The organism is Micromonospora sp. URMC 103 (genome assembly GCF_051386435.1).
In the GTDB taxonomy this organism is placed as follows: Bacteria; Actinomycetota; Actinomycetes; order Mycobacteriales; family Micromonosporaceae; genus Micromonospora.
Genome location: NZ_JBPQTR010000005.1, coordinates 516,834 through 574,504, shown reverse-complemented (window position 1 = coordinate 574,504; position 57,671 = coordinate 516,834). Strand labels below are relative to the sequence as shown.

The 57,671-nt window shown below is 72.1% G+C and carries 45 protein-coding genes and 1 riboswitch (2 of these 46 cut by a window edge); of the genes, 21 read left to right on the top strand and 24 right to left on the bottom strand.

Features of this window, described 5'->3' with window-relative positions:
* The 3 genes from ACSNOA_RS15760 to ACSNOA_RS15750 form a co-directional block, all read right to left on the bottom strand.
* Positions 1-1,730 carry the 5' end (the start) of a GH92 family glycosyl hydrolase gene (locus tag ACSNOA_RS15760; RefSeq protein WP_436659098.1) on the bottom strand. The gene continues 3,889 nt to the left of window position 1, outside the view, so the window shows 1,730 of its 5,619 coding nt (coding positions 1-1,730); the start codon lies at positions 1,728-1,730; the stop codon falls past the left edge of the window.
* Positions 1,731-1,886: 156 nt separating this feature from the next.
* Positions 1,887-2,072 carry a hypothetical protein gene (locus tag ACSNOA_RS15755; protein ID WP_436659096.1) on the bottom strand — a complete coding sequence of 62 codons (186 nt, stop codon included), beginning with the start codon at positions 2,070-2,072 and terminating at the stop codon, positions 1,887-1,889.
* 47 nt (positions 2,073-2,119) lie between these two features.
* A complete protein-coding gene (locus ACSNOA_RS15750; RefSeq protein ID WP_436659095.1) occupies positions 2,120-3,310 on the bottom strand; it encodes an MFS transporter in 1,191 nt (396 codons plus the stop codon).
* 262 nt (positions 3,311-3,572) lie between these two features.
* On the opposite strand from ACSNOA_RS15750, the gene ACSNOA_RS15745 reads away from it, so the two are divergent.
* Positions 3,573-4,469, top strand: a complete 897-nt coding sequence (locus ACSNOA_RS15745) for a redoxin (RefSeq protein ID WP_436659093.1) — start codon at positions 3,573-3,575, stop codon at positions 4,467-4,469.
* On the opposite strand, the gene ACSNOA_RS15740 is transcribed toward ACSNOA_RS15745, so the two are convergent.
* The 4 genes from ACSNOA_RS15740 to ACSNOA_RS15725 all read right to left on the bottom strand — a co-directional run bounded on the left by ACSNOA_RS15740 (position 4,466) and on the right by ACSNOA_RS15725 (position 13,013).
* Complete coding sequence (locus tag ACSNOA_RS15740) at positions 4,466-5,455, bottom strand: IS481 family transposase (protein WP_436659092.1); 990 nt, start codon at positions 5,453-5,455, stop codon at positions 4,466-4,468. The genes ACSNOA_RS15745 and ACSNOA_RS15740 overlap by 4 nt on opposite strands.
* 344 nt (positions 5,456-5,799) lie before the next feature.
* Positions 5,800-8,046 carry a penicillin acylase family protein gene (locus ACSNOA_RS15735; protein WP_436659090.1) on the bottom strand — a complete coding sequence of 749 codons (2,247 nt, stop codon included), beginning with the start codon at positions 8,044-8,046 and terminating at the stop codon, positions 5,800-5,802.
* Positions 8,047-8,140: 94 nt separating this feature from the next.
* Entirely contained in the window at positions 8,141-10,147 is a 2,007-nt protein-coding gene (locus tag ACSNOA_RS15730) for a M14 family metallopeptidase (RefSeq protein ID WP_436659089.1), read from the bottom strand.
* A gap of 268 nt (positions 10,148-10,415) precedes the next feature.
* On the bottom strand, positions 10,416-13,013 hold the full coding sequence (locus ACSNOA_RS15725) for a M64 family metallopeptidase (protein WP_436659087.1): 2,598 nt from the start codon (positions 13,011-13,013) through the stop codon (positions 10,416-10,418).
* 268 nt (positions 13,014-13,281) lie between these two features.
* Between ACSNOA_RS15725 and ACSNOA_RS15720 the strand changes: the two genes are divergently transcribed.
* Positions 13,282-13,851 carry a carboxymuconolactone decarboxylase family protein gene (locus ACSNOA_RS15720; protein WP_436659085.1) on the top strand — a complete coding sequence of 190 codons (570 nt, stop codon included), beginning with the start codon at positions 13,282-13,284 and terminating at the stop codon, positions 13,849-13,851.
* A gap of 162 nt (positions 13,852-14,013) precedes the next feature.
* Positions 14,014-15,171, top strand: coding sequence for an NAD(P)/FAD-dependent oxidoreductase (locus tag ACSNOA_RS15715; RefSeq protein WP_436659083.1), 1,158 nt, complete (start codon positions 14,014-14,016; stop codon positions 15,169-15,171).
* A gap of 16 nt (positions 15,172-15,187) precedes the next feature.
* On the opposite strand, the gene pdxY is transcribed toward ACSNOA_RS15715, so the two are convergent.
* The gene (gene pdxY / locus ACSNOA_RS15710) at positions 15,188-16,039 is read right to left on the bottom strand and encodes a pyridoxal kinase PdxY (RefSeq protein WP_436659082.1); all 852 of its coding nucleotides are present in this window, start codon (positions 16,037-16,039) and stop codon (positions 15,188-15,190) included.
* Positions 16,040-16,174: 135 nt separating this feature from the next.
* Between pdxY and ACSNOA_RS15705 the strand changes: the two genes are divergently transcribed.
* Complete coding sequence (locus ACSNOA_RS15705) at positions 16,175-16,297, top strand: hypothetical protein (protein WP_436659081.1); 123 nt, start codon at positions 16,175-16,177, stop codon at positions 16,295-16,297.
* Positions 16,298-16,399: 102 nt separating this feature from the next.
* The gene (locus tag ACSNOA_RS15700; protein ID WP_436659079.1) at positions 16,400-16,819 is read left to right on the top strand and encodes a hypothetical protein; all 420 of its coding nucleotides are present in this window, start codon (positions 16,400-16,402) and stop codon (positions 16,817-16,819) included.
* A 9-nt stretch (positions 16,820-16,828) separates the two neighbouring features.
* Here ACSNOA_RS15700 and ACSNOA_RS15695 read toward each other — a convergent pair whose 3' ends face one another.
* Complete coding sequence (locus ACSNOA_RS15695; protein WP_436659078.1) at positions 16,829-17,422, bottom strand: hypothetical protein; 594 nt, start codon at positions 17,420-17,422, stop codon at positions 16,829-16,831.
* Positions 17,423-17,745: 323 nt separating this feature from the next.
* Here ACSNOA_RS15695 and ACSNOA_RS15690 point away from each other — a divergent pair, with 323 nt between their 5' ends.
* Positions 17,746-20,223: a M14 family metallopeptidase gene (locus ACSNOA_RS15690; RefSeq protein WP_436659077.1), complete on the top strand. Its 2,478-nt coding sequence runs from the start codon at positions 17,746-17,748 to the stop codon at positions 20,221-20,223.
* A 207-nt stretch (positions 20,224-20,430) separates the two neighbouring features.
* Here the strand turns inward: ACSNOA_RS15690 and ACSNOA_RS15685 are convergent, their stop codons facing one another.
* Positions 20,431-21,246, bottom strand: coding sequence for an alpha/beta fold hydrolase (locus ACSNOA_RS15685; protein ID WP_436659076.1), 816 nt, complete (start codon positions 21,244-21,246; stop codon positions 20,431-20,433).
* Positions 21,247-21,310: 64 nt separating this feature from the next.
* A complete protein-coding gene (locus ACSNOA_RS15680; protein WP_436659075.1) occupies positions 21,311-22,030 on the bottom strand; it encodes a helix-turn-helix domain-containing protein in 720 nt (239 codons plus the stop codon).
* A gap of 291 nt (positions 22,031-22,321) precedes the next feature.
* Here ACSNOA_RS15680 and ACSNOA_RS15675 point away from each other — a divergent pair, with 291 nt between their 5' ends.
* The 4 genes from ACSNOA_RS15675 (at position 22,322) to ACSNOA_RS15660 (ending at position 27,993) form a co-directional block, all read left to right on the top strand.
* Positions 22,322-22,702, top strand: a complete 381-nt coding sequence (locus ACSNOA_RS15675) for a helix-turn-helix transcriptional regulator (RefSeq protein ID WP_436662314.1) — start codon at positions 22,322-22,324, stop codon at positions 22,700-22,702.
* 40 nt (positions 22,703-22,742) lie between these two features.
* Complete coding sequence (locus tag ACSNOA_RS15670) at positions 22,743-25,127, top strand: ATP-binding cassette domain-containing protein (protein WP_436659074.1); 2,385 nt, start codon at positions 22,743-22,745, stop codon at positions 25,125-25,127.
* A gap of 838 nt (positions 25,128-25,965) precedes the next feature.
* Complete coding sequence (locus tag ACSNOA_RS15665; RefSeq protein ID WP_436659072.1) at positions 25,966-27,210, top strand: hypothetical protein; 1,245 nt, start codon at positions 25,966-25,968, stop codon at positions 27,208-27,210.
* Positions 27,211-27,306: 96 nt separating this feature from the next.
* Positions 27,307-27,993, top strand: coding sequence for an SDR family NAD(P)-dependent oxidoreductase (locus ACSNOA_RS15660; protein ID WP_436659070.1), 687 nt, complete (start codon positions 27,307-27,309; stop codon positions 27,991-27,993).
* A 98-nt stretch (positions 27,994-28,091) separates the two neighbouring features.
* Here the strand turns inward: ACSNOA_RS15660 and ACSNOA_RS15655 are convergent, their stop codons facing one another.
* Positions 28,092-30,566 carry a LamG-like jellyroll fold domain-containing protein gene (locus ACSNOA_RS15655; RefSeq protein ID WP_436659069.1) on the bottom strand — a complete coding sequence of 825 codons (2,475 nt, stop codon included), beginning with the start codon at positions 30,564-30,566 and terminating at the stop codon, positions 28,092-28,094.
* Between the two features lie 324 nt (positions 30,567-30,890).
* Positions 30,891-32,636 carry an amidohydrolase gene (locus ACSNOA_RS15650; protein ID WP_436659068.1) on the bottom strand — a complete coding sequence of 582 codons (1,746 nt, stop codon included), beginning with the start codon at positions 32,634-32,636 and terminating at the stop codon, positions 30,891-30,893.
* Positions 32,637-32,818: 182 nt separating this feature from the next.
* Positions 32,819-32,917: riboswitch (glycine riboswitch) on the bottom strand.
* A gap of 305 nt (positions 32,918-33,222) precedes the next feature.
* On the opposite strand from ACSNOA_RS15650, the gene ACSNOA_RS15645 reads away from it, so the two are divergent.
* The 4 genes from ACSNOA_RS15645 to ACSNOA_RS15630 all read left to right on the top strand — a co-directional run bounded on the left by ACSNOA_RS15645 (position 33,223) and on the right by ACSNOA_RS15630 (position 36,766).
* The gene (locus ACSNOA_RS15645) at positions 33,223-33,765 is read left to right on the top strand and encodes a hypothetical protein (RefSeq protein ID WP_436659065.1); all 543 of its coding nucleotides are present in this window, start codon (positions 33,223-33,225) and stop codon (positions 33,763-33,765) included.
* 118 nt (positions 33,766-33,883) lie between these two features.
* The gene (locus ACSNOA_RS15640) at positions 33,884-34,618 is read left to right on the top strand and encodes an SDR family oxidoreductase (RefSeq protein ID WP_436659063.1); all 735 of its coding nucleotides are present in this window, start codon (positions 33,884-33,886) and stop codon (positions 34,616-34,618) included.
* Positions 34,619-34,673: 55 nt separating this feature from the next.
* Positions 34,674-35,570, top strand: a complete 897-nt coding sequence (locus ACSNOA_RS15635; protein ID WP_436659061.1) for an SDR family oxidoreductase — start codon at positions 34,674-34,676, stop codon at positions 35,568-35,570.
* A gap of 200 nt (positions 35,571-35,770) precedes the next feature.
* Positions 35,771-36,766, top strand: a complete 996-nt coding sequence (locus ACSNOA_RS15630) for an aldo/keto reductase (RefSeq protein WP_436659060.1) — start codon at positions 35,771-35,773, stop codon at positions 36,764-36,766.
* A gap of 31 nt (positions 36,767-36,797) precedes the next feature.
* Here ACSNOA_RS15630 and ACSNOA_RS15625 read toward each other — a convergent pair whose 3' ends face one another.
* The 6 genes from ACSNOA_RS15625 to ACSNOA_RS15600 all read right to left on the bottom strand — a co-directional run bounded on the left by ACSNOA_RS15625 (position 36,798) and on the right by ACSNOA_RS15600 (position 46,245).
* A complete protein-coding gene (locus tag ACSNOA_RS15625; protein ID WP_436659058.1) occupies positions 36,798-37,985 on the bottom strand; it encodes a low temperature requirement protein A in 1,188 nt (395 codons plus the stop codon).
* Positions 37,986-38,145: 160 nt separating this feature from the next.
* The gene (locus ACSNOA_RS15620; protein ID WP_436659057.1) at positions 38,146-40,902 is read right to left on the bottom strand and encodes a phosphoesterase; all 2,757 of its coding nucleotides are present in this window, start codon (positions 40,900-40,902) and stop codon (positions 38,146-38,148) included.
* 4 nt (positions 40,903-40,906) lie between these two features.
* Positions 40,907-42,262 carry an ABC transporter permease gene (locus ACSNOA_RS15615; protein WP_436659056.1) on the bottom strand — a complete coding sequence of 452 codons (1,356 nt, stop codon included), beginning with the start codon at positions 42,260-42,262 and terminating at the stop codon, positions 40,907-40,909.
* Positions 42,259-43,197: an ABC transporter ATP-binding protein gene (locus ACSNOA_RS15610; protein ID WP_436659054.1), complete on the bottom strand. Its 939-nt coding sequence runs from the start codon at positions 43,195-43,197 to the stop codon at positions 42,259-42,261. The genes ACSNOA_RS15615 and ACSNOA_RS15610 overlap by 4 nt, the downstream gene beginning before the upstream one ends.
* Positions 43,198-43,377: 180 nt before the next feature.
* A complete protein-coding gene (locus ACSNOA_RS15605) occupies positions 43,378-44,223 on the bottom strand; it encodes a hypothetical protein (RefSeq protein ID WP_436659052.1) in 846 nt (281 codons plus the stop codon).
* Positions 44,224-44,391: 168 nt separating this feature from the next.
* Positions 44,392-46,245 (bottom strand): copper resistance CopC family protein, encoded by a 1,854-nt coding sequence (locus ACSNOA_RS15600; protein WP_436659051.1) that lies wholly within the window; start codon positions 46,243-46,245, stop codon positions 44,392-44,394.
* 190 nt (positions 46,246-46,435) lie between these two features.
* Between ACSNOA_RS15600 and ACSNOA_RS15595 the strand changes: the two genes are divergently transcribed.
* Positions 46,436-46,807, top strand: a complete 372-nt coding sequence (locus tag ACSNOA_RS15595; protein WP_436662312.1) for an ArsR/SmtB family transcription factor — start codon at positions 46,436-46,438, stop codon at positions 46,805-46,807.
* A gap of 27 nt (positions 46,808-46,834) precedes the next feature.
* On the opposite strand, the gene ACSNOA_RS15590 is transcribed toward ACSNOA_RS15595, so the two are convergent.
* On the bottom strand, positions 46,835-47,416 hold the full coding sequence (locus ACSNOA_RS15590; RefSeq protein WP_436659049.1) for a TetR/AcrR family transcriptional regulator: 582 nt from the start codon (positions 47,414-47,416) through the stop codon (positions 46,835-46,837).
* Between the two features lie 215 nt (positions 47,417-47,631).
* Here ACSNOA_RS15590 and ACSNOA_RS15585 point away from each other — a divergent pair, with 215 nt between their 5' ends.
* The 3 genes from ACSNOA_RS15585 (at position 47,632) to ACSNOA_RS15575 (ending at position 50,318) form a co-directional block, all read left to right on the top strand.
* On the top strand, positions 47,632-48,570 hold the full coding sequence (locus ACSNOA_RS15585) for an SDR family NAD(P)-dependent oxidoreductase (protein WP_436659047.1): 939 nt from the start codon (positions 47,632-47,634) through the stop codon (positions 48,568-48,570).
* Between the two features lie 314 nt (positions 48,571-48,884).
* Positions 48,885-49,619 carry an SDR family oxidoreductase gene (locus ACSNOA_RS15580; RefSeq protein ID WP_436659045.1) on the top strand — a complete coding sequence of 245 codons (735 nt, stop codon included), beginning with the start codon at positions 48,885-48,887 and terminating at the stop codon, positions 49,617-49,619.
* 84 nt (positions 49,620-49,703) lie between these two features.
* Positions 49,704-50,318 carry a TMEM175 family protein gene (locus tag ACSNOA_RS15575; RefSeq protein ID WP_436659044.1) on the top strand — a complete coding sequence of 205 codons (615 nt, stop codon included), beginning with the start codon at positions 49,704-49,706 and terminating at the stop codon, positions 50,316-50,318.
* A 15-nt stretch (positions 50,319-50,333) separates the two neighbouring features.
* Here ACSNOA_RS15575 and ACSNOA_RS15570 read toward each other — a convergent pair whose 3' ends face one another.
* On the bottom strand, positions 50,334-53,033 hold the full coding sequence (locus ACSNOA_RS15570) for a M48 family metalloprotease (RefSeq protein WP_436659042.1): 2,700 nt from the start codon (positions 53,031-53,033) through the stop codon (positions 50,334-50,336).
* On the bottom strand, positions 53,020-53,535 hold the full coding sequence (locus tag ACSNOA_RS15565; RefSeq protein WP_436659040.1) for a hypothetical protein: 516 nt from the start codon (positions 53,533-53,535) through the stop codon (positions 53,020-53,022). Before ACSNOA_RS15565 ends, ACSNOA_RS15570 begins: the two co-directional genes overlap by 14 nt.
* 218 nt (positions 53,536-53,753) lie before the next feature.
* Here ACSNOA_RS15565 and ACSNOA_RS15560 point away from each other — a divergent pair, with 218 nt between their 5' ends.
* Complete coding sequence (locus tag ACSNOA_RS15560; protein ID WP_436659039.1) at positions 53,754-55,376, top strand: carboxylesterase/lipase family protein; 1,623 nt, start codon at positions 53,754-53,756, stop codon at positions 55,374-55,376.
* On the opposite strand, the gene ACSNOA_RS15555 is transcribed toward ACSNOA_RS15560, so the two are convergent.
* Together ACSNOA_RS15555 and ACSNOA_RS15550 are read right to left on the bottom strand one after the other, a co-directional pair.
* Positions 55,337-56,047 carry a hypothetical protein gene (locus ACSNOA_RS15555; protein WP_436659037.1) on the bottom strand — a complete coding sequence of 237 codons (711 nt, stop codon included), beginning with the start codon at positions 56,045-56,047 and terminating at the stop codon, positions 55,337-55,339. The genes ACSNOA_RS15560 and ACSNOA_RS15555 overlap by 40 nt on opposite strands.
* Before the next feature lie 111 nt (positions 56,048-56,158).
* The gene (locus ACSNOA_RS15550; RefSeq protein WP_436659035.1) at positions 56,159-56,980 is read right to left on the bottom strand and encodes an alpha/beta fold hydrolase; all 822 of its coding nucleotides are present in this window, start codon (positions 56,978-56,980) and stop codon (positions 56,159-56,161) included.
* A 215-nt stretch (positions 56,981-57,195) separates the two neighbouring features.
* Between ACSNOA_RS15550 and ACSNOA_RS15545 the strand changes: the two genes are divergently transcribed.
* Both ACSNOA_RS15545 and ACSNOA_RS15540 read left to right on the top strand, forming a co-directional pair.
* A complete protein-coding gene (locus ACSNOA_RS15545; protein ID WP_436659033.1) occupies positions 57,196-57,318 on the top strand; it encodes a hypothetical protein in 123 nt (40 codons plus the stop codon).
* Positions 57,315-57,671 carry the 5' portion of a TMEM175 family protein gene (locus tag ACSNOA_RS15540; protein WP_436659031.1) on the top strand. 258 nt of this gene lie beyond the right edge of the window, so 357 of the gene's 615 nt are visible here — the first part of the coding sequence; its start codon is at positions 57,315-57,317; its stop codon lies beyond the right edge, outside the window. The genes ACSNOA_RS15545 and ACSNOA_RS15540 overlap by 4 nt, the downstream gene beginning before the upstream one ends.

Genomic DNA, 57,671 nt, shown 5'->3' with positions numbered 1-57,671 from the left:
AAGCCGCTTCCGTTGTCGACCCAGCCGGTGAAGGTGCCGTCCGTGCCGATGGTGAACGTGCCGTTGTAGAGGACGAGGCTTCCCGTGGCCTGCCCGGTCGGGAAGGTGAACGTCATGATGCCGCCGTGGTCGGTGGGCGACATCTGGGCGACCAGACCGTTCTGCAGCGTGACCTGGTAGAAGTCCGGCCGCGCGATCTCGTCGTCGTGGCTGAAGGCGACGGCGCGGCTGCTGGGCGCTCCGGTGAGGGAGCCACCGGCCGGCACCGGCATGACGGACATCTGGTTACGGTCACCCATCCACGGGCTGGGCTCGTGCGAGATCGCGAGCCCCTCGAGCGTGGGCAGGTTCGCCGCGTTGTTGAACCGCTGGTAGTCGTACTCCCAGGTGTCCGAGGTGGCGTTGGTGACCGGGGTGAAGAAGTTGAAGCCGTTCGGCACCGCCGAGATCGGCAGGTTGTTGCCGCGTGAGAACGAGCCGGACGCGTTCGTACCGCGCCGGGTGTCGACGAAGTTGGTGAGGCGGGAGCCGTCGACCGAGGTCGCCGCGCCCGCGATCGTGACGTCGTCGAGCCAGCCCTGGAAATGGGTCTCGGCGGTCCCCTGCGGGTTGTCGTACGCGAGCAGGATGCGGTCGATCGTCTTGCCGTTCGCGACGGCGCCGATGTCGGACTGCACCGCGTTCCACTGGTCGGCGTAGAGCACCCTGGACGCGCCCTGCCCCGCTGCGGTGAGCGGGTAGCCGTGCTGGTCCACCGGCGCCCGTTGGCTGAGGTAGCTGCCGTCGGTGAAGTGCAGGTCGAGGGCCGCCCAGGTGGACGGGTACCGGGTGTCCTTGCCGGTGAACTCCGGGAAGATCCGGTACGACAGGCGGGTCTTCGGCCCGACCGCGATGTCGACGTCGAAGAGCTTGTTCGTGGCGTACGAGCGCCCGTCGGCCTCGGCGCCGCCGGAGTACCGCAGTGACGCGAGCCCGGTGAATCCGGCGCGCGGCTTCATGTTGTGGCCGCTGACCGGGCCGGTGCCCACGACGCTGACCATCGGGGTGGCCGGCGGGCGGACGTCCGAGCCGTCGCTGATGTCCCAGTCGGCGAGCTGGAGGAGCGCGTCACCGGAGTTCGCGGAGACGTTCAGCCGGTAGTACGCGTAGGCGGTCGTGTTGGTGACGCTGTAGGTCTTCGTGGTGAAGCGGCCGCCGAAGGTCTGCCCGGTCTGCCGGTCGAGGTCGGTCCAGGCCGTGCCGTCGACCGACCCCTGGAGGGTGAAGTCCTTCGGGTCACGGGTGGGGGCGTCGTTCGCGGAGGTCAGCGCGTACCGCACGACGGCCGAGGGCTTGGCCAGCCGGTAGGTCACCCAGCCGGTCGGGTTGAACGCGAGCCACTTGCTCGACGGATTGCCGTCGGCGAGGTTCGCGGCGGTCTCGTTCGGCGCGTTCTCGGCGCTCGCGGTCACGGCGTCCACCTGGGCGAGCAGGCTGCCGGGCAGGCCGGCATGGCTCGCCCCGCTCAGGTTTCCCTGGACCGGCTTACCGCTCGCGTCCACCTCGACGGTGCTCGCCGAAGGTTGCGGATCGGCCGACTCGAAGGACGAGCGGAAGTTGCCGGGCGGCGCCGTGGTGGGTGCGGCGACCGCCGGTGGCGCGGCGACGAGCAGTCCCGCCGCCAGCAGGGCCGCGGCTGTCCCGGCGATCGGCCGGGAGGATCTGGCGCGCGGAAGGGAACGCAGTGACATGGGGGTGGGGGCCTTTCGACTCGACACGGATCGAGTGCTGGTCATCGGTGGAGCGGCGTACGCCTACCGGCAGGTGTGGACGGTCGCACCCGGGATGCCGGGTCCGCCGGTGGGCGCCATGCGAGTCTCCTTCGCGGTCGCGGCCTGACATCGTTGTCAGAGGAACTCGTGACGGACGACGGCACGCATGTGGACTGCGGCTGATGGTTCCGGGGAGACCACGGCCGTGTCAATAAGTTCATCGGCGCGAAACGTCCCGGCCGCGGCGACGACGGCGAGACAGATCGGCCCCGCGTCAGCCGGATCGGCGAATGGCGCGGTGACGAAGTCGTCCAGGTCCACGAGGTGGCACGCGCGCAGCCGTGACCACCGTCGGGAGCGTCGGGGGGTCAGCCGGGCGACATCCGCGTGGCCCGGCGCAGGCCGAGCAGGGCGACCACGGCGAGCAGGATGACGGCCACGGAGTACTCGTCGACGGTCCGGGGCAGGCCACCGGCGTAGACCACGAGGAAACCCGCGATGACGGTGGGCAGGCCGAGGCCGACGTAGGAGATGATGTACAGCAGGGACAGCACGCTCGCCCGCTCGTGCGCCTCGATCAGCGGCATGATCGTCTTGAGGCTGCCCTGGAAGCCGCCCCCGAAGCCGACGCCCCCGAGCGCGAGGCCCACGAAGAAGCCCATGAGCGAACCGGCCATGACCGACACCAGCGTGACGATCATGCCGAGGATGAGGGCGCCGATCCCGATGAGCATCACCGTCCGTGCGGGGGTGTTGCGCATCAGCAGGACGGCGATCGACCCGACGACGGCGAAGACGAAGAGGACCAGGCCGGCCACGATGATCGAGGTTTCCATGAAGGCGCGGACGAGCGCCGGGCCGAGCGCGCCGAAGAAGCCGGCCAGCGCCCAGACGGAGAAGACCACCGGAAGGACCACGAGGATCGGCGCGCGTACGGCCCGGGGCAGTTTGATCTCGGGTCGCAGACTCCGCAGCGCTCCGGTTGTCGGTGTGACCGTCTCCGGCATCAGCACGATCCCGATGCCCTGGATCAGCAGGACGACGAGCAGGACGACGTACACCAGTCGGGTCGGGGCGGGCAGGAACTGGATGAGCAGCGCCGAGAGCAGGGCGCCACCGCCCGTGCCGATGCCGGGCGCGATCGAGTTCGCGAGGGTGCCGCGGGCGCGGTTGATGTCGAGCATGCCGGCGCCGATGGCCCCGGTGGCGGCGCCGGTGGCGAGTCCCTGGACGACGCGGGCGGCCAGCAGCATGGGCACGCCGTTGGCGAGGACGAAGATGACGAGTGAGGCCATCTGGACGGCGATGGCGACGAGCAGGACCGGCCGCCGCCCGACGTGGTCGGAGAGCTTGCCGAACGTGAGCAGCGAGGCCAGCACGGCGACGGCGTAGACGGCGAACACCACGGTGGTCGTGACCGGCGAGAAGTGCCACCGTTGCTGGTAGATCCCGTACAGGGGGGTCGGGGCGGACGACGAGGCCAGGAACGACACGAGGATCGAGGCGAGCAGCACCAGGGAGACCCCCGGCGACAGGCGCCCGTGTCCGGCGTTGCTCATATCGCGTGCTCCTCCGGTGAGCGGCGTTCGGCTGCGCCCGGGCGGTCGCGCGGCCGCCGAACGGGCGCACCGGAGTACCCCCGTTGGTGCCGGGCACGCGCCGGCCCGGTGGCCGGCGACGGGCGGCGCGCGCGGTGGTCGGGAGAGGCGCTCCCAACTCGCCGTTCCCGACTCGCCGGCACCATCACACGGCTAGGCTGGGCGTGACGTGGCAGGAAGGACGTGGAGGCCCCATGTCGACGGCGGACGTCGTACGCCCGTGATGATCGATGAGCCCGTGCGGCTTCCGGCGTTCACCGTCGAGCGGTGGGTGAACTCGCCGCCGCTGGATCCCGATGCGTTGCGCGGCCGGGTGGTGCTCGTCGACGTGTGGGAGTACACCTGCATCAACTGGATCCGCACCGCCCCCTTCGTGAAGGCCTGGCACCGCGCCTACGCCGACCGGGGGCTCGCCGTCATCGGCCTGCACGCGCCGGAGTTCGCGTTCGGCCGGTACGCGGAGAACATCGACCGGGGCATCCGTGACCACGGGCTCACCTACCCCGTCGCGATCGACAACGACTTCCGCGTCTGGGAGTCGCTCGGCAACATCGCGTGGCCGGCGCGCTACCTCTTCGACGTGAACGGGCAGCTCGTCCAGCGGTGGATCGGCGAGGGCGACTACGACCGCACGGAGGCGCAGATCCGCCAGCTTCTCGTCGCCGGGACGCCGGACGTCGAGCTGCCCCCGGTCACCCCGGAGGCGGCGAGGTTCGCGGCCACCGAGCAGCCCTCCTACGCCGGGGTGACCGAGGAGACGTACATCGGCGCCGACCGGCGGTTGCCCGGCGCGTTCACGCTGACCGGAGACTGGCGCAGCAGCGGCGACCACGTCGAACTGGGCGAGGGCGGCGGCGAGATCGTCCTGCCCTTCAACGCCGGCGAGGTCAACGTCGTGGTCGATCCGGGACCGTCCGGGCAGGTCCCGGTGCGGGTCCTGCTCGACGGGCGACCCGTCGGCGACGAGCGCGGCGCCGGCGTCGGCCCGGACGGGGTGGCGCACGTCGACCGGGCGGGCATGGTCCGGCTCGTCGCCGGCGCCTCACGCGACGACCACGTGCTGACCCTCGCGGCCGACCGGCCGGGCTTCCGCGCGTACGTCTTCACCTTCGGTCCCTAGGTGTTCTGTCCGGAGAGGTTGGGGACGCGGCTGGCGGGTGGGCCGCCGAGTGCGGTGTGGCTGCGGTGATTGTTGTAGTGGTGTAGCCATGCGGGCAAGGCGGCTCGTCGGGCTGTTTCTGAGGAGTACGGCTTGGCGTAGGCCCACTCGTCGGCGAGTGTGCGGTGGAACCGCTCGACCTTGCCGTTGGTTTGGGGCCGGTAGGGGCGGGTCTTCTTCACGCTGATCCCGGCGTTGGTCAGGGTGTCGCGCCAGAGCCGGGAGCGGTAGCAGCTGCCGTTGTCGGTGATGATGCGTCGCACGGTGATGCCCTGGGCGGTGAACCAGGCTTGTGCTCGCTGCCAGAAGGCGGTGGCGGTCTGGCGGGTCTCGTCGGTGAGGATTTCGGTATAGGCCAGCCGGGAGTGATCGTCCAGGGCGGTGTGTAGATAGGCGTATCCGAGCCGGGCGCCGCCCCACCGGTCGGTGGTGTGCCCGGGCGTGGCGGTGCGGTTGAGTTTGCCTCGTCGCCGGCCCTGGGTGCGCCAGCCGCCGCCGTCGGGGATGTTGCCGAGTTTCTTGACGTCGACATGGACCAGGTCGCCGGGGCTGGCGTGTTCGTAGCGGCGGACCGGGCGGCCGGTGCCGCGGTCGAGGTGAGCCAGGCGGGCGACCCCGGCACGGCGCAGGATCGCGTGGCACGTCGACGCCGCCATGTCGAGCCGGCCGGCGATCCGCGCTGGCCCCCACCGCTTCTTCACCCGCAGGTGCAGCACCTTGCGCTCGGCTGGCGGGCGGGTGCGGTTCGGGGACCGGTGCGGGCGACTGGACCGATCGGACATGCCAGCGACTCCTTCGGCCCGGTACCGGTCGGCCCACCGCTTCGCCGTATTCACGCTGACCTGGAACCGTTCCGCGGCCCGCCGCAACGGCCAACGATCGTCAACCACGCAGCGCGCCAGGCGCAGCCTGCCTCGCTCAGTCAAGGGTGCGTTAGCGTGGGGCACGAGGACCTCCCGGGTGGTGCGGAACCTTCGACAAGCTCCACCTCACCCGGAGGTCCTCACCCATTTCAAGATCCCAGCCCTGTCACCAACGTCCATGGACAGAACACCTAGGGCCTGTCTCGAAGTCCCTGGCCGGCCTGCGGCGGGCCAGGCAACGACCGGCGGCGTTGGAGATTGGTCCGGATACAACACCGGTATCCGAACCAATCTCCGCCTTGCCGGATCGCCGCCTGGACTCCGCCTCGGCTCGACCGAGGACTTCGAGACAGACCCTAGACGGCCGCCGACGCCGAGGCGGCCCGACCGCTTGGCCGGCCCGGCACGCCTCGGCGTCGACGTCCTGACTACTCCTCGCCCGGCTGGTAGCGCCGCTCGACGTGGCCCTTGAGGTCCTCCGGGTAGAAGTAGACGGGCCGGAGGTCGCCGTTCGCGTAGCGCTCGACCTGGTCGTCGAAGTGCGGCGACTCCGGGTGACCGCTCGCGCCGCCCGCCGTCACGGCCCAGGCGCGCACCTTCGGCCCGAACTCCACGACGGCCACGAAGCTGTTGCCGCTGGTGCCGTAGTAGCGCTTCGTCCCCGGGTAGCGTCGCGCCCCGAACGAGGCGAGAGAGCCCCACTGCGCCGACGTGAACGGCACCGGGAAGCTCGGCTTGCTGTCGTCGAACGTCTGGGTGATCGCCCCGTCGTTGCGCTGGAAGCGGTTGATCTCGCCCCAGGGCACCTGCCAGCCGCCGAAGTCCTGCGTGAGCCGCTGCACCGCCGCGTCGAGCGCCGCGAGCCGCTGCGGGTCGGTGGCGCGCTCGGCCAGGTAGTCCCACATCGACATGCCCGCGTCGCGTGCCGCCTGGGACAGCGGCGCCCAGAGCGCCTCGCCCCAGAACACGGCCAGCGAGGTCGCGGTGGATTCCGCCGCCCAGCGGAAGTCCCAGGCGCGCAGCAGGCCGACCGGGTCGGCGAGCCGCGCCTTCTGCGGGTCGCCCGCGGGCAGCTTGTCCCACGCGGCGACGAGCTGCGGAACGAGCCGGGCGAAGGCGGTGAGGTAGCGGTCGAAGGCGGCCTCGATGAGCGTCTGCGGGGTGAACTTGTCGCGGGCGCTGAGCACGCGGATGGCCTGCGGGCCGCGCGGGTTCTCGCCGGCCTGGTCGAAGTAGCGCGGGTAGTCGGAGGCCTTCGGGCTGTCCGCGCCGGCCGCGGTCCAGGGCCAGTTGTTCGAGTTGTACGTCCAGCCGTTCCTCGGGTTCACCACCTGCGGCATGCTCCGGAGGCTGTGCAGGCCGTGCCAGTCGGTGGCCGGGTCGCTGCCGTCGACGGGCTTGCGGTAGTCGAAGCGGTCCTGGCGGACCGGCATGAACTGCGGCATCAGGAAGGCGATCTCGCCCTTGGAGTCCGCGAAGAGCGTGTTGTTGGAGCTGTTGGCCTTGAGGCCGGCGACCTGGATGAAGTCCTCGTAGTCGCGCGTCTTGGTGCGCAGGAAGCTCTGCTGGAGCGCCTCGACGGGCTTGTTCATGAGCGCGAACGCGATCCACTTGCCGTCCGCCTCGCGCACGATCGGGCCGTGGTGGGTGGCGAGGGTGGTGAAGCGGCGCCGCGCGAGCCCACCGTCCTCCGTGCGGTAGGACAGGGTGATCGCCTTCGTCGTCACGGGTCGCAGGTCACGGCCGTAGCGGTAGTAGTGCCGCCCGTCCGCGCGGGTCACGATCGTCTCGGCGAACTCGTCGACGTTGTCGACGCCGCTGGACGTGTGCATCCAGCCCGTCCGGGCGTTGAAGCCCTGGTAGATGAAGAACTGGCCCCAGGTCGCGGCGCCGTACACGTCGAGCCCCTCACGGCTCGTCACGTGCTGCTCGGACCGGAAGAAGAAGCTGGTGTGCGGGTTGATCAGCAGCAGGGCGTGACCGTCGCGGGTGTGGCTCGGGGCGATGGCGATGCCGTTCGACCCGCTGGGCTCGCGGAACAGCAGCCCGCGTTCCTCGTCGGTCATCGGGATCTCGCGCTGGGAGTAGAACGCCTCGAGCTGGGTGAGCGGCACCCGCTCGATGTCGCCGCCGATGCTGCCCTCGGAGAAGCTCAGCGCCATCCACGGCTCGAACCGCCGGATCACGCGCGGCCGCACCTCGGGGTGGGTGGCGAGGTAGTAGTTCAACCCGTCGGCCCACGCCTGCATCAGCTTGCGCAGCCAGGACGGGCTCCGCAGGTAGTCCCGCTTCAGCTCCTCGGGGTCGATGTACAGCCGCTGGCGCAGGTCCTGCCAGATCGCGGTCTCGCCCTCGGCCTCGGCGAGGCGGCCGAGGCTCACCAGGTAGTTGCGCTCGATCCGGTTGAAGTCGTCCTCGGCCTGCGCGTACATCATCCCGAAGACCGCGTCGGCGTCGGTCCTGCCGACCACGTGCGGGATGCCCCAGTCGTCGCGGGTGATCGTCACGTGCTCGGCCTGCCGGCGCCAGCGGGCGAGGTCGGGTGCGTGCGTCGCGGGCGCGGCGGACGCGCTGGCCGGAATTCCCGTCGCGACGGCCGCCGCGCCGGCGGCCAGCCCGGCCGCTCCGCCCAGGATGCGGCGGCGGCTCAGCCCTTCGTGCTGCGTGTGGGTCATGGGGTGGTTCACCTTTCTTGGGGGGCTGTGATCGCGCGGGGTGGACCGGAGGGTGAGCGCCGCACGGTGTGCGGGCGGCGCTCACCCTCGGGCGTCAACTCAGGCGCGCGGACGCGGAGTCCAGGCCGCCGCGGACGCTGACGGCCTGCACCGTGATCCGGTCGCTGTCGGTCCTGGCCACGCGCAGCTTGACCTTCTGGTCGTCGCCGCCGTCCAGGTAGAACTGCGGCGCGGCGCCGACGGCGCGGGCGCCGTCGACCCGTACGGTGTCCGGAGCCACGATCTTGATTTCCTTCGCCTGCTCCAGGGCCGTGGGGATGCGGCCCGTGTTGCGGACCGTCGCCGTGATCTCGTGGGTCGCCCCGTCGCTCTGGGCGCCCTTGAGCTTCTTGACCTGCACCCGGTCGAGGGCCACCTGCGGCAGCGACTCGGTCAGGTAGAGGTTGAACTTCGCCTGGTTGGCGGCCCACTGACCGACGAGGTCGGCCGACGGGTTCTGCGACCAGAACTTGGGGTTGATGCCGCCGACCTCGACGGCCCCCAGCTTGGGGTGCTCCGCCTTCGTCCACGGCAGGAAGCAGTTCGTGCGGCCGTTCTCGACGCACCACCGCGACCGTTCCCAGTCCGCGTACCGGCCGTCCTTGTCGTAGTCGGTGTAGTCACCGCCGTTCCAGATCTCGTCGCCGTACCAGACGGCGCCGTACTGGAAGTAGCCGAAGTCCGGGCCGTGCCCGAACAGGGCCTCCGGATCGCCGCCGTTGCGGGTGGCGTAGTCGACGTAGACGCTGCCCGCGTTGCGGTACCCGGTGAACGACTGGCCGGCCTTGTCGAAGCGCTCGTAGAGCTTGCGGTCGCTCGTGTACATGCACTCCTCGGGCACGCAGGTCGAGGGGCCCCGCAGGTGCATGGGCACGCGGGTGTCCATGCTGTTCACCGCGCCGATGTTGGTGTGCGACATCAGCCAGGTGTAGACGTGGCGGGTCTCCGGCTCCGACAACGGGTACTCGCCGGCGCCGCCCTGGGTCAGGTTGCGGCCCGTGGCGTCGTCCTCCGGCATGACGTGCCAGTTGTACGGGTAGTTGCGGTGCAGGTCGAGGCCGCCGACGCCGTCCTCGTTGTAGCGGCCGTCGCCGTCGTTGTCCGTGCCCTCGGAGAAGATGAGGTAGTCGCCGTTGCCCGCGCCGACGCTCAGCATGGCGTTGCGGGCGGGGTCCCGCGCGTCCACGACGTGGGTGCCCTTGCCGGCGCCCACGTACTGGCGCATCTGGCCGAGGTAGCCGTCGCCGTTGAGGTCCTCGCCCGGGTCCTCGTCGCGCTTGCCGTCGCCGTCGTTGTCGTACGGCCGCACCGTCGACCGGTTCGTCTGCGCCGTGTACAGGTACATGTCGTGGCCGTCGGGGTTGTTGACCGGACGGATGTAGACCGTCTTGTCGTCGAGCAGACGGTCGACGGCGCGGTCCTTGCCGGCCTGGGTGATGAGGTGGTGCGCGAGCCACAGCGAGCTCTCGGCCGAGGAGGTCTCGCCGGAGTGCCGGTTCCCCTCGAAGTACGCGGCCGGCTTGTCGGTGTCCTTGCCGGTGGACTTGTCGGTGATGGTCAGCTGGTAGATGGGCTGGCCGCTGAAGCTCTCCCCCACGATGTACAGGTCGACGATGTCGGGCCGCTCGTGCGCCCACTTCCGCAGCCACCACTGGATCTCGATGCCGGTGTGGAAGTGGTCGAAGTCCATCTGCCCCGGGACCTTCGGCTGCACCTGGTCGTACCTGACGACCGGAAACGTGCTCTCGCCGTCCCGTTGGCCGGCGATCGTGATGGTGGGCGAGGTGGGCGTCACGCTCCCGGGGAACGGGCCGGGATCCTGCGGTGGCTGGAGGCCGACCGTGTAGGTGGGCGCCGCGGACAGGGCCGCGTCGTCGAGCGGATCGGCTCCGCCGTGCCCCCACAGCGGCGCGCTCCCGATGGCGAGGGCGCCGGCCGTCAGGACGGCCAGCAGGGTGTACGGGCGCTGGCGGTGCTTGCGTCCCGGCTCCTGCGGGACCACGGCGTCGAGGTGGGTGGTGTGTGCCTGACCGGATGAGCGTTGTGGAACGTCAGAGTCCACGGCGAATCTCCCAGTGTCACATCGGCGGTTGCCCACGACCAACAGGCAGGGCGATGACTCGTGTCGGGCGGCCACCCAATGGGAACTCGAGCTCCGATCACCGTAATCGGCCGTATCGCTTATGTAAATATCTATCGGCCTTTTGGTCCTTACGCGCAAGGGCGGGCGGATGCGGTACGCAGGCGTGTCGCCGCTGCGTACCGCACCGCCGGCGCGGCCGGGGGTGGTGGGCCGGACGCCCCCGGCCCACCACCGTCGCACCGCTGCGTCACAGGGCCACGCAGTCGCCGCCCCTGGGTCCGTTCACCGTGTTGGGCGCGCCGAAGTCCTTGACCGGGGCGCTGTTGCCGGCGCAGGCGAGCGGTCCGTTGACCCGGCTGCCGACCAGGACGGGCCCGTAGGCGCCGGCCAGCCGGCTGTACCGCTCGTTGGCGCTCACCTGGACGTTCTGCGACAGGGTGAGCGGGCCGTTGACGGTGGCGCCGGCGATCGTCACGTCCCGCGTGGTCCCGGTGATCCGGGCGGGCCCGTTCACCGTGGTGCCGAACATCTGCACCGCCTGGGCGCCGGTGGCCGTGACCCCGCCGTTGATCGCGCTGTCCCGGACGACGAGGGACGCGCCGGCCCGTACCGTCACCCCGCCGGCGACCTGGGCGCCGGTCAGGCAGGTCACGCCCTCGGTGGCCACGACGCGCGACTGCCGGCCGGTCAGGGTCGTCGTGCACTCCGGCGACGAGCCGGGCAGCACGGTGGCCTGGTAGCTGCTCGACCGGCCGACGTTGCCGGCCGCGTCGATGGCCCGGTGCTCGACGAGGTGCGTGCCGAAGCCCGGCACGAACCCGCCGCCGGGGTGGTCGTCGGGCAGCGTCTGCTCGAACGCCGCCTTCGACAGGCCGCCCGTGCCGAGGTTGCCGTACGTCAGGGCCTTGACGTCCGTGCCGGAGTGGCGGAACTGGAACGGCGACGAGGGCATGGGCTGCTCGGGGAACCCGAAGTAGTTGTACCAGCCGTCCTTGTCCAACCGGAGCTGGCCCACGACGTAGCGCTCCTCGTCGTACCCGGTGTGGTCGTCCTGCGGGTCCAGCCACATGTCCCAGCCGTTGAAGTACACCGGGTGGTCGGTGCCGCCGGCGAGCCGGGTGAGCGGCTCCGACAGTCGGCGGGGTGCCGTGGGCAGCGCGTTGTCGACGGTCCACTCGACCCGGTCGGAGACGCCACCCGGATCCGCCGGGTCGGTCACCGTGGCGGCGAGCTTGTGGGTGCCGGGCGACAGCTTCAGCGCCGCGAGATCGAGGTTGCGGCTGTTGTACGGGTTCGGCAGCGGATTGCCGTCGAGCGACCACGCCACGTCGGGGATCCGGTCGTCCGGGTGGTTGGTCCGCACGTACACGACCTCGTCGCCGGCGACCGGCTGGGTGTTCAGGGTGTGGCCGGTGACCGTGGCGGCCGCCGGCGACGGGGTGGCCTTCGTGTCGCCCACCGTCCACTGCCGGGTCTGCACGAACCGGGGGCCGTTGTAGCCGGAGTTCGTGGCCGTGTTGCCGGTGGACGGGTTGCGGACCCAGTCGGTGCCGTCGGGCCCCACCGGGTCGCGCACCTCGACGTGCACCACGGTCCCGGCCGGCAGGTCGAGCGGCGCGAGGTCGAGGTCGCGGCTGTTGTGCGTGTCGAGCACGCGGCCCTCGGGGCCGCCGACCCGCCAGGTCACCTGCAGCTCGTGGTAGCGCGGCTGCCCGGTCTCGACCCACAGCACGCCGTCGGACGGCACGGTGCCGAGCGGGGTGTGCCGTACGTTCATCTGCCCCGAGTTCCGCATGCCGGTCACCCGGGCGACCATGTGCTCGAGGCCGATCTGGTCGAAGTCGAACCCGATCCAGCGCATCATCGAGTGCTCGCTCGGCCGGCGCTGCCCGCACGGGTAGCTGCCGCCGCCCTCGTGCAGCCCGATCGTGCCGCCGGACAGGCTCTCCTCACCGATCCAGCGCCACCACTTGTGCTGGTCCTCCACCATCTTCTGCGGGTCGGTGTAGGTGGTGTGGTGGAAGCTGTTGGGTTCCCCGCCCGTGTAGCAGGGCCGCACCACGTCGCGGGAGGAGTACGGATACTCGTCGGCCAGGGTGCCCAGCGAGTGGCCGATCTCGTGCAGCGAGATCAGCGGGCCCTGCGGGGAGCCGCCCGAGGTGGTGGCATTGGTGCCGCCGATCCCGCCGTACGTGAAGGTGTTGAAGATGGCCAGGGTCTGCACGTTCTGCGCGGTACGCGGGATCCCCAGCACCGGTGCCACGTAGGTGTCCATGATCCGGTTGTGCGCCTGGTTGCCGGTCTCGCAGGGGTTGACCCCGGCGGGGTAGTACGCGGCGTAGCTCGCGCAGTCCACCGGCGCGCCGCCGTAGACGGTGCCGCGGGACAGGGGGTCGTTGCAGCCGTTCTGGTAGATCATCCGCAGCGCGGTGTTCTTGCCGTCGATCGGGCCCTCGCGCTGACCGGTGTCGCGGATCGTCCCGTCCGGATGGCGTACCCGTCCGTCCGGGTCGCACCGGACGCCGTAGTCGATCGAGGCGATCTCCACGGCGTACACGTTGATGTAGTCGCGGTAGGTCCGGAACGGCTCGGTGGCCCACATGACCGCCAGGTTGCGGTCGACGTCGGCCAGGAAGAGCTGCTGCTGGTCCCGCTGGTAGCCGTCACCCATGATGATCAGGTTCAGCCGCTCGGCCGCCGGGCCGGTGACCTGGATGGGATGCACCTTCGGCTCGGGCAGTGGCGTCGGTGGGCCGTCCGCCGGGGCGCCGCTCGCCGGGCCGACGCCGCTCAGCAGGCTCACCGCCAGGGCTGCCGCCGCGAGGATCGCGACCTTGAGTCTCACTGGTTGTCCCCCTCACCTTCGTCCGCCGGTTGGGTCTCCGGCCACCCGAAGTTAGTTGGGCATCGATGCGGGAATCACCAGACACCTGACGGAACTTCCGTGGCCGCCGGCCCTTCGGCTGAAGGGCCGGCGGCCACCGCTCGGCTCGCGGTCGGGGCCGCGCCGGTGGCCCCGGCGGCCCAGCGGCGGCCTCCCGGTGCCCGGTTCCCGACAGCACGGGCGGGGGCGGGGGCATACCCTCGCACCGTCGAGCCGGAAGGGGATGCGGATGAGTTTCCTGCAGCCTGCCGCACAGTCGGCGGACACCGAGCGGATGTTCGACGCGGACACGACGGCGATGGGCTACCTGCCGAACTTCACGCGGCTCTTCGCCCACAGTCCCGCCGCGTACGCCACGTGGCAGCAGCTCAACGCGGCCGTGAAGGCCGGGATGGACCTGCGCCGCTACGAGTTGGCGACGCTGGCCGCGGCCCGGGCGCTGAAGTCGTCGTACTGCGGGCTCGCGCACGGGAAGGTGCTGCGGGACAGGTTCTTCGACGCCCGGACGGTCGCCGCCATCGCCTCGGACCACGGCAGCGCCGGCCTGTCCCCTCAGGAGGTCGCCGTCGTCGACTTCGCGGGGAAGGTGGCGGCCGATGCCAGCTCGGTCACCGAGGCCGATGTGGCGAGCCTGCGCGGCCACGGTCTCGACGACACGGAGATCTTCCACGTGATCCTCGCCGCCGCCGCCCGGTGCTTCTTCAGCACCGTGCTCAGCGCCGCGGGGGCGAAACCAGACCCGCAGTACGACGACGTTCTCGACCCCGAGTTGCGGCGGGTGCTGAGTTTCGGGGGCTAGGTGAGGCTCGGGATGCCGACACGCTGCACCGCCTCACACCCCCGTACCTATTGACATTCGATAGGTGCTGGGTGAAAGTCGATAGGTGATCTGCTCGCTCCGCCGCGCGGCACCGCCGGCGGTCCGGTCGTCGGCCATCGGCACGTCGATGGTGGTCGGGCGATGATCGTCGACGTGCTGGTCGTCGGGGCCGGCCTGGCCGGGCTGCACACGGCCACGCTGCTCGCACGGCAGGGCCACGACGTGCTGCTGGCCGAACGCCGACCCACGCCGACCGGCGCGATCCGCACGACCGGGATCTTCGTCCGACGTACGCTCGACGACTTCGCCCTGCCTCCCGCGTCCCTCGGGCCGCCCATCCGACGGGTCGTGCTCTACCCTCCCGGGCTGCGCCGCCCGGTGGCCCTCGTCAGCACCCGCGACGAGTACCGGGTGGCCGACATGGCGTCGCTGTACACGGCGGCGGCCCGCGCCGCGGCGGACGCCGGCGTACAGATGGCCTGGGGCACCCGCTACGCCGGCCGACGAGGCGACTCCTTCCTCCTCGACGGCCGTGACGGGCCGGTCACCGTCCGGGCGCGGTTCGTCGTCGGCGCCGACGGCGCCCGCTCGCGGGTCGCCCGGGACCTCGGCCTGGGCCGCAACCACCACCTGCTGGTCGGCGCCGAGGAGGTCTTCACCATCCCCGCCGGTCACGAGCCGCCGACCTTCCACTGCGTGTTGGATCCGTCGCTCGCGCCCGGCTACCTGGCGTGGGTCGTCAACGACGGGCGGCACGCCCACGTCGGCGTGGCGGGCTACGCCGACCGCTTCCCCGACGGCCTGCGCCGCGCGCTGGAGCGGTTCGCCGCCACGGCGCCCGGGCTGCCAACCGGCGACCGCGAACCGGACGCGGTCGAGCGGCGCGGCGGCCCGATCCCCGTGGGCGGGGTGCTGCGCCGCATCAGCTGCCCCGACGGCCTCCTCGTGGGCGACGCGGCGGGAGCGGTGTCGCCGCTCACCGCCGGCGGCCTCGATCCGTGCCTGCGGTTGTCGGCGCTGGCCGCCGGCACCCTGCACGAGGCCCTCCGGACGGGCCGGCCCGACGCGTTGACCCGCTACGACGGCGCCGCCCTGCGTGCGCGCTTCCGGGGCCGGCTGATGCTGCGCCGGGGGCTGGCCCAGGTGCGTACGCCCACTCTCGCGGCGGCGGCGTTCACGCTGCTGCGTACGCCGCTCGGCCGGGCCGCGGCGAGCCGCATCCTGTTCGGCGACGGATCCTTTCCCGGCCCCGGCCCCGGCCCCGGCCCCGGTCCTGGTTCCGGCCCGGACGGCTGGTGAGAGGCGGGCGCTCGCGTCAGCGCAGCCGGCGGGCGGCGAACCTCGTGGGCGGGTCGGCGATCGCGTCCTGGGCGGCGACCAGCTGGATCTCCCGGGTGCCCGCGGCGAGGGTCGCCTCCAGGACGGCGAAGACGGAGGCGATGGTGCGTTCCAGCGCCGTCGCGGGCGAGCCCGTCGTCCACAGGTGCGCGAGATACAGGGCCGCCGTGACGTCACCGCCCCCGTTCGGGTTGATCGGCAGCAGCGGCGTGGTCACCGCCCAGGCGCCCTCGTCCGAGACGGCCACCACCTCGAGCGACCCCTCCGGCAGGTCGCCGTGCAGCACGCTGGTGACCAGCACGTGTCGCGGTCCCGCCGCGCGCACCACGTCGACGGCCTCCAGCACCTCGGTGAATGAGGTGGTCGTACGGCCGGCGAGGAAGTCGAGCTCGAAGTGGTTCGGGGTGATGATGTCGGCACGTGGCACGACGACGTCCCGCATGTACTCCGGAATGCCCGGGCGGACGAACATCCCGCGGCCCGCGTCGCCCATCACCGGGTCGCAGCAGTACACCGCGTCCGGGTTGGCCGCCTTGACCGTCTCCACCGCGTCGAGGATCACGGCGCCCATCGCCGGATCGCCCTGGTAGCCCGACAACACGGCGTCGGCGGTGCCGAGCACACCCCGGTCCCGGATGCCCGCGATCACCTCAGCCACGTCGGCCGGCGCCAGCAGCGGTCCGCGCCACGCGCCGTATCCCGTGTGGTTGGAGAAGTGGACCGTCAGCACCGGCCACACCTCGTGCCCCAGGCGCTGCAGCGGGAAGGTGGCCGCCGAGTTGCCGACGTAGCCGTAGGCGACCGATGACTGGATCGACAGGATCTTCACGGGCCCATCATGGCGGTTCCCACCCGCGCCACCCGCACGGCCCGCCGTTTTCTGTCGGCTGGCCCACTCGGGCCCCTGCCTGCTCCCCGGCGCTCCTGCGCTGGTCGCGGAGCGGGGCGGGGCGGTGAAGTCACCATGGCGACACATCCCTCTCCATCGCGGGCCACGGCCGCGAACACTCCAGGCATGGCGAACACCGAGCGTGAGCGCAGCGACGACCGCTTCGACAAGGCGGCCGAGGAGACCTCCGAGGCGTGAAGGCCGTCGCCCTGGTTTGGAGGGGCCACCACCGGGCAGACGGGCCACGCATCGGAGGCGTCCGGGTCGTACGCGGGCGCGGCGACGGTGAGGAGGAGCGTCATGCGGTCACGGTGGGGTCGACGCCTGCTCGTCGCCAGCGCCGCGGCGATGACGCTGGTCCCCTGGCTGGCCGACTGGAACCGCCGCCACACGTTCGGTCCCGGGTACGGGCCGCACGCCCGATGGCACGGCACCGCCGAGGTGATCGGCGCGAGCGGCTCCGGCGTGGTGATGCTGTGGCTGCTCACCCGCGGTGTGCGGGAGGACCGGCGGCTGGCGACCTGGGTGGCGGCGACGCTGCCGCTGCTGCGCTACGGCCCCTTCAACCTGACGCTGGCCGTGCCCGGAACGTCCCCGTACGAGGAGGGCGGCCCGCCGATCCGGCTGCTCGGGCTGCCCGCCTCGTTGCTCACCCAGGACGCCCTGATCGCGCTCGCGCTCGGCGGCTACGTGCTGGAGCGGCGGGCCGGTCGACGGTGAGATGGCGTGTCACCGCTGGTGGAGGACGCCGCTGAACAGGAGGATGCCCGGGGGCATCAGGGGGATCGTCCGGCTGCCGGAGCGGGTCTCCAGGCCGAGAGTGCGCTGCTCGGTCAGCTGGAGGCGGACGTCCAGGTCACCCGGGCAGCCGCTCATCGTGCCGTCATCGTCGCCCGCGCCCACGTAACGACTCCGCTCGACGTGGAGCTCGAGCAGGGCGTCGTCGGCGGTCTCCAGCGTCCAGGACGATTCGCACAACGGCTCGCCGCCGGACTCGGACCTGCTGGTCACCACGGCCTCACCGGTCTGTCCGCGGCTGATCGTCAGCGTCAGCGCGTACTCCTGCTGGTGGCAGGTGAACACCGCCATGCTGTGGCAGGTCTCCGCGCCCGTCCACCGGCCGAGGAAGTCATTGGGCACGTCGTTGCAGCCGACCGCGCGGTCGCGCGTCACGTCGCAGACCCACGACCCGGGCTCGGGTAGCAGCCACGCTCCGATGGCCACCAGGAGGGCGACCACCGTCCCGGTGACCGCCACGACCCGCTGCCAGGTGGGCCGGCTCCGGTCGTCGGTGCGGGACGCGGGGTCACGGTTGTCCGGCATCGGGTCCACCAGTCCTTCCGCGAAGCCGCCGCCATCGATCGATCGGCATCCATCCTAGTTCCGCGACGCCACATCCATCCCTCCCGAACGGTCGCCTCAAGGAATGCTCAAATCCGCCCGGCGAGCCCCGTCGATGCGATGAATGCACATACGCTCACCGCACCCAGCTCGCGCACGGGCGGCCCGGTCCTTCGCACGCCGGCGACCGTCGTACCCGGCCTCACCGTGCGTGAGCTAGGACGACCGTCCCGGGTGGACCCGTTCGGACCGCGCGCGCGTTGGTCACGACAGCATCCACAGGCTGCAATGCAGAAGGAGGGGGAATGCGACGCACACAGCTGCGCATCGCACTTCTCACGTTGACCGCCATGGCGGGGAGCGTCCTCGTGGCGACCGCGCCCGCGGGCGCGCATGCCGGGGAGCCGACAGCCACGGCCGGCGCCGGGCGGTCCCACCTCGAGGACTCGGAGCCGGTACGCCACGTCCGCATCCACCTGGACGGCGCCGCCCTGCTGGACAAGGTGGTCGCCGCGGGCTTCGATCTCGAGCACGGCCTCAAGCGCGTGCCCACCGGCATCGAGGGCGAGGCGGTGGTGACCGCCGAGCAGGTCACCGAACTCGAGGCGTTGGGCGTCGAGATCCTCGGCGAGAACGAGGGCTTCGCGTGGAACCAGGAGGCCGACGGAGGGCTCCGCGCGTTCGCCGCGAACACCGTCCAGCCGGCCACCCACACGGCGACCGTACGGGTCGTCCGCGCCGACTGGTTCACCACGAAGGGCCAGGGGTTCCTCTACGTCGAGGCCCGGACCACCGAGGGGCAGCAGACCGACCCGGTCGTCACGATGCAGCTCGAGAACGACGCGGGCCGGGGCACGTCGTTCGGCTTCCCGCGGACGATGAGCCGCTTCGTCGACTCCGGGCAGTACATGTTCCACCGGAACCTGTTCAAGCTGGACAGGCGCCCCGACCAGATCCGGGTCACGAGCTCCACCGGCGGCGTCGCGGTCGGCACCGTGTCCAACTGGTTGGAGGACGCCCCGCCGCCGCTGACGGCGAACCCGGCCTACAAGTGGGACTTCGTCGACGGCTACCGGCACCCCCAGCAGCTCTACAGCCGCGCCGAGGAAATCGCCCGCCAGTACCCGGACATCGCCGAGATCGTCTACCTGCCGAACAAGACCAACGGCTACCAGCGCAAGGCGCAGGCCACGATCGGCGGCACCGGGCAGGAGGCGGTCGTCGTGAGTTCGGCCGCGTGGGGCCACGAGGGCGGCAACGACATCACCGTCGAGTTCGTGGACCGGCCCGGGGCGAACCTCCCGCTCGCGGTGAAGGTGGCCGGCAAGGCCATCCGCGTCCTCCTCGCGAAGAACGCCTCCGGCGCGCTCGCGAGCACGGCCGCCGAGGTGGCGACGGCGCTGGAGACCCGGTCGCAGGGCCTCGTCGACCGGGCACACCCGTACCGCACCAACGCCGGCACCGGCATCGTCGCGGCGACGCCCGGTCCCGTGGCGCTCACCGACTTCCTCGACCAGAAGCGTGCCGGCGCGCCGGAGGGCGACGTGCCGCGCGGTCCGGCAACGATCCCCGTCCTGCGCATCGGCAAGCACCGCGACGGCCGCAACCCCGGTGTGCTGATCCAGGCGCAGGACCACGCGCGTGAGTGGGTGCCCGCGACGACCACGCTGGAGACGGCCGAGCGCCTCGTGCACAACTACACGTCGGACCGGGAGACGAAGAAGATCGTCGAGAACACCGACATCTTCCTCATCCTGTCCAACAATCCCGACGGGGCGAACTACAGCTTCTACAACTTCGCCTCCCAGCGCCGGAACATGACGAACCACTGCCCGGACGAGAACGCCGATCCGGGCCGGCGCAACTCCTGGGGCGTCGACCTCAACCGCAACTACCGGGTCGGGTCGGGCCACGACGGCTACGCGGGCGCGTCGACGAGCTGCGTCAGCGACACGTTCCAGGGCCCGGCGGAGCTGTCCGAGCCGGAGTCGAAGAACATCATCTGGCTGGTCGAGCGGTACCGGAACATCAAGTTCATGATGTCCGTGCACTCCAACGGCGGCCAGCTGTTCTGGCAGCCGGGCGCCTACATCGCCGACGGGCGGATCACCACGCCGCGCCCGCCGCTGGGCGACGAGGCGTTCTACTGGCAGTCGGCGTCCAGGATCCTGTCGCAGGTCAAGGCGCACCGGGAGACCGTCGTGACGCCGGAGAACGTCGGCGGCTCGTCGGACGTCCTCTACTCCTCGGCGGGCAACGTCCGCGAGGACCTGTACTACACCTACGGGATCTACGCCTTCGGCTGGGAGGTCGGCGGGTCGGTCTACAACCCGGCCACCGGCAACTGGCAGGGCGGCTCGTTCCAGCCGGAGTGGGTCGGCAACCCGGACCTCGTGAGCGGCCACTCCGAGACGATGGAGTACGCCAACGGGATCATGGAGATGTTCCGGATCGCGGCGGAGTGGGGCAAGGACAAGAAGGACCCGAGGTCCACGCTCGTTCCGGGCGGCGGAAAGTACCGCGGGCCCGTCGACGTGCGCTTCGAGACCAACGAGCCGGCGACCATCTACTACACGACGGACGGCAGCCGGCCCACGATGGAGTCACCGCGGTACGCGGCGACCGACTTCCGCGAGCCCGGCCAGGTGTTCCACGTGACCGAGACGACGACGTTCCAGTGGTTCTCGGTCGACGCCGCCGGCAACATCGAGAACAACTACGACCCGACGAAGAAGGACAGGCGCAACAACTACCGCAAGGCGACCATCACGATCAAGAAGTAGACGCCTCGCTGGTCATCGCCTCGTCGGTGCGGTCTGTCCGCACCGGCGGGGCGATGCGCTGCTGTGCACGTACCCTCGCTCGCCGACGCGGCCCCGCCGGCTCCTGCGCGTGCCGGTCGGGATGCTCGTGCCGCGCCACCCGGGGGTGACGCCCCCGGGCACCGGGCGGGTCGCGATCCGCGTGCTCCTCCCCCGAACGCCGCGCGCTCAGGCGCGGGCGAAGTCGCGCAGCGCGGCGGCGAGCACGTCGGCGGGGGCGCTGTGCTGCTCGCCCTCGACGGCCCGCAGCGTGGCGGTGGGCAGCAGCTCGGCGAGCGCCCGGGTGCCGGCGACGATGAACGGGAAGGTCCCGGTGCCGTGCATCACGAGCGTGGGCACGGTGACCGACGCCCAGCGGTCCCGCGGCAGGGGCGCGCCCGACATCGTGGTCCCCATGATCCGGCCGTCGTAGGCGATGGTCGGCGCCACCGCTTCCATGATCGGCCAGAACTCGCTCTGCCGGATGCCGCCGACGGCCTCGGCGGGCATGCCGGCCGCGGCCGTGAGGAACAGCTCCGCGGCATCGCCCGGACGACCGTCGGCCACGGCGGCGTCGAGGCGCTGCACGTAGTCGGCCGGCAACGGCGGGCGGCTGTCGTCGACGACGAACGGCGGCTCGAACAGCGCGAGACGCCGGATCGGGAGGCCGGCCGCCGCGGCGTCGAGCGCCAGGACGGCGCCGGACGACCAACCGAACAGGGTCACCGGCTCACCGGCCACCTTGATAAGCGCGGCGAGGTCCTCGATTTCGCGCTCCACGGCGTACGGCCCGGTGTCCGTGCTCTCGCCGCGTCCGCGGCGGTCGTAGGCGTAGGTGCGGAACTCGTCGCCCAGCAGCCGCCCGATCTCGGAGTTCGTGGGGTTGATGGCGGGGTACGCCGTGGCGCCGTCGATGATGATGAGCGGCTCGCCCCGGCCGAACGCGGTGAAGGCGATCACGGTGCCGTCGGCGGACACGGCGGCCGCGTTCACGTTCTCGGTCATTCTGGTTACCTCTCTGCTGGCGGTGCGGGATGTCCCGGCGGCGGGGTGCCGCGTCGCAGCAAGGCTATGGACCGTCGGCGTCGCCGATCTTGTACAGAAGCGACAGGGGCTCGGCCGCGTCCCGGCGGCGGAGCTCGCCGGCGGTACGACCGATGAACCGCTGGAGCGAGCGGGCGAGGTGCGGCTGGTCGTAGTACCCGAGCCGGTCGACCACGGCGAGCGGTGCGACGCCCTCGCCGAGCAGGATCGCGGCCTGCCGGGCGCGCTCGATCTGCCGGATGCCGCCCTGCGTGAGCCCGGTGGCCGCGGCGACGCGGCGCTGCACGGTGCGCGTGCCGATCTCCGGCGTCGCGCCGGCCACGACCTCGTCGACGAGCGGGTCCCGTACGACGACGCCCTCGCGTACGAGCCGGGCCACGAACTGCTCGGCGCTGTCGAAGTCGGGGACGAGCCACTCCTGCCCGCGCAACAGGAACGTCCGGGCGGTGGCGTGCGGGCTCTCCAGCGCGGAGTCGACCAGGCGCGCGGCGGGCAGGTGCGGCATCGACGTGCCGTGGGCGAACGTGATGCCGAACGACGCCGACCCGTCCGGCACCTCCGCGCTCGACGCCGTGGTCTCCGGACCCCGTACGGCGGCGTGCATGCCACCGTCGTGTTCCCAGAACACGAGTTCCCAGTTCGAGGTCGCTATCGAGGTCATCCGGGCGACGCCGGACGCGTGGCTGCGCCAGACCCGGTGGATGTAGGGCGAGTCCGACGCGCGGTCCTCGTTCTCGAGCGGCATCCCGGCCCTCCTCCGCTGGATTCGCGCGCTCATTTTCGCAGGTGGCCGGCCCGTCGCGCACCGGCACCGGATCATCGACGGCGCTCGGTGCGGCTCCTCCCGCAGGCGTCGGCGGGGCATTCCCCGCTGGGCGAAGTGGCGGGAGGCGCGGCACGCGACGCGGTGTGAAGCGCCCCGACCTGCGGGGCGACGTCGGTGCGGCGTGGCATCATCGCGTACGTGTCCAGCAGCAGCTCCGCCGAGGCCCAGTACCTGCGCGACCTCGTCCTGCTGCGCCGGGTCCGCGACCGGATGGACCGGGAGTACGCGCAGCCGCTGGACGTCGAGGCGCTCGCCCGCGGCGTGAACATGTCGGCCGGGCATCTCAGCCGCCAGTTCCGGCGCGCCTACGGCGAGTCGCCGTACGCCTATCTCATGACCCGGCGCATCGAACGCGCCATGGCGCTGTTGCGCCGCGGCGACCTCAGCGTCACCGATGTCTGTTTCGCGGTCGGCTGCGCGTCGCTCGGCACCTTCAGCACCCGCTTCACGGAGCTGGTCGGCGAGTCGCCCAGCGCGTATCGCGCCCGCACGGCTCCCGCGTCGGCGGAGACGCCCTCGTGCATCACGAAGCAGGTCACCAGACCGATCAGGAATCGAGAAGCACGGGGCACCGGGCCGCAGCTAGCGTGAGCGGCATGGAGACCGGGCGCCACCGAGAAGAAGGATGAGCATGGCCACCAGGACGGGCAGCCAGTCCCCCGCGCCGCACGTTGCCGACAACCACGATCTGATCCGGGTGCACGGCGCTCGTGAGAACAACCTCAAGGACGTCAAGATCGAGATTCCGAAGCGCCGGCTGACGGTGTTCACCGGGGTCTCGGGCTCGGGCAAGAGCTCGCTGGTGTTCGACACGATCGCCGCCGAGTCGCAGCGGCTCATCAACGAGACCTACAGCGCGTTCGTGCAGGGCTTCATGCCGACGCTGGCCCGGCCCGAGGTCGACGTGCTCGAGGGGCTGACGACCGCGATCATCGTCGACCAGGAGCGGATGGGCGCCGACCCCCGCTCCACGGTCGGCACCGCCACCGACGCCAACGCGATGCTGCGCATCCTGTTCAGCCGGCTCGGCAAGCCGCACATCGGTTCGCCCCAGGCGTTCTCCTTCAACGTCGCCTCGATCAGCGGAGCCGGCGCCGTCACCATGGAACGCGCCGGGCGCACCGTGAAGGAGCGTCGCAGCTTCCGCGTCACGGGCGGCATGTGCCCGCGGTGCGAGGGTCGGGGCCAGGTCAACGACATCGACCTCTCCCAGCTCTACGACGAGGGCAAGTCGCTCAACGAGGGCGCCGTCACGATCCCCGGCTACAGCATGGACGGCTGGTACGGGCGCATCTTCCGCGGCTGCGGCTTCTTCGACCCGGACAAGCCGATCCGCGCCTTCACGAAGAAGCAGCTGGACGACCTGCTCTACAAGGAGCCCACCAAGATCAAGGTCGACGGCATCAACCTCACGTACATGGGTCTGGTCCCGGCGATCCAGAAGTCGTTCCTGTCCAAGGACGTCGAGGCGATGCAGCCGCACATCCGCGCGTTCGTGGAGCGGGTGGTGACGTTCACGACCTGCCCCGAGTGCGACGGCACCCGGCTCAGCGAGGCGGCGCGTTCGTCGAAGATCGACGGGATCAGCATCGCCGACGCCTGCGCCATGCAGATCAGCGACCTCGCGCGGTGGGTCAAGGAGCTCGACGAACCGTCGGTGGCGCCGCTGCTCGCGGCCCTGCGGCACACCCTCGACTCGTTCGTCGAGATCGGGCTCGGCTACCTCAGCCTCGACCGCCGGTCCGGCACCCTCTCCGGCGGCGAGGCGCAGCGCACCAAGATGATCCGTCACCTGGGGTCGTCGCTCACCGACGTGACCTACGTGTTCGACGAGCCGACGGTCGGGCTGCACCCGCACGACATCCAGCGGATGAACGGCCTGCTGCTGCGGCTGCGCGACAAGGGCAACACCGTGCTGGTCGTGGAGCACAAGCCGGAGACGATCGCCATCGCCGACCACGTCGTCGACCTCGGGCCCGGCGCCGGGACAGCCGGCGGCGAGGTGGTGTTCGAGGGCACCGTGGCGGGCCTGCGGGCCAGCGGCACCCTCACCGGCCGGCACCTGGACGACCGCGCCTCCCTCAAGCCGTCGGTGCGGACGCCGTCCGGGGTCCTGGAGGTGCGCGGCGCCCGCGCCCACAACCTGCGCGACGTCGACGTCGACATCCCGCTCGGCGTGCTGGTCGTCGTCACCGGTGTGGCGGGCTCGGGCAAGAGCTCCCTGATCCACGGCTCGGTGTCCGGGCGCGACGGTGTGGTGTCGGTCGACCAGACCGCCATCCGCGGCTCGCGGCGGAGCAACCCGGCGACGTACACGGGGCTGCTCGACCCGATCCGCAAGGCGTTCGCGAAGGCCAACGGCGTGAAGCCCGCCCTGTTCAGCGCCAACTCCGAGGGCGCCTGCCCCGCCTGCAACGGCGCCGGTGTCATCTACACGGACCTGGGGATGATGGCCGGGGTCACGACCACCTGCGAGGAGTGCGAGGGGCGGCGGTTCCAGGCTTCGGTGCTGGAATACCGCCTCGGCGGCCGCGACATCAGCGAGGTGCTCGCGATGTCGGTGGCCGAGGCCGAGGCGTTCTTCGGCGCCGGCGAGGCCGCCACGCCGGCCGCGCACCGGATCCTCGACCGGCTCGACGACGTCGGCCTCGGCTATCTCAGCCTCGGCCAGCCGCTCACCACGCTGTCCGGCGGCGAGCGGCAGCGGCTCAAGCTCGCCGCCCGCATGGCCGAGAAGGGTGGCGTCTACGTTCTCGACGAGCCGACCAGCGGCCTGCACCTCGCCGACGTCGAGCACCTGCTCGGCCTGCTCGACCGGCTCGTGGACACCGGCAACTCGGTCATCGTCATCGAGCACCACCAGGCGGTCATGGCGCACGCCGACTGGATCATCGACCTCGGGCCCGGCGCCGGCCACGACGGTGGGCGGATCGTGTTCGAGGGCACGCCCGCCGACCTCGTCGCCGCCCGCTCCACGCTCACCGGCGAGCACCTCGCGGCCTACGTGGGCGCCTGACGCGGCGCCTCGTCGTCGACGGTGCGGGTGCGGCACCAGGCCCCGCCACGACACCCGACCGGCGTCGGCCGACGACCGGCCACGGCACCGGACCCGCGTCGGCCGACGACCGGCCGCGGTACCCGACCGGCATCGGCCGACGACCGGCCACGACACCGGACCCGCATCGGCCGACGACCGGCCGCCACGAAAGGCCCGCCGGGGAGCAGCCGCTCCGGCGCGGCCCTGACGCAAGCTTGATCCACACCACTTCGCCGATCTGGCGGCATCCGACACGGTGGGACACCGCCACTTCGGCGAACTGGAGTCGATCAAGGCACCGCCCGCGGTCGCTGCGGTCGAGGCACCGCCTCTCGTTCGCCGCGATCAAGGCACCGCCCGCGGTCGCCGCGATCAAGGCACCGCCCGCGGTCGCCGCGATCAAGGCACCGCCCGCGGTCGCCGCGGTCGAGGCACCGCCCGCGGTCGCTGCGATCAAGGCGCCGCCCGCGGTCAATGCGCCCGCGCCGGACCCGGCGTGGGGCTTGCGCTCGTCCGAAACGCGGCATGCGCCGACTTCGTCCTCGATAGGGTCGGGCAGACCGCACTCCGCCGCGAGCGCGGCACGGCGGCCGGCCCGGATCCCGGCCGGCTGGATTCCTGGAGCCGGGGGCCGCATGCGACCGACGCGTCACCTGACGAGCGGGTGTTCCGGCACGCGGACGCGCCGGACGCACCCGCGCCGCGGTGACCGCCGGCTCCGGACACCGGGCGTCCCGTCGGGCGGGACACCACGGCGGCGGCGCGCCGGATCCGTGACCACCGCTACGACGCCGCCGACTTCGACGATCGGCGGGTCATGACCGGCCCGGCGGAGGGCGACGAGGGCGCCGGGCCGCCCGCGCGGGTCGCGTACCGGAACACGCCGCCGCTCGCTGACCGGCCGCCGCTCACCTCCCCCGCGCCCCCTCCTCCGCCCCACGGCGAGCCGGCCCGGCCCGCGCCGCCGCCGACCCGACCCGCCGGTCCGAGCGCTCCGCCGCCGACCCAGCCGACCGTGGGGCTCGCCGGGCTGACCTTCGTGGTGCCGCTGTTCTTCGTGCTCGCCTTCGGCGCCGGCGACGCGGAGTCGTCGTTGCTGGTGCTCGGCCCGCTCACCACGTTCGCCCTCCCGGTGATCGCCATGATCGCCTTCTGGTGGCAGGACTGGCCGGGCAGCGCCCTCCGCGCCGGCTGGAGCGGGTTCACCGACACCGTCCTCGCCGCCGCGGGCGGGGTGGCGCTCACCGTCGCGGCGCAGGCCGTCGTCGGCCGCGTGGACCTGCGCGGTGTCTTCTTCGCGCACGCCGGCCCCGCACACTCGGCGACCTTCCCGGTCACGCTGTCGTTGGGCGCCGGGGCGTTCGTGGCGATCCTCCAGCTCACCCTGGTGTCCGAGGGGTGGCCGCTGCGCCGGTTCGGCCGGATCGGTTCGGGCGTGGCGGCGCTCGCGCTGTGCTGGGCGGTCGCCGTGGCCGCGTACCTGCTGCTGGTGAACCTGGACGAGGTGCCGGCGGCCGTCCGCGGCGCGGGCCACCTGCGCAACCCCGGCGGGCCTCTTCCGGCCGCCGCCTACGGCGCCCTGCTGATCGTCCTCGGCGTCTGGCAGGTGATCCTCTTCGTGGCGCTGCGCGGCTGGCCGTTCTCGCGGATCTCCCGCCGCGGCCCGCGGTTGCTTGCCGGGAACGCCGCCGTGCTCGCCGGCACGGCGGTGACCTTCCTGCTGCTGCGCGAGGCCACCGGGTGGCGACCGAACCAGATCAGCGCCGCGGGCGGCACGGTCATCGCCGCCACCCTGCTGGTCGCCATGCTGTTCGAGGGCTGGCCCGGGACCCGGCTCGGCCCCGGACCGGGCCGCCTCTGCGTCGTGCTCCTCGCCGGCCTGGTCGCGGCAGCGCTGTACGCGGTGCTGGCGTGGTACGCGGGGCGGATCACCTTCGCGCGGGCCACCGCCGAGGACTGGATCGCGCTCGCCGCCCTCAACTTCCTCGCCACGGGGGTGGTGCTGCACGTCGCGGTATGGCGCCGCTGGCCGGTCGTGGCCACGACGACGACGCGGCCCTGACCACACCCGCACCGGCCGGCCGCCGGCACCCACCCGAGCCGCGCTACGGTCGGCAACTGCCGATCAAGGTATGGCCGGTGGAAGGAAAAGGGGCGCATGAGCACGTCGATCGTCGTCGGAGGAAGCACCGGACTGGGACGGGTGATCGCCCAGCATCTCGCGGATCGCGGCGACACGGTCGTCGTCACGAGTCGGGACAAGGCACGGGCCGAGGCGGTGGCCGCCGAGATCGGCGGCACGACCCGGGGGCTGGGCGTCGACCTCTCCCAGCCGGAAACCATCGCCTCGGCGTTGAGCGAGATCAGCGAGGTCGACAACCTCGTCATCACCGCCACCAGCCAGACGCCGAACACCCTCGGCGGGCTCGACCTCGACGCCGCCGTCACCGCGGTGACGATCAAGCTGGTCGGGTACGCCGAGACGGTGCGGGTCCTGCGTGACCGCTTCCGCCCCGGCGCGTCGGTGGTCCTCTTCGGCGGTCTCGCCAAGGAACGCCCGTACCCCGGGTCGACCATCGTGACGACGCACAACGCCGGCCTCACGGGCCTGGCCAAGACCCTGGCCGTCGAGATCGCACCGCACCGGGTCAACGTCCTGCACCCGGGCATCGTCGGCGACAGCCCCAAGTGGCGCCACATGACCGACCACCCGCACGTCGCCCGGACCCCGATCGGGCGGCTCGTGACGATGGCGGAGATCGTCGACGCGACGGACTTCCTCCTGCGCAACAGCGGCGTCAACGGCCAGGAGCTGTTCGTCGAGGGCGGGCTGCTGGCGAACTGACGCCCCCCGGCCCTGGCAGGCCGGTGGCCGTCGCCGCGGCGGAGGCCCGCCGCGGCGACGGCCGGGTGAGGCGGAGTCCGCCTCACCCGGTGCCTCTTTCAGGAGGCGTACAGCTCGGCGACCTCGGCCGCGGACAACGCCCGGTCGTAGACCCGCACCTGGTCGATCGCGCCGCGCCAGAAGTCGACCGGGCCCCCGTTGAACCGGGCCCGACCGATGACGGTCGGCCCGCTGGACGCCTCGCCCAGGCAGGAGCTGGCCGTTCCGGCCGGCTGCCCGTCGACGTACAGCGTCAGCGTGCCGGCCGCGGCGTCGCGCACACCCACCAGGTGGTACCAGCGGCCGGTCTCCGGTGCGGTCGGCGCGAGCGCGCGGACGCCCGCGAAGCTGAACGCGAAGCGGTTGTCGGCCCCGGAGTACTGCAGGAAGAAGGCGCTGTGGTCGGCGCCGTCCTGGCTCACCGCGGTGGCGAAGCCACCGAGACTGTCCAGCCGGACCCAGGCCGACGCCGTGTAGTTGCCCGTGGTGTCGAGGATCGGGGCGCCGGTGTCGACGTACTGGTCCACCCCGTCGAGCTGCACGGCGCCGCCGGTGTGACCCGTCGTCCAGGTGGCGCCGCCCTGCAGGGTGCCGTCGTGGTCGCCGGCCCGGTCGTCGGTCACCGTGCCGCTGCCCTCGTCCAGCGGCCACCAGCCCACGCCGGTGAGCCCGGGCGTGCCCGGCGGCAGCGGCGGCAGGTTCGCGCCCGTGCCGTCGACGGATCGGACGATGGCCCGGTTGACGTCGCGGACCTGGTCGAAGTCCATCTTCTTCACCTGGCGGTCGTAGGTGTAGAAGCCGTTGACCTCGTGCTCCACGTCGGTGGTCTGGGTGTAGACGCCGCCGGAGAGGCCACACCGGGTGGCCACCGTCAGCAGGTCACGCTGGTTCTCCACGTACCGCCTTGTGAGGGTGGCGCTGTCCGGCGTCATCTCGTAGCCGTGCCCCTCGCCGAACCACATGTGCCCGGGCACCTCGAGCCCGAGCCCGCCGTGCTCGCCGTCCACGGCCACGCGGTCTCCGCTCGGGACCGGGGACGCCGGGCCGAGGTACTGGTGGAAGTCGATGATGTCGCCGCGCCCCGAGTCGCCCTTGGAGTTGCAGCAGTTCACCCCGCTGTGCGCGTTGACCATCCGGCTCGGGTCCTGGGCGCGCAGCTCGTCGGCGATCCGACCGGTCGCCGTGCGGTCCCATTCGCCCCAGCCCTCGTTGAACGGCACCCACACCGTGATCGACGTCCAGCTCTGGTGCTCGGTGACGATCTCCTTGAGCTGGCGCTCGAACTCCTGCTGGGCGTCGGCCGGGGGGATCCCGCCGGTACGCATGGACGGCATGTCCTGCCACACCATGAGGCCCAGCTTGTCGGCCCAGTAGTACCAGCGGTCGGGCTCCACCTTGATGTGCTTGCGGATGGTGTTGAAGCCGAGCCGCTTGGTCTCGGCGATGTCGAAGCGCAGTGCCTCGTCGGTGGGGGCCGTGTAGATGCCGTCCGGCCAGAAGCCCTGGTCCAGGGTGGACATGTTGAACAGGATCTTGCCGTTGAGGGCCAGGTGGAGCTTGCCGTCGGCGCCCCGGACCTTGCCCACCTCGCGCATGCCGAAGTAGGAGTCCACCTGGTCCACGACCTTGCGGCCGTCACGCACCCGCACGGTGAGGTCGTAGAGGTACGGCGAGTCGGGCGACCACAGCTTCGGGTTCGGCACGGGTACGCGCAGCTCCCGGCCGGCCGGCCCGGACGCGCGCCCCACGACCCGGTGGCCGGCGTACGCGACGACCTCGACGGTACGGCCGCTGCCGGCCGCCACCTGCGGGGTGATCCGGAGGCTGGCGTCGTCGACGTCCGGCGTCATGGCCAGCCGCTCGACGTGGCTCGCCGACACCGGCTCCATCCACACGCTCTGCCAGATGCCCGACGACGAGGTGTAGAAGATGCCCCGGTCCGGCACGTTGCGCTGCTTGCCGACGGGCTGCCAGGTCTGGTTGGTGCGGTCCTCGACCCCGACCACCAGCTCCTGGGCGCGGCGGCCGCGGAGGGCGTCGGTGACGTCGACGCTGAAGCTGTCGTAGCCACCGCGGTGGGTGGCGACCTTGACGCCGTTGACCCAGACCGTGGCGTCGTAGTCGACGGCGCCGAAGTTGAGCCGCAGCCGCTCGCCGCCGCCGACCCGCCAGTTGGCCGGCACGTCGAACGTGCGCCGGTACCACATCCGGTCCTCGTGGCGTTGGATGCCCGACAGCGCGGACTCGATCGGGTACGGCACGAGGACCCGTTCGCTGAGCTGCTCGCCGATCGGTGGCGCCTCGCCCTCCTGCGCCCCCGCGAACTGCCACACCCCGTTGAGGCTCTGCCACCTGGAGCGGGCCAACTGGGGGCGCGGATAGTCGGGCAGCGCGTTGTCCGGCGACACCTCGTCGGTCCACGGTGTGGCGATCGGCGGCGTCCCCGGTTGCCAGGTCGGCTCGGCCCGCGCGACTCCGGGCACGCCGGCGACCACGCAGACCGCGGCGATCAACGCGGTGACTGCTTTCCTCATCGTTCAGGGTCCCTTTCTGACAGACGGCATCGCCTTCGAGGCGCGCCTCGATGGATTCGGTGGGCGACTCCCGGGCATGGGCGAAGCGGCAGACTTCGAGGTGCACGTCCGCGCGGACGACCTCGCCATGGACGGACTCGGTCCCGTCGGCGGCCCGGCGGGACGCGGCGCGTCCCGGTGTCACGACGGGATCGTCGCGGGGCTACCGACGGGCCCGGCCGTCACCGAGGAAAGCGTCCGGCGGCTGTTCGCCACTGCCTTAACCGCACCCGGGGTGGGGTGTGGTGTCGGGGTGGGCCCCGGCACCACACCCGGACGCCGGTGCTACTCCAGCGGAGGCAGGTTGGACGGCGGAAGCTCGGGGCCGAGGCTCGGGGCGGTCTCGGTCGACACGATCCGCCGGGGCGGCCACGTGACGCCACGGGGCGGCCAGGACTGCCGGGTGCGCTGCAGGAACCACTTCGGCGGCTCGTAGAGCGGCAGCTGGTAGTCGTCCGGCAGCATGCTCTTCCATGTGATCTTGGAAGTGCGCCGGGCGAACTCCTCCTTCATCTCGTTCAGGACGGTCGGCTGCGTCAGCAGGTCGACGGTGGTGGCGGCCAGGTACTTCGCGGCGGCCAGCATGGACACGTGGCCGGCGTGTGAGGCGGCCGTCGCGGTGTGGTGCCACGAGTGGTTCTTCGTGCCGCCGGGCTGGTGCGCGGTGCCCATGGAGATGGTCGGCACCTGCCAGCTGATGTCGGCGACGTCGGTGGAGCCACCGCCCATGAAGACCGGCGCCGGGGGCCGCAGCTCGCTGATCCGGTCGGAGAATCCGGTCTCCGCCGAGCCGTTGGACTTCTGCAGCGCCCTGCCGAAGCGCTGGTCGGCCTCGGAGAACGTCGGCGCGCCGATCTGGGTCATGTTGGCGTGCATCAGTTCGGCGCCACGCTTGTTGCCGAGCGTGTTCCAGACGCCGCTCATGATGCGGTATTCCATCCGGGTGCTGGTGGCGAGGGCGGCGGCCTCGGCGCACTTGACGATCTTGTCCATCAGGATCTTCGAGCGGGCCGGGCTGCCCTCACGCGCGTAGTACCAGATGCTCGACAGCGTCGGGAAGACGTTCGGCGCCTGCCCCGTCTGCCGGATGGCGTGGTGCATGCGGGCGGTGTGGGCCATGTCGCTCTCCCGCAGGAACTCGGTCAGCATGGCCATCGCGGTGACGGCGTCCTGCGTGGACCTGGTGCTCAGCGGGGAGCCGCCGTGGCCGTCGGTGCCCAGGAAGTGGAAGGCCACGCTGTACATGGCGTTGCCCGAGCCCCAGCTGGTGCTGTTGCCCGTGGCCGGGTGCCAGTCGACGAAGGCGTCGAGCCCCCGGTAGACGCCCGCCTTCACCGCCACCGACTTGCCGACCAGCTGCTCCTCGGCGGTCGAGCCGAAGAACTTGATGGTGCCGTCGACGTTGCGGGCCTTCATGGCCGCGGCCGTCGCGGCCGCCGCCCCGGCGGCCGCGGCACCCAGGGCGCAGTGGCCGCAGCCGTGTCCGTAGCCGTAGGTGGGCGCGTACGGGTCGTGGTGGTAGACCAGCGGCGAGTGGGTGGAGTTGCCCTTCTCCTGGGACAGGCCGGGCAGCGCGTCGTACTCGCCGCTGAACCCGATCACCGGCTTGCCGGTGCCGTGGCTGAACGTGGCCACGAACGCGGTGGGCATGCCGCCCGCGCCCCACTCGATCGTGAACCCGTTGGCAGCGAGGAACTGCGCCTCGGCCCACGAGGAGTTCCACTCCGCGAGCGAGGGCTCCGCGTACTCCCAGATCCGGTCGTTGAGGCCGCTGATGCGGTCCGCCTGGCGGTCGATCCACGAGATCGCCGCGTCCTTGGCCGGCGAGTCGGCGGCGAGGTTGGTCGGCGCCTCGTAGTTCGCCGGATCGGCCGGCATTGTCTTGGGGTCGAGCGCGAGGTCGGACGCGGCGGCGAGGGCCGGGTCCGCCGTCAGCGCGGGGGCGACCGCGAGTCCGGCGCCAGCCATGCCGAGGAGGCCCAGAAGGTCGCGGCGGCTGTACCCCGATTCGAGATGATCGGTTTCGCACATGGTGCACTCTCCTCGATTGAGAGCTGATCAACCGGACGCCGTCAGCGCGGCGTCGGCCATGCCCGGACATGCGGGCCTCGATCGATCCGAGAAAAGATTCGCGTTGGGGCGGAAGGGTCGGGGGTCGACGGATCGAGGGCGTGGCGTGTGAGCCGGTTGACCATTGGACGCGGCGGGCGTCCTCCGTCCCCACTGTCTGTGTACCTGAGAGCGTCGCCGGCCTTCCGCCGGCTTTCCCCTTCGGTGAGCGGCACGCGCCGCTGCTCTCCAGTGGCGCCTCGGGGCTGCAGTACTTGGGCCTGTGAGTTTCCGGGGAGGTTGCTCCTTCGGCGCCTCTCCTGGCCAGGGGGAGGACTCTCCTACAGCTCCTCAAACGGCTGATTTGATCCAACGCAGAAGGCGACCAGATGTCAACCCTCATCTCAATCTTGACGGAGAAAGGATCTCGTATGCGCCTATGTTCCGTGTCGCCGCCCGCCCCGGGGGAAGTGCGGGAAAAGACCACTCGGAAAGCACCCGCCACCCCGCGAATCGCCCGGAACGAACGGCGTCCGTGTGATCGGCGACGAGGTGGGTAGAGCCGGACATGCTGACACGCGCGCTATGGCAGGGCACGCTCGCCGGCCTGGCCGGCACCGCGGTGATGACGGTGGCCGAGAAGGCCGAGCAGCGGTTGTCGGGCCGACCGGACTCCTACGTCCCGGCCCGGGTGCTCGAGCGGCTGTTGCGCCTGCCCGAGAAGCCCACGACCCAGCCGCGGTCGCTGAACCTCGCCATGCACTACGGGCAGGGCGCCCTCGTCGGTGTGCTCCGCGCGATCATGGCCAACGCCGGACTTCGAGGGCCCTGGGCGTCGGCGATGTTCACCGTGGTCCGGCTGACCACCGACCAGGTCCTGGAGAACGCCACGGGCGTCGGGGCGCCGCCGCAGACCTGGCCCCGTCGCGAACTCGCGGTGGACCTCCTCCACAAGGCGGTCTACGGTTTCGCGGTCGGCCTGGTCGCCGACGCGTTGGCCGCCCGCAGCGGGCCCGGCCCCGGGCAGCTCCACGCGGCGAAGCTGCCCGGCCGCCACCACGACGTCGGCCCCCTTCCCCGCTCGGCGGCGGCGTGGGGCCGCCGCGGCTGACGGCCAGGCGTCATCAGTTTTGTTGATGCTGGCGATCGGAATGATTCGTTTGATCTGATGCTGGCGCGGAGCGAAGCTTGATCCTGCAACGACAAGAACCCGGTCAACGGAGGCTTCCATGAGCACAGGACAGCGCGTAGCGATCGTCACCGGCGGTTCGCGTGGCATCGGCCGCCAGGTCGTGCAGCGGCTGGCCGAGGAGGGCTACGCGGTGGTCGTCAACTACGCCGGCAACAAGGCCGACGCGGACGCCACCATGGCGACCCTCACGGACCAGGGCGCCACGGCGATCGCCGTCCAGGCCGACGTCGGCGACGAGAAGGCGGTCACCGCCATGTTCGACACGGCGGAGCGGGAGTTCGGCGGAATCGACGTGGTGGTGAACGTGGCCGGCATCATGCCGGTGGGCCCGCTCGTCGACTTCGACCTCGACACCTTCGACCGGCTGGTCCGCACGAACCTGCGCGGCGCCTTCCTGGTCACCCAGCAGGCCGCTCGCCGGGTCCGCGCCGGTGGCGCGATCATCAACACCTCGAGCTCGATCACCAAGTTCAGCCGCCCGGGGTACGCCGCCTACGCCGCCACGAAGAACGGCGTCGAGGCGATGACCCTCATCCTCGCCCGCGAGCTGCGCGGTCGCGACATCACGGTCAACACGGTCGCGCCCGGGCCGGTCAACACCGAACTGTTCCTGCGCGGCAAGGACGAGGAGACGATCGCCCGGATCGCCGCCGAGCCGCCGCTGGGCCGGATGGGCACCCCGGAGGACATCGCCGAGATCGTGGCCTTCCTCGCCGGCCCCGGTCGCTGGATCAACGGCCAGGTGCTGTACGCCAACGGCGGCGCGATCTGACCAGCCGGGCAGAACGCATCCCCTCCCCCTCCCCCCTCGCACAAAGGTGTTCGCCATGAGCAAGATCATCCTTATCAGCGGCGCGTCCAGTGGATTCGGCGCTCTCGCCGCCCGGGCGCTGGCCCGTGCCGGCCACACCGTGTACGCCGGCATGCGGGACCGGGCCGGGCGCAACGCCCCCGCCGTCACCGACGCCGGGGAGTACGCCACCGCACACGGCGTCGACCTGCGCACCGTGGAACTCGACGTGACGTCCCAGCCGTCGGTGGACGCGGCCGTCGCCTCGGTGCTGGCCGAGCACGGCCGGCTGGACGTCCTGATCCACAACGCCGGTCACATGGTCACCGGTCCGGCCGAGGCGTTCACGCCAGAGGAACTGGCCGCGGTCTACGACACGAACGTGCTCGGCACCCAGCGCCTCAACCGGGCCGCCCTCCCGCACCTGCGGGCCCAGCGCAGCGGCCTGGTGGTCTGGGTCGGCAGCTCCAGCACCCGCGGCGGCACGCCGCCCTACCTCGCGCCGTACTTCGCCGCGAAGGCCGGCATGGACGCGCTCGCGATCAGCTACGCGGCCGAACTCGCCCGCTTCGGTATCGAGACCTCGATCATCGTTCCCGGCGCCTTCACCAAGGGCACGAACCATTTCGCCAACGGCGGCCATCCCGCCGACCAGGCCACCGTTGCCGCGTACGACGAGCTGTACCCCGGGCTCGTGGAGCAGGTCGGCCGGCGGCTGGCCGAGATCGAACCGCCGGACGCGGACGTCAACGCGGTCGCCGAGGCGATCGTCAGGGTGGTGGACACGCCGGCGGGCCGGCGCCCGTTCCGCGTCCACATCGACCCCTCCGACGACGGGTCCGAGGTGGTCAACGCGGTCGCCGACCGGGTACGGGCCGAGTTGCTCACCCGCATCGGGCTGGGCGACCTGCTCAGGCCGCGCCTCGCCCACTGAGCCGGTCGGTGACTCCGGTCGCCGGGCGTCGCGGGACGCCCCGGCGACCGGAGTCCCGCCGTTCTTCCCGTTCCGCGCGCGCATCGGCAGGTTGGCGACTACCTTCGAGGCGTTCACACCGCGGCGCGTTCCGGTGGCCGCCCTTCCGCGGCGAGATCCCGTGACCTGCCCGTGGCGCGGCAAGAGAATGGGAGTCGGACGTGCAGAGACGCACCCTCGGACGCAATGGCCCGCAGGTGTCCGCGATCGGTCTCGGCGCGATGGGCATGTCCGACCTCTACGGCCCGGCCGACGAGGCCGAGAGCCTGGCCACCATCCACGCCGCGCTGGACGCCGGGATCGACCTGATCGACACCGGCGACTTCTACGGCATGGGGCACAACGAGATGCTGATCGGCCGGGCGCTGCGCGGTCGGGATCGGGACCAGGTCACGATCAGCGTCAAGTTCGGCGCCCTGCGCGACGCGGCCGGCGGTTGGCACGGCACGGACGGCCGGCCCAGGGCGGTGGCCAACTTCCTCGCCTACACCCTGCGCCGTCTCGACACCGACCACGTCGACATCTACCGCCTCAGCCGGCTCGACCACGAGGTGCCGATCGAGGAGACCGTCGGGGCGATCGCCGAGCAGGTGCAGGCCGGCCGCGTACGCCACATCGGCCTCTCCGAGGTGGGCGCCGAGACCATCCGACGGGCCCACGCGGTGCACCCGATCAGCGACCTGCAGATCGAGTACTCGCTGCTCTCCCGCGGCATCGAGGCGGAGATCCTGCCCACCCTGCGCGAGCTCGGCATCGGTCTCACCGCCTACGGCGTCCTCTCCCGTGGCCTGCTCAGCGGCCGGTGGACGGCCGACCGACCGCTGACCCCCGGCGACTTCCGCGGCTTCAGTCCCCGGTTCCAGGGTGACAACCTGATGGCGAACCTGGGTCTGGTCGAAGCGCTGCGGACGATCGCCGACGCGCGGGGGGCTACGGTCGCGCAGATCGCCATCGCCTGGGTCCTCGGCCGCGGCGACGACATCGTCCCCCTGGTCGGCGCGCGGCGCCCGGATCGGTTGACCGAATCGCTCGGCGCGCTCGACCTGACGCTGACCGACGATGATCTGGCCGCCATCGAGCTGGCGGTTCCGCCCGGCGCGGCGGCCGGTGAGCGGTACGCGGCTCCCGCCATGGCGGAACTGGACAGCGAACGGTGAGGGCCGGTTGACCGGCGCCGGGCGGACGAAATCACCAGCGGGTACGGAACTGCCGGCGCGTGCGGTACACCGGTTGCCCGTAGTGCGGGACGAAGGCGATCAGGGCCATCCCGGCGGTCGTGGCGGCGGCGACCGCGAGCGGCGGCAGCCCCCGCAGCGCCGGCGCAGCCAGTGAGAGGGCGACGACGCCGAGCGGCAGCCGCCACAGGATCGCCCGGAACACCACCACCGCGTACAGGGTGCGGCCGGCGAGGAACACCACCGGACCGGCGACCACGATGGCCAACTCCGTGGTGGTGGTCTCCCCCAGGGGGCGCCGGGCCACGATGTCACCGCCGGCGGCGATCAGCACCACGCCGGACACCATGACCAGGTGCGCCCACGCCGCGACAAGCGCGAGCCGGCCGGGATTGGTCGCCTTGTCGATGCCGGTGGCGAGGTGGTCGGCGACGTAGACGGTGTAGATCCGCCACATGGTCACGGTGATGACGAACAGCAGGATCACCCCCGCTGTCTCGAACGACGCGAACGGCGGGTCGCCGTAGCGCCGCACCCCGACCAGGATGATCTCGCCCAGGGTGACGATGAACATCTGCCGGTAGCGTTCGGCGAGGTGCTCGCCCCCTACCCGCAGTTCCTCGGTGCCGGAGCGGCCTAGCCGCGGCACCGGATACCCGAAGAAGCCGATCGTGAAGTCGGTCGCGACCGCGATCCCCCAGAACACCAGCCGGACCCCGCTGGGCAGGAACGCGCCGACCACCCACAGGACACCGGTCAGGCCGAACCAGGTGAGCACCCGCATCGGGCGCACCCGCAGCGCGTGGCCGCGCAGGGCGGTGACGAGGATGAGCCCGCGACACAGGTGCAGGCCCACGTACGCGCCGGCGAAGGCGATCCCGCTGGGTCCCTCGAAGGCGCTGCTGACGGCCAGCGACATCAGCAGTCCACCGAACAACACGACGAGGACGATCACCTGCACCAGCGGCTGGCGGGGGTCGTACCAGTCGGTGGTGTACGCGGTGACCGTCCAGACCCACCAGATGGCGGCGAGCAGGACCACGGTCTCCACCGCGTGGTTCCAGCTGAGGTTGCCGGTCAGCCGGTCGGACAGCCGGGTGAGTGCGACGATGAGGCCTAGGTCGAACAGGAGTTCCAGGTAGGAGATCCGGCGGGGCTTGTCCTGACCGCGAAGGATCCACCCCGGTCCCGCCCGCGCCACGCCTCCCCGATCCTCCGGACATTCCCGCCCAAATTCGTACCACGCCGGGGCCGGCGGGGGCGGGAGGTTGCCCGTACGACGTCCGTCGCCATACAGGGACGGACGAGGCCCCCGGCGGCGGTGACGCCGACCGGGGGCCTCGTGACACGACCGACCGAGGTCAGCCGTCGGACTCCGGCGACGGGATGTAGGCGCCCGGCACGTCCTCCGGCGCGAAGACCTTGTCCTCACCCGGGTACGGCGTGGTCCACCCGTGCGTCTGGTACCACGTGAAGTGGTTCATCTGCGCGGGGTTCGCGAAGTCGGGCCGGGCGTCGGACCCGGTCAGCCGCTGGTGCGACTTCCACTCCTCCCACTGCCCGGCCACCTGCTTCTTGTCCGCCGGCACCGTCGCCGACGGCGCGGCCGCGGCGAGGGGGTTCTGCGGCGCGGGGGTGTCCAGGCCGCAGGGCGGCGGGGTCTTCAGACCGTCGGTCAGCGAGGTCCGGTTGGGCAGCGCCGTGAACGGCGTGAAGTCCGGCTTCTTGGTGAACGCCTCCCGCATCGGGGTGGCGGCGCTGTCCTTCTGGTTCATCGGGTGGATCCCGAGGATCTGCTCGATGGTCCGGATCATCGTGATCTGCGTGTAGTAGTGGCTGTCGACGACGCCACGGCGGGCCCACGGGCTGATGATCTGGATCGGGGCACGGTGGCCGTCGACGTGGTCGAGACCGGCCTGGGAGTCGTCCTCGACCACGAAGATCGCCGAGTCCTTCCAGTACGGGCTGTGCGAGATCGTGTCGACGATCTTGCCGACCGCGAGGTCGTTGTCGGCGACCTGGGCGGCCGCGTTCGCCGGACCGCCCGTGTGGTCGCTGGAGAGCCAGAACATGTTCAGGTTCGCCGGCCCGTTCTCCGCGAAGTCACGCTTCCAGATCTCGTACCGGTAGATGTCCGGGACGGCGGTGTCGAACTTCGGGAAGGCGGGCACCGACACGCTGTTGAGCGACGGGATCGGCGAGGACGAGACCAGGTTGTAGGCGGTGTCCTGCCCGGTCGCGGCCATGTTCCTGGTGTCGCAGTACAGGTTCTGCCAGCTCGCGTCGGCCGGCTTGGTGAGGAACTGGTGGAACTCGCCGAAGTTCCGGACGGTCTTGTCGGCCGCCTGCGCACCCGTCCAGATGAAGCCGGTCCGCTGGTGGCCGAGGGCGTCGTCCTCGGTGTCGTAGCTGCGGAGGTACTCGCCGGCCGTGGACTCGGTGTACTCCGGGTTGTCGGCCTGCATCAGCCAGTTGTGGCCCTCGGCCGAGTTGGTGCCGATGTCGTAGGTGTTGTCGTAGAGCCCGAACTGCTTGGCCATCGCGTGCTGGTTCGGCGTCACGTTCTCGCCGAACTGCGCCAGCGCCGGGTCGCCGTTGCCCCGCGGGTCGTCGCCCAGGACCTGGTCGTACGTCCGGTTCTCCTTGACGATCAGGAACACGTGCTTGATCGTCGAGGGGTCGCCGAGCCGCTGCGGCACCGGCTCCGCCTTGGCCTTGTTGCCCTTGGCCAGCTTGACCGAGCCGTTGGTCCAGCCGTTCTGGTTGAAGACCTTGGCGGTCTGGGACTTGATGACCTTGTCGCTCGGCAGGGTGAAGCGCTGCAGGCTCGACGTCGTGTCGTGGGTGCCGTGGCCGGCGCTGGCCGTGGGACGGCGGGCGTCGATGCCACGGGTGTTGGAGACGAGCACGTCCTTGCCGACCGTGGTGATCTCCGCCGGGAAGTAGTCGGTCGGAAGCAGGCCGACGTAGCTGACCGGCTCGATCGGGGTCGTGTACCGGTAGACGGCGACCGCGTTGGCGCGGCCGAGCGTGACCAGCAGGTGGCCGTCGTCGGTGAGCGTCACGGCGTCGGGCTCGTAGCCGACCGATGCCTCCGGCCACGGCCGGGTGGCGATCGTCTGGACGACCTTGTCGCGCCAGGTGTCGATGACCGACACGTCATTGGTCGCGGTGTTGGTGACGAACAGGGCCCCGTTCTTGGCGTACAGGGCGGTCGGGTGCAGGCCGACGTCGATGCTTCCGACGGCGGCGTCCGGCTTCGCCACGTCGATGACGCTGACGGTGCCGGTGGTGGTGGCGGCGGTCACCGGGTCGGCCGGCACCTGCGTGTTGTACGAGTTGATCGTGCTCTCGCCGGGCCTCGCCGGACGACCGCCCTCGTTGCTGACGTAGAGCTTGCCGCCGACCAACGCCAGGTCACGCGGGGCGTTGCCCACGGCCCAGCTGTGCCGGATGGCGCCGGTCGCCGTGTCGATGGCGACCACGCGGTTCTGGCCGTTGACAGCGGAGTACACGGTGGCGCCGTCGGGCGAGAACACGGCCTCGGCCACGAGCGCCTGCCTCGGCCCGTCCTTGGCGATCCCGACGGTCGTCGGGTTGGCGAGCGTGCCGTCGGGGTTCACGGTGAACTTCGTGTAGCCGTCGGGCTGGCCCAGCCAGAGCTGCGAACCGTCGGGCGAGTAGGTGGGGCCTTCCTGGCCCACGTTGTTGCCGCTGATGCGCAGGTTCGCCGCCGCGTTGTTGCCGACGAGCTGCTGCACCTTCCAGCTCTTCAGGTCGATGATGGCCAGCGCCATCCCACCGTCGGTGACCGAGGCCGCCAGGTGGGTGCCGTCCGGGCTGACCGACGACGACATGATCTTGCCGTTGTTGACGACGAGACGCTCGCCGATCGGGTCGACGTACTGGGCGTCGGACACGACCAGACCCTTGTCGGTCGTCTGGCCGACCTGGTCGGTGCCGAACTGCTGCGTCTGGGCGAAAGCGATGCCGGTGCCGGCGGCGACGACGACAGCGGTGGTGCCTGCCGTCGCCAGGGGTAGCCGGCGGCCGATTCGTTGACGGAAAAGACCGGATTGGTCCTTCCCGACACGCCGACGGCGGCGTGTTACCTGCATGGGGTCATCCCTTCGTGGTGTGGAGCAGTTCGACGTTGCCGTCGAACTGCCAGAGCGGGTTCGGCGCGTCCCCCTGAGGGGTGCGCACCAGGAAGTAGCCGTTCACTTCCTTCGGTCCGTCGCCGTCGGCCACGAACCGCCCGTCTGGGGTGACGTCGAGCTGGTAGATGGCCGTACCCACGGCCTCGACGTCGGGGAGGTGCCAGGAGACGACGCAGCGCCAGTCGTTGCCCGGCCCTTCGGCGGCGAGCTTGCCGCCACCCTTGTTGCACGTCGCCGCCGCCTTCAGCTGGGCTTCGGTGACGTCGGGCCGGTTGAGCTGCCCGGTCTGGATGCGGTAGAGGTGGGCGAACGCCGTCGCGACCGAGCGCTGCACCTTGTCCTGCTCGATCCCGGAGCCCGTGGCCGGAGTGGCCACGGCCATGACCCCGACCGTCACGGCGAGCAGCCCGGCGAGCGGCAGGGCGCCGACGGCGACCGCGCGGCCCGCCGAGCCGTCGGCGGTCAGGTTGGTGAAGTCACGGCGCAGGAACAGCAGGTACGCGAGCGCCGCGGCGGTAACCGCCCACACGAGGCTGACCGCGACGCCGATCAGGAGCGGGCCGATCTGCGCCGGGCTGGTGAACAGACCGTTCCAGGCGATGAAGGCGTAGCCGGGCAGCGCGAGGCGCACCGCCACGGGCAGGGGCAGCATCTGGGCGAGCTGCATGGCGAGTGCGACGACCGCGGGCAGCAGCAGCCCCATCGGGGAGCGCCCCAGGGCCACGGACCCGAGGAGCCCGATGGCGGCGAGGGCCAGGGTCGGCGCGAGCACGCAGAGCCACGCGAGCAGGGTCCTCGCCGCGGCGTCCCCCGCCGTGAGCAGGTGCCCGTCGAGGCCGACGAGCGGTTCGTTGCCGACCGCCACGACGCCGCCGGCCGCGCTGGAAACGGCCAGCCCGGCCACGAGCAGCAGGATGACGGTGAGGCTGGACAGCGCCTTCGCCGCGAAGATGCGCCGGGGCGACCGGACCGCCACGAGCAGGTGACGCCAGGTGCCGAGCCGGTCCTCGGAGGCGAACACGTCGCCGGCGACCACCGAGGTCAGCAGCGGGAGCGCCCAGGTGCCGGCGAAACCGAGCGTCACGAGCGGTCCGGCCCAGCCCGTGGCGTGCATCCAGCGGCCGAAGAGGGTGTCGACGGGCAGTGAGCTCTGCTGGCTCACGGCCGCGACGAAGAGGGCCGGCGCGATCCAGCACGCGAGGACCAGCAGCCGGATCCGCCACTGCGAGACGAGCTTCACCAGTTCGAAGCGGTAGCCGCGGGCCACCGAGACGCGGCGGGCACCGACGGCGCGGTCGGCGGCGATGGTCGCGGTCATGCGACGGTCTCCTGCTGTTCGGTGAGGGCGAGGAACGCGGCCTCGAGCGGCGAGACCACGGGGGCGAGCTCGCGTACCGCGATGCCGGCGTTCACGAGCCGCACCACGAGTTCGTCGAGGGCGGGCACCAGCGCGCGCACGACGAGCACGTCGGTGTCCCGCGGCCCGGCGTCGTCGTCGACGTGGACCCCGGTCGTGTCGGCGGCCAGCCGGCGGGCGGCCTGCGGGTCGGAGGTGCGCAGCCGGTAGTCCAGCTCACGGTTCTCGGCGGCCAGCTTGCCGAGCGGGCCCGAGAAGACGACCCGCCCGGTGGCGAGGATCGTGACCTCGGAGCACAGTGCCTCGAGGTCGTCCATGCGGTGGCTGGAAAGCACGACGCTGGTGCCGTCCGCCGCGAGCCGGGTGAGGACGCGGTGGACGTGCTTCTTGCCGGCCGGGTCGAGGCCGTTGGACGGTTCGTCAAGCACGAGCAGCCGGGGCCTGGTGAGCAGCGCGGCGGCCAGCCCCAGTCGCTGGCGCATGCCGAGAGAGAAGCCGCTCGCCCGGTCCTCGGCGACGTCGGTGAGGCCGACCTGGTCGAGCACGTCGTCGATCACCGCCGCCCGCGTGTCCTGGCCGCGGAGGGCGGCGAGGGCCGCGAGGTTCTGCCGGGCGGTGAGCGAGGGGTAGAGGCCGGGTCCGTCGACGAACCCGGCGACGCCGTCGGGTGCGGCGAGTGCCCGCGCGATCGGCGTACCCAGGATCTCGAGGGTGCCCCTGTCGGCGACGGCCAGGCCCAGCAGCAGACCGAGCAACGTGGTCTTGCCGGCGCCGTTCGGCCCGGCCAAACCGTGGATCTGCCCCTGGGTGACGTCCAGGTCGATGCCGTCGAGCGCGACGACGTCGCCGAAACACTTGGTGATACCGCGAGCCCGGATGGCGAGGAGTGCGTCCATGAGCCCCTTCTTTCGTAGCCTCAAGCAACCTAGGGGCGGCACTCGACGCAAGCAGGGACGCGCATCTGAACGTTCGTGGAACGGAGGACGACCGGCATGTCCGCGACGCGCGCGGCTGTCGGTCCGGGTTGGAGCCCGGCGCCGGCGGCCGTCCGAAGTGGTGGACGGCCGCCGGCGTGCTCAGTGGGCCGGCGGTGCCGCCGGCGGCACGCCCCGCGTCACCTTCTGACCTGCGGCCTTAGGCGACGGCTGGTCGCCGCTCGTGCCGACGAGCCGGCCGCGCAGGACTCCGACGCCCACGCCGACGAGCCAGACCGCCGCGAGAAGCCGGAACGCCGGTTCCGGCCGGACCAACGGTGGCAGCACGGCCGACAGGGCGGAGGCCGCCACCAGCGGGCCCGCGACGCGCCCGTAGCCGAACACCCACCTCGGCCGCCGACGCGAACGCCACGCGGCCACCGAGGCCGCCGCGATCAGCAGGCCCGAGCCGAGCAGGTGTACGGCGCCGCCGAGCACCAGCGTCGCCCTGCCGAGGCCACTCACGGTCGTGTCACCGGCCGACGGCGCGACCAGCAGGAGGGCCAGCGCGCACAGCACCGAGGCGAGCATCGCCCCGGCACCGACCACCGTCCCCCAGACCGTCACGGCGCCGGCACGGGTGCCCTCGGCCGACAGGGCAGCGCGCAACCGGAAACCGAACCGGTACAGGGCGACCGCCGCCAAGGCCTGCAACGCGGACTGGACGAGCACCGCCGTGTCGCTGCCGCCGTAGAAGTCCCGTAGCTGCGCGACCGACGCGTCCGGCAGGTACAGGCTCTCCCCCGCCTGCAGTGCGTTGCCGGCGGCGATGCTCGCGACGAAGGCGACCACGAAGGTGATGCCCCACCAGCCCCAGCGCCGGCCGCCCGCACCGGCCCCCCGCGGGCTGCGCGCCGGTACGCCGCCGGCCGGCGGTGTGGCGGCGAGCCGCTCCGTCGTACGATCCGCGGGCGCTGCGCCGCCCGCCCTGCTGACCCGGTCCTCCATCGTTCACCCTTCCCCTCGTGGGCAGACGCGATCGGGTCGTCACGCTGCCAGGGAACGGGCGCCGTGCCATCCGCCGGCGCGCGGCTGTCGACGTACGACGGAGCGGGTACGGCCGTACGCTCCACGGCGTAGCGACCGACCCGCCTCCCCGGGACGTCGGCCGCCGGCTCAGGTCACGTTGACCGTGTACTCCGCCGTGTGCACCGCCCCGTCGACCTGGAAGTCGAAGTACGCGCGGTACCGGCCCGCGCTCGGCACGGTCAGCCAGAACTTCACGGTGCCGTCGACCAGTTCCGGTTCCGGGTGGACGTGCACGTAGCCGAGGTCGCCCTCGCGGACGACGACGAGGTGCCCGTACGCGCCCAGATAGCGCTCCAGCCGGGGCGGCGCGTCCGCCCCGGTGCGGGCGACCCGGAAGACCATGGGCACGGTCACCCCCACCGTCGGGGTGCCCTCCATCGACACCGCGAACGGCCCGGCTGTGGCCTGCGGCTGTGCGGGCGGCAGCGGCGCCGGGGCGTGCGCGCCGGGCACGTCGTGGTCGACGCCCAGGACCAGGGGCAGGTTGGTGCCGTCGGTGTTGGTCACCGCGAAGTCGGCGTAGACGCGATATGGGCCGGCCCGGCCCAACCGCAGGGCCACGCTCCAGGTGCCGTCGGGCGCCATCGTGGGGTGCAGGTGCTGGTATCCGCTCAGGTCGCGACCCACGACGATCAGGTGCAGGGGCTTGTCGTGGACGACCGCGAAGCGCGTCGCCGGCTTCCGGTCCGTCCCGACGATCCGGAACCGGTAGTCGACGCTGACGCCGGCGGGCTGCGATCGTTCCATCGGCTGCAGGGTGTACCCGCCGGCGCTGACCGTCGTCCCGGTCGCCTGCCCGCCGCCGGCACCGCCGTCGCCCGCGTGCGTGTGCGCCCCGGTGCCCGGCGGATGCTGGTGTCCGTCCTCCGCCGACGCGGGCCCGACCGCCGAGACCGGTCCGGCGGGCACGTCCGCCCGGTCGCCGGGTGTGCGCTCGCCGCCCGCGCCGACGCGTCCCAGCCCGAAACCGGCCAGGAGGGCCACCACGAGCCCACCCACGAGCAGCGCGAGACGGGTGGTGCCCGGTCGGGTCTGCGGCGGGGCAGCCGGCCCGCCGGACGTGTCCACCGCGCCGGCGGACCCGGTTCGGGCTGCGCCGCCGGTGGTACGGCCGCGGCCGGCCGCTCCCCGCGCGCTGCGCGGCCCGGGCCCGGTGCTCCGCCGGCGGGGTGCCGCCCCCGGGACGGGACCGCGGCCGGGACGCCGGGCCGCGGGGGCCGGCCGCCGGCGCCAGGCCACGAAGCCGGCCACCGCGACCACGATCGCGAGCGCCACGCCGGTCCACACCATCCACGCGGCGCCGTCCTCGTCGCCCGAGGCGGTCGACGGGGCGGCCCCCGCCGGCGGGGCCGGTGACACGGGCGGCGCGGCCGGGGTGGGCGACGACGCCGCGCCGTGCTGCTCGGTGGCCGCCAGCAGCGCCGGGTCCGGCTGGTTCGCCGGCGGGGTCCATCCCGGCGGCGGCGCCGTCACCCGTCCGGAGTACCGGAAACTCATGGTCCCCCGGACGGTCTCGCCGTCGGAGGCCACGGACAGGTAGCTCACCGAGTACTGCCCCACCGCCGGCAGGTGCGCGACCGTCACCACCGCCGGAAACCCCGTGGTGAACTCGCGGGGCTCGAACTTGCCGTTGACCAGGAAGTACTCCCGTACCGGCTTGTCCAGCGGCCGCGGAGACCCGTACGTCCAACCCTGGTCGACCCGGCCGCCGCCGGGCGCCGTGACGGTGAAGTACGCGTTGGCGGCGACCTTCTCCGTGAAGTAGAGCTCCACCGCCGCCAACGGCTCGCGCACCACGGCGCCCGAGGCCGGCATGGACATCGCCAGGGTGCCGTGCGCCGCCGCGGGCGCGGCCGGCGTCAGGATCGCGACCGCGGCGAGCAGGACGAGCGCGAGCAGGCTGGAGAGCGCCCGCCCGGGGCGTGGAGGGTGACGACGCATCAGAACATGCTCACCATCGTCGGACGTCGATCAAGCGTTGACGATCTTTTTCCGCACATGGCAAAAGTTCTGCCCCGTCCGGGCACTGGCCCGGCCCGACCGGTCGAGAACGCGGGTCCCGACCGGTCGCGGGACCGCCATCGGAGTATTGATGCCGGTTCCGCCGCCTGTCGGTGGCGTCGGTGTCACCATGGACGCCGTGCAAACTGCGAGAACTTCCATGCCCGTGATATCGCCGCTCGCCGGCGAGCCGATCAAGCGTGCCGACGCCGAGCGGCTCGCCGGAGTGCTGAAGGCGATCGCCGACCCGGCCCGCCTGCGGCTGCTGAGCCTCATCCAGTCGGCTCCCGAGGGTGAGGCGTCGGTGACCGACCTCACCGCGCCGCTCGATCTCTCCCAGCCGACCGTGAGTCACCATCTTCGGATCCTCACCGAGGCCGGCCTCATCGAGCGCGAGAAGCGCGGCGTCTGGGCGTACTACCGGCTGGTGCCGTCGGCGATCGCGGCGATTGCCGACCTGCTCACGCCGCCCCGCAAGAGAGCGACGAAGCGGACCCGCTGACCCCTGCCGGGCTCCCCGGTCACGCCGCTACGGTGCGGCCGGGCCGTCCGGCGGCGGGACGACGACGCCGTGCAGGAGGAGGCCGACGAGGCGGGTCGCGAGATCCCGCTGGTCCTCCTCGCCGGCGATCATCGCGATGCCGCCGATGCCCATGAGCAGGTCCTCCGGGTCGATCCCGGGACGTATGGTGCCGGCGGACTGGCCCGCGTCGAGCAGGGTGGCGATCGCGCCGCTGAGCAGCCCGCGCGTCCGTACGCGGTCCTCCTCGGACAGGAGCACGCCGCGCAGGACGTCCGCCATGCCGCGCTTGGTCGCCATGAAGTCGACGAACCTCTCCGTCCAGGCGGTCAGCGCCGCGGCGGGTGGCAGCGTCTCCAGAAGCTCCCGGGCGGCGTCGCAGAGGCGGGTGACCTCGTTGCGGTAGACGGCGTCGACGAGCGTCTCCCTGGTCGGGAAGCGCCGGTACAGCGTGCCGATGCCCACGCCGGCCTTCTGGGCGATGGCCTTCAGCGACGTCTGGGTGCCCTCACGGGCGAAGGCCTCGGCGGCAACCGTCAGCAGACGGTCGTAGTTGCTCCGCGCGTCCGCGCGGAGCGGTCGCTCGTTCACGGCCTTCGCCCTCCCGTTCGCCGACGTGACCCACATCTCTGGTAAGCGGAGCCGCGTCCGCTTACTGTTCCTCTTAGCGGAGCCGAGTCCGGTTCCAGCTTAGCCAGCGACCGGGCCGTCCGGCCACCGTGCGCCGCGAGGCGAGCCCGCCGCGGGCGCGCGAACCGCGCCCACCGCGGGTCGCGCGCCGGTCAGCAGAGAGAAAAGGGACGAAAATGGCACGTCAGCCTGTCACCACCCCGTTCGACGCTCACTCCACGGCCGCCGAGGTCGTCGCCGGCGTCGACCTGTCCGGCCGTCGGGCCGTGGTCACCGGGGCCTCCTCCGGCATCGGCGTGGAGACCGCCCGGGCGCTCGCCCGCGCGGGCGCCGAGGTCACCCTCGCCGTGCGCGACGTCGAGGCGGGCCGACGCGTCGCGGAGGAGATCTCCGCCGGTACCGGCACCGGCCCGATCCTGGTCGCCCCGCTCGACCTGGCCGACCTCGACTCGGTGGCGGCGTTCGTCGCCAACTGGCGGGGCCCACTGCACATCCTCGTCAACAACGCGGGCGTGATGGCGCCGCCGCTGACGCGCACCCCGCGGGGCTGGGAACTCCAGTTCGCCACCAACCACCTCGGGCACTTCGCGCTCGCCACGGGCCTGCACGGCGCGCTGGCGGCGGCCGGCGACGCCCGCGTGGTCTCGCTCAGCTCCCGCGGCCACCTGCGGGCCCCCGTCGACTTCGACGACATCAACTTCGAACGGCGCCCGTACGACGCGTGGGTCGCGTACGGGCAGTCGAAGACGGCCAACGTGCTCTTCGCCGTCGAGGCGGACCGCCGCTGGTCCGGCGACGGGATCCGGGTCAACGCCGTGCACCCCGGCGCGATCCTCGATTCGAACCTGAAGCGGTACATGAGCCCGGCGGAGATCGACGCGGCCACGGCGTCGGGCGAGGAGTTCAAGTCACCGGAGCAGGGTGCGGCCACGAGCGTCCTCGTGGCGGCCCGGCCCGAGCTGGCCGGTGTCGGCGGGCGGTACTTCGAGGACTGCAACGAGGCCGCGCCGAGCGAGCCGGGCACGAACCGCGGCGTGGCCGCGTACGCGCTCGACCCGGAGGCGGCCGAGCGACTGTGGCGGGTGTCGCTGGACCTGCTCGGCGCCGCGGAATAGAGACCCCCCGCCCAACCCGACCGGTGATCCGCCCGACCCGCCCCGATCCATCCGGTGATCATGAAGTTATCGGCACGACACGCCGACGCGAGCGCCGATAACTTCATGATCACGCGCAGCCGGCGGCGAGGGGTGGGGGCGTTTGGGGGCTTTGGGGCCTCCGCGGCGGGACTCCCGGGAGCTTCGCCGGCATTTCGCGGACTGCCTGCGCCGGTTCGTGGAATCACAGCGGGGCGCGCTGTCACGGACCGCGCGGCTGTCCGGTCTTTCGACGGAGGGCTTTTCCTCTCCGCGAAACCAGAAAGGTCCACAACATGAAGATCGCTGTCATGGGCGGTACGGGGCTCATCGGATCGCAGGTCGTCCGGATCCTGAACGCGGCCGGGCACGAGGCGGTGCCGCACTCCCCGTCCACCGGCGTCGACCTGCTCAGCGGGAAGGGGCTGCAGGAGGCGCTCGCGGGAGCGGACGTGGTGGTCAACCTCACGAACTCGCCGACCTTCGACGAGGCCTCGCCCGCCTTCTTCCAGACGAGCATGGACAACATGCTCGCGGCCGCCGAGACCGCCGGCGTCGGCCACGCCGTCATCCTCTCGATCGTGGGCGCCGATGAGGTGCCGGACCTCGTCTACTACCGCGCCAAGGTGCTCCAGGAGGACATCCTCAAGGCCGGTCCCGTGCCGTACTCGATCGTCCGCGCCACGCAGTTCTTCGAGTTCGTCGACGCGGTGCTGTCCTGGACCGCCGACGAGAACACCGTGCGCCTGCCCGCCACCCTCGTCCAGCCGATGGCGGCGGCCGACGTCGCCCAGGCGGTGGCCGACGTCAGCGTCGGCGCCCCGTTGCAGGGCACCCGCAACGTCGCCGGACCCGACGTCTTCCGGCTCGACGAGCTGGGCAAGATCACCCTCGCCGCGCACGGCGACCAGCGCACCGTCGTCACCGACGACACCGCCGGCATGTTCGCCGCCGCCTCGGGTGACGCTCTCATCGCCAAGGACGGCGCCGTGATCGCCAAGACCTCCTACCGCGACTGGCTCGCCCGCTGATACCGGCCGGGCCCGCACCACGCGGCCGGTGCGGGCCCGGCCCGGCGTCGCATCCAGGCATCGGAACGACAGGGGGCGGTGGCGGTGAGAACCGGTCGAGTGGAGGCGTTCAGCGACGGCGTACTCGCCATCATCATCACGATCATGGTGCTCGAGTTGCGGGTGCCGGAGGGCCACCATCTTTCCGACCTCTTCCGCACGGCCGGCGTCGGGCTGCTGACGTACCTTCTGACCTTCATCTACGTCGGCATCTACTGGAACAACCACCACCACCTGTTCCACCTGGTCCAGCGCGTCAGCGGCGGAGTGCTGTGGGCCAATCTGGGACTGCTGTTCGCTCTGTCGCTCTTCCCGTTCACGACCGCCTGGGTGGACGACTCGAGGTTCGAGCGGACCCCGGTCGTCATCTACGGGCTGAACCTGCTCTGCGCGGCCGTCGCGCACCTGGTGCTCCTGAAAGTCATCACGCGCCGGGAAGGGCCGGAGTCGCTGCTGCGCCGGGCCATCGGCAAGGATCTCAAGGGCAAGATCTCGCCCGCGGTCTACCTCGCCGGGATGGTCAGCGCCCTGACGATCGACCGGGACGGGAAGATCGGCGTGTGGGTCGCCCTGGCCTGGTACGTCGCCGCGGCGATCATCTGGATCGTGCCCGACCCCCGCATCGGCCGGGCCGTCGAGGAGTACGGCACGCCCGACTGAGGGCACGGGCTCGTGTCAGCGGGGGTGGACAACGGCGTCCTCCGTGGTGGCCAGGACCAGCCCGAGCAGGTCCTCGTCGAGCGGCTCCTGCTGCGCGGACATGTACACCGTGATGACGGTGTACCCGGCCACCAGCATCACGTAGGCGTTCGCGCCGCTCAGGGTGAAGCTGCCGACCGTGCTGCTCATCGTGCTGTCGTACCGCCAGCTCAGCTCGCCGACCCCGGGCGCAGGGGCGGCCCGGGTCTGAAACCGCAATGCAACCGACGACTGGACGAGGCTGAACGACGGGCACGCCTGCCGGGCGTCGCGGGCGGCGACCAGCAGCGCCTCGCCCACCGCGGCGTCGTAGGAGTACACGGTGACGGTCAGGTCGGTGTACGTGAGCCCGTCGCTCCCGGGATCGCTCGTGAAGGTGCGCTTGCCCGTGGCCCGCAGGTGCGGCTTGCCGGGTGTCAGGAAGCCCTCCCGGACCAGCGGCTCACACGCCGGGTCGGACACGGTCACGCTACGCGACACGATGCCCTGGCCCGGCGGACCGGATTCGGGAACGTTCCAGGTCGGCGGGATCACCAGCACACTCGACTGGGCCACCCGGTCGGCCTGCTGCGGCGTCAGAGCCCGCCGCGCCGGCGCGTACCGCTCGTCGAGCGACGCGAGGTGGCGCTGGAGCGCGTTCATGGCGACGCCGCCGGGCACGCCGGCGCCGACGACGGCGAACGCCACGGCGGCGGCTGCCACCGCCGTCCCGGCCGGGACCAGCCGGCCGACCCACGCCGGCGGCGTGCGACCGCGAAGCCCGGCGCCCAGGGGTACGAGCACCGCCGCGAGCGGCACGATGGCGCAACCGAGCCAGACGGGTGCGACCGCCGCGTCCCACGCGAACAGGTCCGGCTCGGGCGGCCGGTCCGTCAGCCACCCGTAGCCGTAGTGCACGCCGGTGGCGACGGCCGTGGTCGCGGTGGCGGCCAGCACGCCCTGCGCCCAGCCGTACGGCCACGGCGTCGCCAGCGTGACCACGACGAGCACCACGACGCCGGCCCCGAGGCAGATCCACCACCGCTGCTGCTGCGCCCGCAGCTGGTCGGTGACCCCGGACGTCGCGGGCTCCACGAGAATCGCCGCGGTGCCGGCGACCGCCGCCGCGCCGAGCGACGCCAGCCAGGGCAGGCGCCGCCGCGGGGCCCGCCGCGATGCCAGCAGCGCGTAGACCGGCAGCAGCGCGAGGGTCAGGGTCGGCCAAGGGAGACGGGACAACCCGTAGCTGAGGAAGATCCGCAGGTCGTCGGCGTTGTGCAGCACCGCGGCCGACGATCCGACCAGCCACAGGCCGGCGACGGCGGCCAGGCCGGTCACGCCGACCGCGAGGCGGGTGAGGACGGGTCGGTCGGCCCGTGCCGCCAGCTCCGCCACGGCGACGGCGAGCCCGACCACGCCGGCGACGGCCAGGGCGAGCACGGCCACCGCTAGCGCCCTGCGGGCGAGGCTGCCCGGCCACACGAGCGGGTAGAGCTGCTTCGACAGGGACACCGCCGGCATGACCAGCGCGCCGAGGACGACCCCGCCGCCGGCGCCCACCAGGGCCCGCCACCACTGGGGACGCGGAAGCCGCGCCCGCGCCCGGCGGACCAACGACGGGAACAACAGCGCGAGCACGGCCGCGCCCGTCGCGGCGGGGATCGCCGTGCCACCCCACCCGTACAGCCGCACGTTCCAGCCCTCGTCCAGCATCACGACCGTGGACATGGCGATGACGGCCACGAAGCCGACCGCGGCCGCCTGCGCGAACCCACCCTCGTAGGGACGTGCGGTGTGCCGCAGGGCGAACGCCCGGTCCGTCGGCGCGGGATGCCGTGCCAGCACCCGGCCGACCCGGGCCGCCGGCCCCGGGCGCGGCGCCGGCGTCGTCCGAGAGAACAGCGCCACGAGCGCGGACTCCGCGCCCGCCCCCGCGGCGTAGCGGTCCGCCTCGTGTTCGCGCAGCCGCAGCAGCGCGGCCGCGAGCACCGCCACGGTCGCCGCGAGCAGCGTGACCCCGACCAGCGCGGCGATCATCTTCGGCGTGGGCCCGATCTGGCCGACCATGGGCACGCTCGCCAGCGCGAAGACGGGCACGAACAACCACGCGGGGCCCCGCAGCGTCGAGACCCAGGTGACGTCGCGGGCCAGCACGTGCGCGATCTCGTGGGTGACCACGGCGTCGAACCGGTCGCCGGGGCCGAGCGCCAGGCGCGCCGGAACCACGACGGTCGGCCGCCGGCCCGGAAGCGCCGTGGTGAACGCCTGCCGCACCGCGGGCCCGGCCACCCACAGCCGGGGCGCACGGCGCCCCGACAGGCCGTGCCGCCGGCACAGCTCGGCGAACCGCTCCCGCGCCGCTGGCGCGTCGAGCCGGCCGAGTCGGCGCAGGTGGCGCAGGTCGCGCAGCGGGACGGCCACGGCCAGGACCAGGGTGCCCGCGAGCAGGAGGAGCGCGGCGGCCGCGACCGTCGACGCCTGGAGCCGGGACTGCTCGGCCATGCAGGCGTTCATCGCGTCGAACGCATCCCGGTGCAGGGCCCGGCACCGCTCGACGCTGATCGCGTACGGGACGGCGCGTGACCAGGGGCCGAAGAAGAACACGTTGCCGACGGCCACGCCGACGCCGACCAGGGAGACCGCGGTCAGGCCGTACAGCCACAGCAGGGGCTGTGGCCGGCCGTCAGGAGTGGCCATCGGTGGGCGCGGTCTCGGGCACGTGGACGGCCCCGACCACGGCGTCGGCGAGGAGGTCGGCGGCGGAGTCGTCGAGGCCGAGGGTCCGCGCGTGCCGCCGTGACACCTCCCGCAGCCGAACGGCCTGGGCTTCCGTGAGGACGATCCGGCCGTCGACCGCCGGCAGCACGGCGTCGGCCACCGCACGGCCGGAGGAGCCGGGGCGGCCACGGGCACGCCACCGTCGCCACCAGGACCGTCCTGCGGCCGTCCCGAGGGCCAGGACCTCCGCGACCGACGCGGCGATCACCTCGACGACGATCGCGCTCACCAGCGCGTCCTCGATGCCGAAGCCCACCGAGCCGCCCGGCGCCCGGCGCTGCGCCACCCCGGCGCGCCACGCCGCGGCGACGTCGTCGAAGACGGCCGACTCCTCCGGGGCCAGCCGCCCGCTGATCTCCCGTGCCAGCCGGACCACGAACTCCGAGGCACGAACGGCCCCCGGTGGACGGGCCCTTTCCATCGACAACGCTGACCTCCCGAGCGCGCGGAACGAGGACGACGGTTCGATGACAGGCTATCCACCACCGGCGACCGTCGGGGTGCCCGACCGATCGCCTTGTCAGAGCTTTCGTTGGCTTCCTGGACGGTCGCGGCAGTACCGCCCAGGACATTTGTCATCGCAGCCCGGGTACCGGTGGTTCTGCCGGCGCCGTCCGCGCCTCCATAGCGTCATCTGGCATGTGCGACTTCGTTGTACGCCTCACCCGTACCCCACGGATCGGGACCGGCCGAATGAGCCGCGGGCTCCGGCACGGCGCCGCCCTGGTTCTGGCCCTGGTGCTCACGGCGCAGACGGCCCCGGTGGCGGCTGCTCCGGCGCCCGCCGGACCCGTTGTCCGGACCGACCGCGGGCTGATCCGCGGCCTGACCGGCGACGGCTTCCGGACGTTCCAGGCGGTGCCGTTCGCGGCGCCCCCGACCGGCGACCGCCGCTGGCGAGCCCCGCAGCCGGTGACCCCGTGGTCCGGGATCCGCGACGCGACCCGACCGCACGAGGAGTGCGCGCAGAACCCGATCTTCGGCCCGCCGGCCGGGACCGAGGACTGCCTCTACCTGAACGTCACCGCGCCGACCGCGCCCGGCCCACACCCGGTGCTGGTGTTCGTGCACGGCGGCAGCTTCCAGAACGGCTCTGGCGCCGAATACGACCCGGCCCGGCTCGTCACCCAGGGCGGCCTGGTGGTGGTGACCATCAACTACCGGCTCGGAGTCTTCGGCTACCTGGGACTTCCCGGACTCGCCGGCTCCGGCACGTTCGGCCTTCAGGACCAGCAGGCGGCGCTGCGCTGGGTGCGGCGCAACGCGGCCGCGTTCGGCGGTGACGCGGGGAATGTCACTCTCGCCGGTGAGTCGGCGGGCGCGGAGAGCGTCTGCGCCCAGCTCACGTCGCCATCGGCACGCGGCCTGTTCGACAAGGCGATCCTGCAGTCCGGGTCGTGCCTGACCGACTGGCCGGACGCGCTGTTCCTCCCGAAGATCGAGGCCGGATCGCCGTTCAGCCCGCGCGGGACGGTCGAGCGGACCGGCTCGGCTCTCGCCGCCACGCTCGGCTGCCCCGCCGAGCACGCGCTCGCCTGCCTGCGGGGCAAGGACCCCATCGCGCTGCTGAACGCGACGACCGGGACCGGCGTCGAGGCGTTCGTCACCCCGGCGTACGGCACGGCGCTGCTGCCCGTCTCGCCCGCGGCAGCGTTGCGCGCCGGGAAGGCGCAGCGGGTCCCGGTGCTGGCCGGCAACAACCACGACGAGCATCGGGCCATCATCGGGGTCATCGAGATCACGCAGGGCGCGTACAGCGCGGCCGACTACGAGACGATGCTGGCGGCGGCGTTCGGCGACGAGGCCGCGCGGGTGGCCGCCCACTACCCGGTCGAGGAGTACGGGACGCCGGGCCTGGCGTGGGCAGCGGCCGCGACCGACCGGATCTGGGCCTGTCCCACCCTCACCACCCAGCGCCTGCTCGCCCGGCACGCGCCGACCTACGCCTACGAGTTCGCCGAGGCGCACGGGCCGGCGCTCACCGCGGACTACCCGTGGGGCGCCGCGCACGGGTACGAACTGCCGTACCTCTTCGACGTCGCCGGGTTCCTGACGGTCGGCACGGTGCAACCTCGGCTGGCCGCCGACATGATCGGCTCGTGGGCGCACTTCGCGGCCACGGGGCAGGCGCCGTGGCCGGCCGTACGCCCGACCGGGGCGGCGCCGTACCACCGGGTGTTCGCGGCGGGCCGCGACGGGCGCGTCGACCTGGCCGCCGAGCATCAGTGCGCCTTCTGGGACGCGATCGCCGCGGACGGCTGATCGGGCTCGGGTCCGGCGCCGCCCGCCGCGGCGCCGGACCCGATGCGGTCCGCCAGCGTCGCGGCGAGGGACCGGATCGTGGCCTCGTCGCCCGGATCGGGAAGGTTCAGTGTGGAGACGACGTCACCGCGCCGCACCGAGATGAAGTACGACACCTGGGCCGGCAGGGCCGCATGGTCGATCTGGCCACGGACCACGAGCCCGGCCGCGCCCAGGTCGGCGGCCTCGACGATCCGGAACGAGAGCTGCGATCCGAGGACGGGGTAGTTCGCGCATCGCCGCAGCACCTCGCGCACGTCGTCCAGAGCACGGTCCGCCCACCCCGGCTCGTACCGCTCGACGACCTGATGGGCGGTCACCGCGGTGTCGTCCCGATGGAAGAACCGCTGTACGGCGTCGCGGCGGTGCGACTGGGCGAGGTAGTCCCCGTCCCGGTAGGAAGGGCAGTCCTCCTGGACCCACGGCCACGACGGCGGCGCGGGGGCGGCGACGCTCTCCCGCCAGCCGGATCCCAGCTCGTGCGATCGCAGCAGGGGCGACGCGCCGGGTGCGCCCGCGGCCTGCCCGCCCGGTTCGACCCGGGACCCACCGCGTTGGCAACCGGCCCCGCCGAGGGCCAGCACCAGCAGCACCACAGCGAGGAGTCGGCACCTCCCGCCGCCTCGGACCATGTCCCGCTCCCTCCGACGTCCGGATGACGGAAGGAGGCGCCCGAAGGGTTGCACCGACGGGACGTGCCGGACCCGCGTCGTCGCCGAGCCGGCGGTCAGGGTGCCGAGCGGTCAGCTCCGCAGGAACGCCAGCAGGTCCCTGTTGACCTCGTCCTGCATCGTCGACGTGAGGCCGTGCGGTGCGCCCGGGTAGTAGATCTCCTGCACGTTCGCGACCAGCTGGGCGGTCTTGTGCGCCGAGTCCTTCACGGGGACGATCTGGTCGTCCTCCCCGTGGAGCACGAGCGTCGGGACGTCGAACTTCGCCAGGTCGTCACGGAAGTCCGTCTCGGAGAACGCCCTGATGCTCTCGTACGCGTTGAGCAGCCCGGCCTGCATGCTCCACAGCCAGAACTGGTCGAGGATGCCCTTCGAGACCTTCGCGCCCGGCCGGTTGGCGCCGTAGAACATCTGCGCGAGGTCCTGGTAGAACTGCGACCGGTCGGCGAACAGCTTGGCGCGCAGCTCGTCGAAGACGTCGATGGGCAGGCCCTCCGGGTTGTCCGGGCTCTGCACCATGATCGGGGGTACGGCCGAGACGAGGACGGCCTTCGCGACGCGGCCCGTGCCGTGGCGGCCGATGTACCGGGCGACCTCGCCACCCCCGGTCGAGTGGCCCACGAGGGTGACGTCGCGCAGGTCGAGCGCCTCGATGACCGCGGCGAGGTCGTCGGCGTACCCGTCCATGTCGTTGCGGCTGCGGGCCTGGCTCGACCGGCCGTGACCGCGGCGGTCGTGCGCGACCACCCGGAACCCGTTCTGGGCGAGGAAGAACATCTGCCCGTCCCAGGCGTCCGCGTTCAGCGGCCAGCCGTGGGAGAACGTCACGACGGGGCCGTCGCCCCAGTCCTTGTAGTAGATGTCGGTGCCGTCGTCGGTGGTGATGAAGCTCATGGCGTTGCTCCCCCGTGTGTCGAGCGCGTCGCGCGTCGCTCGTCCCGATGCTAGGCGCGGGTGCGGGGCCGGAGGGCCGCTTCACCGGACTCCCGCGCAGATCCCCGGTGGGCGGGGTCCGGCACCGCGGTGACGGCGGGCACACGTCTGTCACGGATTCCAGGGCTGCGTTGTCGGCCCCGGTGGAGAACACAAAAATCCACCAGGAGAACGCCATGCCCAACCGGAAGCCGACCGTCGTCCTCGTACACGGCGTCTTCGCCGAATCCGCGAGCTGGTCCGGGATCGTCGAGCTGTTGCCGACCCGGTCCGCCGAGGCCGTGGGCGCGGTCGCGTGAGGACCGGCCGCCTGGAGGCGTTCAGCGACGGGGTGCTCGCCATCATCATCACGATCATGGTGCTGGAGCTGAGGGCGCCGGAGGGCCACGACCTCTCCGACCTGGTCCACTCGACCGGCGTCGGGCTCCTGGCCTATCTGCTCAGCTTCGTGTACGTGGGCATCTACTGGAACGCCCATCACCACATGTTCCACCTGGTCCGGCGGGTCAACGGCGGTGTGCTGTGGGCGAATCTGGCGCTGCTGTTCTGCCTGTCGCTGGTGCCGCTCACGACGGCGTGGATGTCCCAGTCGAGGTTCGAGCGGATCCCGGTCGTCGTCTACGGGCTGAACCTCCTCGTCGCGGCTGTCGCC

Bases quoted from the DNA above. Each gene is read 5' to 3' on its own strand.
- ACSNOA_RS15750 (WP_436659095.1), bottom strand. From the start codon at position 3,310: ATGAGCAACGCCGGACACGGGCGCCTGTCGCCGGGGGTCTCCCTGGTG.
- ACSNOA_RS15745 (WP_436659093.1), top strand. From the start codon at position 3,573: ATGATCGATGAGCCCGTGCGGCTTCCGGCGTTCACCGTCGAGCGGTGG.
- ACSNOA_RS15735 (WP_436659090.1), bottom strand. From the start codon at position 8,046: ATGACCCACACGCAGCACGAAGGGCTGAGCCGCCGCCGCATCCTGGGC.
- ACSNOA_RS15720 (WP_436659085.1), top strand. From the start codon at position 13,282: ATGAGTTTCCTGCAGCCTGCCGCACAGTCGGCGGACACCGAGCGGATG.
- ACSNOA_RS15715 (WP_436659083.1), top strand. From the start codon at position 14,014: ATGATCGTCGACGTGCTGGTCGTCGGGGCCGGCCTGGCCGGGCTGCAC.
- ACSNOA_RS15705 (WP_436659081.1), top strand. From the start codon at position 16,175: ATGGCGACACATCCCTCTCCATCGCGGGCCACGGCCGCGAACACTCCA.
- ACSNOA_RS15700 (WP_436659079.1), top strand. From the start codon at position 16,400: ATGCGGTCACGGTGGGGTCGACGCCTGCTCGTCGCCAGCGCCGCGGCG.
- ACSNOA_RS15695 (WP_436659078.1), bottom strand. From the start codon at position 17,422: ATGCCGGACAACCGTGACCCCGCGTCCCGCACCGACGACCGGAGCCGG.
- ACSNOA_RS15690 (WP_436659077.1), top strand. From the start codon at position 17,746: ATGCGACGCACACAGCTGCGCATCGCACTTCTCACGTTGACCGCCATG.
- ACSNOA_RS15685 (WP_436659076.1), bottom strand. From the start codon at position 21,246: ATGACCGAGAACGTGAACGCGGCCGCCGTGTCCGCCGACGGCACCGTG.
- ACSNOA_RS15680 (WP_436659075.1), bottom strand. From the start codon at position 22,030: ATGCCGCTCGAGAACGAGGACCGCGCGTCGGACTCGCCCTACATCCAC.
- ACSNOA_RS15675 (WP_436662314.1), top strand. From the start codon at position 22,322: ATGGACCGGGAGTACGCGCAGCCGCTGGACGTCGAGGCGCTCGCCCGC.
- ACSNOA_RS15670 (WP_436659074.1), top strand. From the start codon at position 22,743: ATGGCCACCAGGACGGGCAGCCAGTCCCCCGCGCCGCACGTTGCCGAC.
- ACSNOA_RS15665 (WP_436659072.1), top strand. From the start codon at position 25,966: ATGACCGGCCCGGCGGAGGGCGACGAGGGCGCCGGGCCGCCCGCGCGG.
- ACSNOA_RS15660 (WP_436659070.1), top strand. From the start codon at position 27,307: ATGAGCACGTCGATCGTCGTCGGAGGAAGCACCGGACTGGGACGGGTG.
- ACSNOA_RS15655 (WP_436659069.1), bottom strand. From the start codon at position 30,566: ATGAGGAAAGCAGTCACCGCGTTGATCGCCGCGGTCTGCGTGGTCGCC.
- ACSNOA_RS15650 (WP_436659068.1), bottom strand. From the start codon at position 32,636: ATGTGCGAAACCGATCATCTCGAATCGGGGTACAGCCGCCGCGACCTT.
- ACSNOA_RS15645 (WP_436659065.1), top strand. From the start codon at position 33,223: ATGCTGACACGCGCGCTATGGCAGGGCACGCTCGCCGGCCTGGCCGGC.
- ACSNOA_RS15640 (WP_436659063.1), top strand. From the start codon at position 33,884: ATGAGCACAGGACAGCGCGTAGCGATCGTCACCGGCGGTTCGCGTGGC.
- ACSNOA_RS15635 (WP_436659061.1), top strand. From the start codon at position 34,674: ATGAGCAAGATCATCCTTATCAGCGGCGCGTCCAGTGGATTCGGCGCT.
- ACSNOA_RS15620 (WP_436659057.1), bottom strand. From the start codon at position 40,902: ATGCAGGTAACACGCCGCCGTCGGCGTGTCGGGAAGGACCAATCCGGT.
- ACSNOA_RS15615 (WP_436659056.1), bottom strand. From the start codon at position 42,262: ATGACCGCGACCATCGCCGCCGACCGCGCCGTCGGTGCCCGCCGCGTC.
- ACSNOA_RS15610 (WP_436659054.1), bottom strand. From the start codon at position 43,197: ATGGACGCACTCCTCGCCATCCGGGCTCGCGGTATCACCAAGTGTTTC.
- ACSNOA_RS15605 (WP_436659052.1), bottom strand. From the start codon at position 44,223: ATGGAGGACCGGGTCAGCAGGGCGGGCGGCGCAGCGCCCGCGGATCGT.
- ACSNOA_RS15600 (WP_436659051.1), bottom strand. From the start codon at position 46,245: ATGCGTCGTCACCCTCCACGCCCCGGGCGGGCGCTCTCCAGCCTGCTC.
- ACSNOA_RS15595 (WP_436662312.1), top strand. From the start codon at position 46,436: ATGGACGCCGTGCAAACTGCGAGAACTTCCATGCCCGTGATATCGCCG.
- ACSNOA_RS15585 (WP_436659047.1), top strand. From the start codon at position 47,632: ATGGCACGTCAGCCTGTCACCACCCCGTTCGACGCTCACTCCACGGCC.
- ACSNOA_RS15580 (WP_436659045.1), top strand. From the start codon at position 48,885: ATGAAGATCGCTGTCATGGGCGGTACGGGGCTCATCGGATCGCAGGTC.
- ACSNOA_RS15570 (WP_436659042.1), bottom strand. From the start codon at position 53,033: ATGGCCACTCCTGACGGCCGGCCACAGCCCCTGCTGTGGCTGTACGGC.
- ACSNOA_RS15565 (WP_436659040.1), bottom strand. From the start codon at position 53,535: ATGGAAAGGGCCCGTCCACCGGGGGCCGTTCGTGCCTCGGAGTTCGTG.
- ACSNOA_RS15560 (WP_436659039.1), top strand. From the start codon at position 53,754: ATGTGCGACTTCGTTGTACGCCTCACCCGTACCCCACGGATCGGGACC.
- ACSNOA_RS15555 (WP_436659037.1), bottom strand. From the start codon at position 56,047: ATGGTCCGAGGCGGCGGGAGGTGCCGACTCCTCGCTGTGGTGCTGCTG.
- ACSNOA_RS15550 (WP_436659035.1), bottom strand. From the start codon at position 56,980: ATGAGCTTCATCACCACCGACGACGGCACCGACATCTACTACAAGGAC.
- ACSNOA_RS15545 (WP_436659033.1), top strand. From the start codon at position 57,196: ATGCCCAACCGGAAGCCGACCGTCGTCCTCGTACACGGCGTCTTCGCC.